This window comes from Kitasatospora sp. NPDC005751 (genome assembly GCF_040630835.1).
Lineage (GTDB): Bacteria > Actinomycetota > Actinomycetes > Streptomycetales > Streptomycetaceae > Kitasatospora.
The window spans coordinates 1-54,281 of the sequence record NZ_JBEXYC010000048.1 but is presented as its reverse complement, the minus strand read 5'-3'; the positions used below and the strand labels follow the sequence as shown (position 1 = coordinate 54,281).

Genomic DNA, 54,281 nt, shown 5'->3' with positions numbered 1-54,281 from the left:
CCCGGAAGCTAAGCCTCACAGCGCCGATGGTACTGCAGGGGGGACCCTGTGGGAGAGTAGGACGCCGCCGAACAATCATTCCAAAGAACCCCCCGATCCTTACGGATCGGGGGGTTCTTTGCGTTTCCGGGCAAGGCGATCCCGGTCAGCCCGAAGAAATCCGGAGAGGCCCGGAGAGGCCCAAAGAGGCCCGGAGAGGCCCAAAGAGGCCCGGAGACCACCGACCGGCCGAGGGCACCTGGGGCCGTGGGGCGGCTGGCGGTGCCCCGGCCGAGCCGCTTCCGCCGTCAAAATGCCGCTAAAACTGCCTGATCAGCGGCCGGATCGCTGGAGAATCGCAGGCCACGCCGTAGTCTCCAAGGTGAGGGGAACACGTGTCCGGGGTGGTCCCCGGAACCGGCCGGATCAAGAATGGTGCACATGGGACGCGGCAGGCTGCGGATCTACCTCGGAGCGGCGCCCGGGGTCGGCAAGACGTACGCCATGCTCTCCGAGGCGCACCGGCGGCGGGAGCGCGGCACGGACGTGGTGGTCGGCTTCGTCGAGGACCACGGGCGGCGGCACACCGCCGAGCTCGTGGACGGCCTGGAGGTCGTCCCGCGCCGCGAGCTGGACCACCGGGGCGCCGCGTTCACCGAGATGGACCTGGACGCCGTACTGGCCCGCCGTCCGCAGGTGGTGCTCGTCGACGAACTCGCGCACACCAATGTGCCGGGCTCCCGCACCGCCAAGCGGTGGCAGGACGTCGAGGAGCTGCTGGCGGCCGGCATCGACGTCATATCGGCCGTGAACATCCAGCACCTGGAGTCTCTGGGCGACGTCGTCGAGGGGATCACCGGGGTCCGGCAGCGGGAGACCGTGCCGGACGAGGTGGTGCGGCGGGCCGACCAGCTCGAACTGGTCGACATGTCGCCCCAGGCCCTGCGCCGGCGGCTGGCTCACGGCAACGTCTACGCGCCGGAGAAGGTCGACGCGGCCCTCGCCAACTACTTCCGCCCCGGGAACCTGACCGCACTGCGCGAACTGGCCCTGCTCTGGACGGCCGACCGGGTCGACGAGTACCTCCAGAAGTACCGGGCCGAGCAGGGCATCAAGGGCACCTGGCAGGCGCGCGAGCGGATCGTGGTCGGCCTGACCGGTGGGCCGGAGGGGGCGACCCTGATCCGCCGGGCGGCCCGGATCGCGGCCCGCGGCTCCGGTGGCGAACTGCTCGCCGTCCACATCTCCCGCTCGGACGGACTGGCCGGCTCGGGATCCGGCTCCTCCCAGACGCTGATCGAGCAGCGGGCGCTGGTGGAGAACCTCGGCGGCAGCTTCCACGCGGTGCTCGCCGACGACCCCGCCGCCGGGCTGCTGGACTTCGCCCGCGGGGTGAACGCCACCCAGATCGTGCTGGGCACCAGCCGCCGGCCCGCCTGGCAGTACCTCTACGGCCCCGGCGTGGGCACCACGGTGACCAGGGCCTCCGGCGACATCGACGTGCACATCGTCACGCACGAGCAGGCCGCCAAGGGCCTGGGCCGGGTGCCGGTCCGCCGGGTCACCGACCTCGGCCGGTCGCGGACCGTGGCCGGCTGGCTGATCGGCCTGGGCGGCCCGCCGCTGCTGGCCCTGCTGCTGACCCACGTCGACGGCCTCGGGCTCTCCACCGACATGCTGCTGTTCCTGTCCCTGACGGTCTGCGCGGCGCTGGTCGGCGGTCTCTTCCCGGCGATCGGCGCGGCGCTGGTCGGATCCTCGGCGCTGAACTACTACTTCGCCCCGCCGATCCACACCTTCACCATCGACGAGCCGCAGAACATCATGGCGGTGGCGATCTTCACCGCCGTCGGCATCGCCGTCGCGTCCGTGGTGGACCTCGCGGCCCGGCGGACCCACCAGGCGGCCCGCAGCCAGACCGAGGCACAGACGCTCAGCGCGCTGGCCGGCACGGTGCTGCGGGGCGCGCCGAGCGGGGACGGCGTCCTGACCGCGCTGCTGGAGCAGGTCCGGGAGACGTTCCAGCAGGACGCCGCCGCGTTGCTGGAGCGGCCCGATCCGCTCGGGCCGTGGCAGTCGGTCGCCGCGGCCGGTCCGCGGCCGCCGCTGCGACCGGAGACCGCCGACGTGGACGTCCCGGTCGGCGACACGCTGGCGCTGGTGCTGCGCGGCCGGGTGCTGCCCGCCGAGGACCGCCGGCTGCTCGGCGCCTTCGCCGCCCAGGCGGCCGTGCTGCTGGAACGGCGCCGGCTGGCGGGGGAGGCCGTCGCGGCCCGGCGGGAGGCCGAGGGCAACCGGATCCGCACGGCGCTGCTCGCCGCCGTCTCGCACGACCTGCGGACCCCGCTGGCGGGCATCAAGGCCTCGGTCAGCTCGCTCCGCTCGGCGGACGTCGAGTGGGACGAGGCGGACGAGGCGGAGCTGCTGGAGGGGATCGAGGCGGGCGCCGACCGGCTCGACCACCTGATCAACAACCTGCTCGACATGAGCCGGCTGCAGACCGGCACCGTCACGCCGCTGATCCAGGAGACCGACCTGGACGAGGTGGTGCCCTTCGCCCTCGGCGGCGTGCCGCCGGAGGCCGTCCGGCTGGACGTCCCCGAGACGCTGCCGATGATCAGGGCCGACGGCGGGCTGCTGGAGCGCTCGCTGGCCAACCTGGTCGAGAACGCCGTCAAGTACAGCCCGGCGGGCGTGAAGGTGCTGGTCAAGGCCGATGCCCTGCACCCGGTGGGCGGCCGGGGCCGGGTCGAGCTGCGGATCGTCGACCGGGGGCCCGGGGTGCCCGAGGACGCCAAGGAACGGATCTTCGCGCCGTTCCAGCGGTACGGGGACGCGCCGCGCGGGGCCGGGGTGGGCCTCGGGCTCGCGGTGGCGCGCGGCTTCGTCGAGGCGATGGACGGGACGGTCGCCGCCGAGGACACCCCTGGCGGCGGTCTCACCATGGTCGTCACCCTGCCGGCCGTGGACCGGCCGCCGGAGCCGGCGGAGCGGGCCGACCCGGTCGAGCGGGCCGGCCGGGACGGGCCGGCCGAGCAGGCCGGGGTGCCCGAACGAGCCGAGCGCCCCGGGCCGTCCGGGCACCCCGCGTCGGCCGAGCCGGCCGACCGCCCGTCCCCCGTATGACCACCACCCTTCCGACTGCTGTGAAAGGCGGAGCCCGTATGACCCGGGTCCTCGTCGTGGACGACGAACCGCAGATCGTCCGCGCGCTGGTGATCAACCTCAAGGCCCGCAAGTACGAGGTCGACGCGGCCCACGACGGGGCGGGCGCCCTGGAGCTGGCCGCCGCCCGCCACCCCGACGTGGTGGTCCTCGACCTCGGCCTGCCCGACATGGACGGCGTCGAGGTGATCAAGGGCCTGCGCGGCTGGACCAGGGTGCCGATCATCGTGCTCTCGGCCCGGCACGCCTCCGACGAGAAGGTCGAGGCGCTCGACGCGGGCGCCGACGACTACGTCACCAAGCCCTTCGGCATGGACGAGCTGCTCGCCCGGATGCGCGCCGCCGTCCGCCGGGCCGAGCCGGTGGCCGGTGAGGACGACTCGCTGGTGGTCACCGAGAGCTTCACCGTCGACCTGGCGGCGAAGAAGGTCAACCGGGACGGCGCCGACATCCGCCTGACCCCCACCGAGTGGCACCTGCTGGAGGTGCTGGTCCGCAACGCCGGCCGGCTGGTCAGCCAGACCCAGCTGCTCCAGGAGGTCTGGGGCCCGGCGTACCGGACCGAGACCAACTACCTGCGGGTCTACCTCGCCCAGCTGCGTCGCAAGCTGGAGCGGGACCCTTCGCACCCGCGCCACTTCATCACCGAGCCGGGCATGGGCTACCGCTTCGAGGGCTGACCCCGAGGGCGCCCGGCCCCTCGGTCACCGCCGCGGCCTGCCGCCACGGCTCGCAAAACCGGTACCCTTCCGACATGAGTGGTGACAACAGCAGCGACCAGCCGCAGGGCCGCTTCCGCCGCATGCTCAGCCGGCTGACCTCCTCCACGGAGGAGCTCCAGGCGGAGGAGCTGCGCCAGGAGATCGCGGCGGAGTCGGGCTGCACCCCGATCGCCAGTTGCGGGGACCGTCAACTGGTCACCGTCGCCGGCACCCTGCGAACGGTGACCCTCCGCCCGCGGGCCGGTGTGCCCGCGCTGGAGGCCGAGCTCTTCGACGGCACCGAGGCGCTGGACGTGGTCTGGCTCGGCCGGCGCTCCATCGCCGGCATAGAGCCCGGCCGCCGCCTGGTGGCCAGCGGCCGGATCGGCCACGCACGCGGGCGCCGCGTGCTGTTCAACCCCCGCTACGAACTGCGTCCGGTCGGGCACGGGAGCGAATGAGCGTGAGCAACCACTCCGGCGGCGAGCCCGCCGCCCAGCTCGACCTGGTCGAGGCGGCTCCCGGCGAGGAGGAGGCCAGGCAGGCCGCCTCCCGCGAGGCGGCCTCCCGTGAGGCCGCCGACACCGTGATGAAGGCCTTCGGCGGTGTCCGCGGCATGGTCGACATGACGCTGCCCGGCCTGGTCTTCATCGTCACGTACAACATCACCCACCAGGTCCCCGCGGCCGCCTGGGCCGCGCTCGGCCTGAGCGGCCTGTTCGTGGTGGCGCGGCTGGCCCGGCGGGAGACCGTCCAGCACGCCTTCAGCGGTGTCTTCGGGGTCGCCATCGGCGCCTGGATCTCCATGAAGACCGGCAAGGCGGAGAACTTCTACCTGCCCGGTCTGCTCTGGAGCGTCGGCTACTGCATCGGCCTGGCCGTCTCGGCACTGGTCCGCTGGCCGATGATCGGGCTGATGCTCGGCCCGATCACCGGCGAGATGTTCACCTGGCGCAAGCAGAACCCGGGCCGGCTCGCGGCCTACACCAAGGCCACCTGGGCCTGGGTGGTGATCATGGGCATCAAGCCGGTGATCCTCTTCCCGCTGTACTTCACCCACAACGTCAACCTGCTCGGCTGGCTGAAGGTCGCCCTGGGCATCCCGCCGATGCTGCTGGCGATGTACGTCACCTGGCAGATCCTGCTGAAGGCGCCGCCGCCCATCAAGGCGCAGCTGGACGAGGAGCCGGCCGGGGACGGGGCCGAGGCGCCGCCGGGCGACCGGTAGCGGCGGCGGAGCCCGCCGCCGGGACAACAAGCAGCGGGGCCCGCATTCTGATCCGAGTGCGGGCCCCGCTGCCGTGCCAGCCGTGGCGTCCGTCGTCGGCCGGAGCCGCTACTGCGCGCCGGAGGTCGCGGAGAGCAGGTCCTCCAGCTCCTCCTCGCGCTCCTGGGCGGCCACGAAGAGCAGCTCGTCGCCGCCCTCCAGGGTGTCGTCCTTGCCCGGGGTGAGGACCCGGCCCTCGCGGATGATGGTGACCAGCGAGGTGTCCGGCGGCCAGGCCACGTCGCCGACACGGGTGCCGACCAGCTCGGTGTCCTCCGCCAGGGTCAGCTCGACCAGGTTGGCGTTGCCCTGGCTGAAGCGCATCAGCCGGACCAGGTCGCCGACGCTGACCGCCTCCTCGACCAGGGCGGACATCAGGCGCGGGGTGGAGACGGCGACGTCCACGCCCCAGGACTCGTTGAAGAGCCACTCGTTCTTGGGGTTGTTCACCCGGGCGACCACCCGCGGCACGCCGTACTCGGTCTTGGCGAGCAGCGAGACGACCAGGTTGACCTTGTCGTCACCGGTGGCGGCGATCACCACGTGGCAGCGCTGCAGCGCCGCCTCGTCCAGCGAGGTGATCTCGCAGGCGTCGGCCAGCAGCCACTCCGCCATGGGCACCCGCTCCACCGAGATGGAGTTCGGGTTCTTGTCGATCAGCAGGACCTCGTGGCCGTTCTCCAGCAGCTCGCTCGCGATCGAGCGGCCGACGGCCCCGGCCCCGGCAATGGCGACGCGCATCAGTGACCCTCTTCCTTCGGCCCCTGGGCGAACGCGGCCTCGACGGCCGGCAGGTCGGCCCGGCGCGCCATGACGTGCACCAGGTCGCCCTCCTGCACCACCATCTGCGGCGTGGGCAGCACGCCCTCGCCGAGCCGGGTGACGAACGCCACCCGGGTGCCGGAGGCCTCCTCCAGCCCGCTGATCCGGTGGCCGACCCAGTGCGGGTCGTAGGCGACCTCGGCGAGTTGCACGGTGCCGCTCGGGTCCTGCCAGAGCGGCTCGGCGCCGCTCGGCAGCAGCCGGCGCAGCATCTGGTCGGCGGTCCAGCGGACGGTGGCCACCGTCGGGATGCCCAGGCGCTGGTAGACCTCGGCGCGCCGGGGGTCGTAGATCCGGGCCGCGACGTTCTCCACGCCGAAGTTCTCCCGGGCCACCCGGGCCGCGATGATGTTGGAGTTGTCACCGCTGGAGACGGCGGCGAACGCGCCGGCCTCCTCGATGCCCGCCTCCTTCAGGGTGTCCTGGTCGAAGCCGACGCCGGTGACCCGCCGGCCGTTGAATCCGGCGCCGAGGCGGCGGAACGCGGTCGGGTCCTGGTCGACCACGGCGACCGAGTGCCCCTGTTTCTCGAGTGCTCTGGCGAGGGCGGACCCCACGCGGCCGCAGCCCATGATGACGATGTGCACCGGCGCTACCTCACCCGTCCCGTTGGGTTCTTGACCTGCGCAAACACCGTTCGTCTTCCTTTCCCGCCCGGTCGCCCGGGGCGAGCGTGTTCGTGGGGCTGGGTACGACAACCTGAGTGTTGCCCGCCTGCTCGTATCCGACACGCTAGCCGGTCCACCGAACACAGTCGCGACGAAGGGGGGGCCATAAGTCGGACCCCGGGCCTAAGAGCCCCTACGATTCCTTAACGTGCCTATGCCGACTGACCTTCCGAAACGCATCCTGATCGGGCGTGCGCTGCGCAGCGACAAGCTCGGGGAAACGCTGCTCCCCAAGCGCATCGCGCTGCCCGTCTTCGCCTCGGACGCGCTCTCCTCGGTCGCGTACGCGCCCGAGGAAATCCTGCTGACGCTCTCCCTGGCGGGTGCCTCGGCCATTCATTTCTCCTGGCAGATCGGCGTCGTCGTCGCCGTCGTGATGCTCGCCGTGGTGGCCTCGTACCGGCAGAACGTGCACGCGTACCCGAGCGGCGGTGGCGACTACGAGGTCGCCACCGTGAACCACGGTCCCAACTCCGGCCTGGTGGTCGCCAGCGCCCTGATGGTCGACTACATCCTCACCGTGGCGGTCTCCACCACCTCCGGGGTGGCCAACGTGGTGTCCGCGGTGCCCTCGCTGCGCGGCCACGAGCTGACCCTGTCCGTGGTCGTGGTCATCGTGCTGATGGGCATGAACCTGCGCGGTGTCCGCGAGTCCGGCAGCGCCTTCGCCGTCCCGACGTACGCCTTCATGGTCGGTGTGCTCGGCATGGTGGTGTACGGCGTGGTCCGGCACTTCGGCCTGGGGCAGGACATCCCCGCCGAGAGCTCCGGGTTCCACCTGCAGGCCACGCCCGGCAACGAGTCGCTGGCCGGCTTCGCGATGGTGTTCCTGCTGCTCAAGGCGTTCTCCTCGGGCTGTGCCGCGCTGACCGGCGTCGAGGCGATCTCCAACGGTGTGCCGGCCTTCCGCAAGCCGAAGAGCAAGAACGCGGCGACCACGCTGCTGATGATGGCGTCCATCGCCGTGGTGATGTTCATGGGCATCATCTGGCTGGCCCGCCTCACCCATGTCCAGATGGCCGAGAACCCCGCCGAGCAGCTGGTCGGCGCGGGCGACGGCTACCACCAGAAGACCGCGCTGGCCCAGATCAGCGAGGCCGTCTTCTCCAACTTCACGCCCGGCTTCTACTTCGTGGCCGCCGTCACCGGCCTGATCCTGGTGCTGGCCGCCAACACCGCCTTCAACGGCTTCCCGGTGCTCGGCTCGATCCTGGCCCAGGACCGTTACCTGCCGCGCCAGCTGCACACCCGCGGCGACCGGCTGGCCTTCTCCAACGGCATCATCCTGCTGGCGCTGGCCGCGATCCTGTTCATCATCGCCTTCGACGCCGACCCCACCCGGCTGATCCAGCTGTACATCGTCGGCGTCTTCGTCTCCTTCAACATGAGCCAGTCCGGCATGATCCGGCACTGGACCAGGCACCTGCGCACCGAGACCGACCCCGCCAAGCGCCGCCACATGCAGCGCAGCCGGGCGATCAACGCCTTCGGCCTGGTGATGACCATGGCCGTGCTGATCGTCGTGCTCGCCACCAAGATCAGCCACGCCTGGATCGCGATCGCCGCGATGGTCGTGCTGTTCGTGATGATGAAGGCGATCCGCCGGCACTACGACCGGGTCTCCGAGGAGCTGGTCGCCGCCGAGGAGCCGGACGACGTGGTGCTGCCCACCCGGGTGCACGCCATCGTGCTGGTCTCCAAGCTGCACAAGCCGGCCCTGCGGGCCCTGGCGTACGCGCGGCTGGCCCGCGCCCACACGCTGGAGGCCGTCACCGTCAACGTCGACCCGGTGGACACCGCGGCGCTGCGGGCGGAGTGGGACGAGCGCGGCATCGAGGTGACGCTGAAGGTGCTGGACTCGCCGTTCCGCGAGGTCACCGGGCCGGTCCTGGACTACGTCAAGAACCTGCGCCGCAGCAGCCCGCGCGACGTGGTCTCGGTCTACATCCCCGAGTACGTGGTCGGGCACTGGTACGAGCACCTGCTGCACAACCAGAGCGCGCTGCGCCTCAAGGGACGTCTGCTGTTCAAGCCCGGAGTGATGGTGACCTCGGTACCCTGGCAGCTGGAGTCCTCCGAACGGCGCAAGCCGCAGAAGGCCTGGTCGGCTCCCGGCGCCGTTCGTCGTGGTGAGCCGCGGGCGCCGAAGGCCGTAAAGTCGAAGGCCTCCGCACAGCCCGACGACACCGCTGACAGCAGCAAGGACTCCTCCCAGTGACCCGCAACACCCCGCCCCGCTCCAACGGCTCCAAGGGCTCGTCCTCGAAGGGGTCCTCCGCGAAGGGTGCCCGCAAGGGCGGCGCCGGCAAGCCCGGGCAGGTCGCCCGGCCGCGCTGGGGCAAGCCCGTGCGCCCGGCCGCCACCGACCGCGACGGCTTCACCGCGCAGACCGCCCCGCTCGCGCCGGGCGAGCGCGCCCCGGAGCCCGAGCCCGAGCGCCCGGCCCCCGCGCAGGCGCGCAAGGAGAAGCCGGCCGACCGGCCCAAGGGCGGGGACCGCCCGCGCAAGCAGGCCGTCCGCCCGCCGAAGGTGCTGCGCACGCCGCGCGCGCCGCGGGTCGAGGCCGCCCCCAGGGGGCCCGGCGGCGACCCGCTGGTCGGCGAGCGCTACGAGGTCGAGATCGGCGCCGTCGCGCACGGCGGCGGCCACTGCGTGGCGCGCCACGAGGGCCGGGTGCTGTTCGTCCGGCACGCGCTGCCGGGCGAGAAGGTCATCGCCCAGGTCACCGAGGGCACCACGAAGTCGCGCTTCCTGCGCGCCGACGCGGTGGAGATCCTGGAGCCCGCCAAGGACCGGATCGCCCCGCCCTGCCCGTTCTCCGGGCCGGGCAAGTGCGGCGGCTGCGACTGGCAGCACGTCACCCCGGGCGGGCAGCGCAAGCTCAAGGTGCAGGTGCTCACCGAGCAGCTGGCCAAGCTGGCGGGCCTCACCCCGGCCGAGGCAGGCTGGGACGGCACCGTCGAGCCGATCGGCGGCAAGCTGCCGGCCGGGCAGGTGCCGGCCTGGCGCACCCGGGTGCAGTACGCGGTGGACCAGGAGAGCGGCAAGGTCGGGCTGCGCAAGCACCGCTCGCACGACATCCAGCCGATCGACCGCTGCCTGATCGCCGCCGAGGGCGTCACGGAGCTGGGCGTCGAGGCCCGCGACTGGCCGGGCATCACCACCGTCGAGGTGATCGCCGCCGCGGGCTCCTCGGACCGCCAGGTCGTCCTCACCCCGGCGCCGGGCGCCCAGCTGCCGCTGGTCGAGCTGGACAAGCCGGTGTCGATCGCCCGGATCGACGAGCACGACAACATCCACAAGGTGCACGGCCGCTCCTTCGTCCGCGAGCGTGCGGCCGGCCGGACCTGGCGGGTCAGCAACGGCGGCTTCTGGCAGATCCACCCCGAGGCGCCGGACACCCTGGTCGACGCCGTGCTGGCCGGCCTGGACCCGCAGTGGGGCGAGAGCGCGCTCGACCTGTACTGCGGCGTGGGGCTGTTCGCGGGTGCGCTGGCCGACCGGGTCGGCGAGGAGGGCGCGGTGCTCGGCATCGAGTCCTCCAAGCAGGCCGTGGTCGACGCCCGGCACAACCTGGCGGTGCTGGACAACGTCCGGATCGAGTGCGACCGGGTGGAGACGCTGCTGCCGCGCACCGGCATCACCGCCACCGACCTGATCGTCCTGGACCCGCCGCGCGCGGGCGCCGGGCGGGAGACGGTGGCGCACCTGGCCGGGCTGTCGGCCCGCCGGATCGCCTACGTGGCCTGTGACCCGGCCGCGCTGGCCCGGGACCTCGGGTACTTCCGCGAGGGCGGCTACCGGCCGGTCTCGCTGCGGGCCTTCGACCTGTTCCCGATGACCCACCACTTCGAGTGCGTGGCGATCCTGGAGCCGATCGCGGCCTAGTCGGGGCTTCGCGGCCCTGGCGGTTCTCGTACTTTCGCAGTGACGCGCAGGCGGTGTCCGGACGCTCCGGGTGCCGCCTGCCGTCGTCTGCGGGGGCGCTTCGGGGCGAGCGGGTCTGCCGGCACCGGGTGGTCGGCGCCGGTCCCCGGGTCAGCCGAAGGACACGCCCAGGCCGCCGGCCGGCCCGGTGCCGGCGGCGCTCTCGGCGGCCGCGCTCTCGTCGCCCGCGCTCTCGACGGCGGCCGGGGGCGCGGCCGGGGCCGGCATCGTCCCGGCGGGCAGGCCCTGGTCCCGCAGCCGGCAGCAGACCTCCTGGAGGAGGGCGATGCCGGGCTTCTCCTGGTCGTCCGCGGGCCAGACCACGCCGAAGTCGCAGGGCACCAGGCCCTCCACCGGGCGGTAGCGGACGTCCGGGCGGGGGAAGAGCTCGGCCGCCACGGCGGGCAGGAAGGCCGTCGCCCCGTCGAAGGAGACCGCGGAGAGCAGCGACTCCACCCGGGTGACCTGGTGGCCGGTGTAGCGGACCCGGGTGCCGTCGGGCCGCGGGTCCATCGCCCAGAAGCTCCGCTCGGAGGGGGAGACCTCCGGGGCGAGGCCGACCATCGGCCGGTCGGCGAGGTCCGCGAGCCGGAGCACCGGCTGCCGGGCCAGCGGGTCGGAGGCGGCCACGCAGACCACCCGGGGCTCGGTGGTGAGGGGCTCGGCGTGGAAGCCCTCGGGCGCCGGCAGGTAGACGAAGGCGGCGTCGATCTTGCCGATCGCGAGGGCGGTGGTCTGCTCGACCAGGTCCAGGACGTGGAAGTCCACGTTCAGACCCGGGTGCAGGGTGGTGAGCGTGGCGATCACCCGGCGGGTGGCGGCCAGGGCGGCGGCGCAGTCGGTGAGCCCCAGCCGCAGGGTGGGCCCGTCGCCGTCGTCGGGCGAGTGCCGGGCGGCGTCGCGCAGCTCGTCCGCGGCGTCCACCACGTTCCGGACGAGCGGAAGCAGGGCATGCCCTAGGGGCGTCAACGTCACTCTTCTGCTCGTCCGGGTGAACAGCTGCACCCCCAGTCGGCGTTCGAGGGTGCGGATCTGCTGGCTGAGAGCGGGCTGGGTCAGGTAGAGCCGTGCGGCGGCGCGGCCGAAATGCAGCTCCTCGGCCAGCGTCAGCAGTGATCGCAGTTGGTGAACCGCCGGGTCGTCCACGCCGACCATCGCCGTTGCCTCCCATCGCCCCGGAGCTGGCTCCGCCATCCATCAATCATGCTAATCGATGGAGGATTGCGCGGAGCCTTGCGCGCGAGGGAAGCTGACAACGCCTCAGCGAGATCGCGGGAGAATCCGGTACGGCGTGGTCGGGGTGGCCGAAAACCGGCCGGCCGCTTCTTTCGGCGTGCCCTGATCCACCCGCGCACGCGGAGGCGCAGTCGTCGTTTCGGCGAGAACGGCCGTCGGGGGCCGGGCGTCCACTGGGCACGACCGATCCCGAGGCTCCCGCCGGGAACCACCGAGCACCATCCCAGAAGCGGTTCCGTGCCGCCCGGCGCGGACACGAATTCAGGAGCGGTGAAATGAGTGTGCAGACAGGAATTCCACCCGAGTCCGCCACGTGCGGAGTGCATGATTCCGGCTTCGCGCCCGAACGGGAATGTTGTCTGGAGGAGTGTTGAACCACAACACCACGGGGGAGCCGTCCGCCCGGACGGCATCGGCGCGAGTACTCGAACTGCTCTACCGGTACCAGCGGATCGACGAGGCGCTGGCGGCCGAACCGACCGGACCGGCCGGACCGGAGGAGCCCGGCGGGACGTCGGGGAACGCGCGCTGCGACGCGTGTTCCGAGGTCCACCGGGCCAAGATGGAGCGCTTCACCGCGCGCGACGAGCCCATCCACTTCGTCGTGCCGGCGTTTCCGGCGAAGTCCCCGAACCAGGGCAAGGTGCTCGGCGCGCTGCCGGACCTCGGTGAGCACCTGGCGGTCGGCTTCCTGCAGTCGCTCTGCGACTACGTGCGGCACTTCTACGCGCCCGGCGCCCGGGTCACGATCTGTTCGGACGGCCATGTCTTCGGCGACGTCGTCGGGGTGACCGACGGGGCGGTGACCGCCTACCGGCAGGCCCTCGCGGACATGATCGGCGCCTCGCACTGGTCGGCGCTGGACCTCTACGGCCTGGACGACGCGTTCGGCAGCCTCGACTACCCGAAGATGCGGCGCGTGCTGGAGGAGAACTACTCCGCGACGCTGGACGAGCTCAAGGAGAACGTCCGCACCGACCGGAACACGCGTGCGCTGTTCAACGGGATCCACCGCTTCATGTTCGAGGACGCGGTGGCGCGCCAGGGCGGCGAGACGACCCGGAACCAGCTCCGTAAGAACTCCAAGGACGCCGCCTACCAGACCATTCTCCGCAGCAACGCGTGGAGCCGGCTGGTCGCCGAGAAGTTCCCCGACGCGATACGCCTCTCGATACACCCGCAGCCGCCGCACTCGGAGAAGTTCGGGCTCCAGCTCATGCCGACCAGGGACGGCTGGCTGACCCCGTGGCACGGCGTGGTGCTCGACGACGGCGTCAGCCGGTACCTGGTCAAGCGGTGGGACGCGGAGAACCTCCAGGCCTCCGTCGTCTGGCGGGACGGCCGGCCGAGCCATTTCGTCGCCCCGCACCTCGCCGCCCGCCCGTAGGGAAAGCCCGTTCCAGAAAGGAGGACAACGCGCCATGACGACTTCCATTCCCTCGGCCGCGGAGCTGCGCCACATTCCGCTCCGGCCGTTCGGCCGCGTGGTCGAGGCTCCCGGCGGAAATGCCCGGATCGGCGACATTCCGGTGGACACGCTCGCCCGCTGGACCGAGGAATCGCGGGTCCTGGTGCTCCGCGGATTCTCGTTGCTCGGAAAGCAGGAATTCGCCGACTACTGCCGGCGATGGGGTGAGGTCCTGAAGTGGGAGCCGGGCGAGGTCATCGACCTGGTGGTCGAGGAGAATCCCCGGAACTACCTGTTCGCCAGCGGCGACGTGCCGTTCCACTGGGACGGTGCCTTCGTCGAGGCCGATCCGCGGTACTTCTTCTTCCAGTGCCTGGACGCGACCGCGGGGGCCGGCGGGGAGACCGTCTTCTCCGACACCACCGCCGTCTACCGGGACGCCGACCCCGAACTGCGCGACCTCTGGGCGCGGATCAGCGTCACCTACACCACCGAGAAGATGGTGCACTACGGCGGCGAGGTCACCGAGCGGCTGGTCGCCCAGCACCCCGGGACCGGGGTGCCCGTGCTGCGCTTCGCCGAGCCGCTGGACCCGGCGGTCTACAAGAACCCGGTGTCCGTCCACGTCGACGGCGTCGACGGCGCGCAGGCCGAGGAGTTCATCGCCTCGATGGCGGAGCGGCTGCACCGGCCCGCCTACTGCTACGCGCACGACTGGCGCCGGGGCGACATCGTGATCGCCGACAACATCGCGCTGGTGCACGGGCGCAACGCCTTCACCGGGCCGACCTCCCGCCATCTGCAGCGGGTCGAGGTCATCTGAGGCGTCCCGGGCCGGCTCCCGCCCGCGGGGCCGAACCCGCCGACGGCTTCCGTCACCCGTCACCCGTCATCACCCGTCATCACCCGTCAACGCCGGGAGGCCGGCACTTCCGGCACAGGTGGAGCGAGAACATGAGTATCGGCATTGTGGGAACCGGGATCTCCGGTCTTCATCTGGCGTTGAGGCTACGGCAGTTCGGCATCGACGCCACCCTGTACACGGCCCAGGGGCCCGACGACATCCGCAGCGGTCCGCCGCTGAACTTCGTCACTCGATTCGACTCCACCCGGGAACGGGAATCCGCGCTCGGCGTCACCGAATGGTCGTCGCCGGCGTACGACAACGCGTGGATGCACCTCCACCTGGAAGGCCCGGACGGGTTCTCGTTCCGCGGCCGGCTGCCGAAGCCGGCCAGCTCCGTCGACTTCCGGATGTACCTCGCCGCGCTGCTGGAGGAGTTCCAGCGGCGCGGCGGGGACCCGGTCCACCTCAGGGTGGCCGACCGGGCCGGACTGGACCGGCTGGCCGAACGCCACGAGCTGGTGGTCGTGGCGGCCGGCCGGGGCGCGCTCACCGACGTCTTCCCCCGGGACGAGGCCCGCTCGCCCTACCGCTCGGCGCCGCGCCGGCTGGCCGGCGGCCTGTTCCACGGGGTCCGTCCGCCGGAGCCGGCCGGTATGACGATGCACATGGTCCCGGGGGCCGGGGAGATCCACGCCCCCACCTACCACTCCTTCGCCGGGCAGGTGACGGCCGTGCTCGTCGAGGCCGTTCCGGACGGCCCGTTCGCGGAGCTGACCGGCCGGGACCACCGCGGTGACCCGGACGGGTTCGCCAAGGAGGTCCTCGCCCTGGTCACCACCCACGCGCCCGCCCTGCGGGAGCGCGTGGACGAGCAGGACTTCGCGCTGGCCCGGCCGGTGGACCTGCTCCAGGGCGCCGTCGTCCCGGTGGTCCGCCGGGGCTGGGCCGCGCTGGCCGGCGGCCGGTACGCGCTGGCCGTCGGCGACGCCTGGATCGCCAACGACCCGCTCACCGCCCAGGGCGCCAACCTCGGCTCCGAGCTGGCCTTCCTCCTCGCCGACGTGCTGCGCGACCACACCGGCCGCTTCGACGAGGCGTTCTGCCGCGCCGCCTCCGAGCGGATGTGGCAGCGCGCCCAACCCGTCGTCGACTTCACCAACCTCTTCATCGGCCCGCCGCCGGCGCACCTGGGCACCCTGCTCGGCGCCGCCGCGGCCGACCAGCGGGTGGCCGACGCCTTCGTCGCCCACCTCGACCGGCCGGCCGCCATGTGGCGCGGCCTCGCCAGCCCCGGAGGCACCGACGCGTTCATCGCCCGGGCCCAGACCGTGAGGAGCGCAGCATGAGTGTCGAGGTCGGCCTGGTCTGGGACGCGGTCGGGCGGGTCGAGGACGGACGGGGGCTGCTGCACCTCGCCCGGCAGGCCGGGCTGGACACCTTCCTGGTCTTCGACCACCTGATGAACGTCTTCCCCCGGCAGGCCTGGGACACCGACTTCAGCCACGTCGCGGCGGGCCTGCCGACCCCGGACCGCTGCCTGGACTTCGCGACCGTGTTGGGCAACTTCGCCCCGCAGGCCGGCCCGGTCCGGCTCGCCATCGGCGTGACCGACCCGCACCGGCGCCACCCCGCGGTGCTCGCGCAGACCGCGCTGACCCTCGCCCAGCTCACCGACCGGGCACCCGTCCTCGGCATCGGCGCGGGAGCGCTGGAGAACCTCGTGCCGTACGGCGTGCCGCACGACCACCAGGTGGACCGGGTCGAGGAGGCGCTGCGCGTACTGCGCCTGCTCTTCTCCGGGGAGGGCCCGCACGACTTCCGCGGCCACCACTTCACCCTCGACCGGGCGCTCATCACCCCCGCCCCCGAGGGCCGCACGCCCCGGATCTGGCTCGGCGCTAACCGCCCGCGGATGCTCACCCTGGCCGGCCGCTACGCCGACGGCTGGCTCCCGTCCGAGCTGATGGCCCCCGACGAGTACGCCCGGCGGCTCGACACGGTGCGCGCCGCCGCCGTCGACGCCGACCGCGACCCCGACGCCATCGTCGCCGCGGGCGGCGTCCCGATCGTGGTGGCGGAGACCGACGCCGCCGCGCAGGAACTGCTGCGGGCCACCCCGATCCGCTTCCTCGCGCTGCACGCGGGTGCCCGGGCCTGGCGGCGGCACGGCGCCGCCCACCCCTTCGGCGAGGACTACCGCGGCCTGGTCGAACTGCTGCCGCACCTGCTCACCCGCGCCGAGGTGGAGCGGGCGCTCGCGGTGGTGCCCGACGAGGTGGTGGCCGACCAGGTCATCGCCGGCAGCCGGGAGACGGTGCTCAAGCGGATCGGCGAACTGCTCGACGCCGGTATGCGCCACCCCATGCTGATCCCCGCCTCGGCGCTGGCCTCGCCGGAGGCGGCCGGCTACACGATCGAGTCGATCGGCTGGCTCGCCGCCCGGCTGCGCTCCGACGCCGGCCCGGGTGGCGGTCCCGGCTCCGGCTCCGGCCCGGCCACCGCGGCGGTGTCCTCGTGACCGGCGTGGGCATCGTCGGGTCCGGCATCTCCGGCCTGCAACTGGCGCTGCGCCTCCAGCAGTCCGGCGTCCCGGCGACGGTGTACTCGGAGCACGGCATCGAGGGGCTCAAGGGCGGACCGCCGCGCAACTTCCCCGCCCGGTTCGGGCCGACCCAGCAACGGGAGCGGGAACTCGGCGTCCACGAATGGGAGTTCGCCGACGCGCAGGTGCGGCACTGGGCGGTCACCATGCACACCGGCGAGCCGCGGCCGCTGGAGTTCCTGGCCGCCCTGCGGCCGCCGTCCAGCGTGGTCGACTTCCGGATCTACCTGCCCCGGCTGCTCGGCGCCTTCGTCGACCGCGGCGGCGAACTGGTGACCGGCGACCACCCGGTCGAGGAACTCGCCCGGCACCACGACCTCCTCGTCGTCGCCAACGGCAACCGGTCGGTGCGCCGGCTCTTCCCGGCCGACCCGGCCCGCTCGCCGTACAGCACGCCGCAACGGGTGATCTGCGCCGGGATCTACGTCGGGATCGACGAGGAGGTGCCGCACTCGCTCGACATCCACTTCCTGCCCGGCATCGGCGAGATCCTGCGACTGCCCTTCTACTCCCCGGCCGGCCGGGCCGACGTCCTCGCCTTCGAGGCCGTCCCCGGCGGCCCGCTGGAGTCCGCCGGCCACCTAGACGCCGACGCCGACCCGGCGGGCTTCCACCGGCACGTGCTCGACCTGGTCGCCGCGCACGCCCCGGGTCTGCGCGAGCGGATCGACACCGCCGGCTTCGCGCTGACCGCGCCGGGCGAGCTCGCCCGTGGCGCCATCACCCCGGTGGTCCGCCGGGGCTGGGCCCGGCTCGACGACGGCACCTGCGCGCTGGCGGTCGGCGACGCCTGGATCACCAACGACCCGCTCACCGCCCAGGGCGCCAACCTCGGCTCGCACACCGCCTTCGCGCTGGCCGAGCTGATCACCCGGCACCGGGGGCACTACGACGAGGAGTTCTGCCGCGACGCGTCCGCGCGCCTGTGGGAGCACGCGCGCCACGTCGTGGAGTGGAGCAACGCCTTCCTCGCCGGACCCCCGCCGCACGTCGGCGCGCTGTTCGGGCGGGCCGCGGTCGACCGGCGGGTCGCCGACGCCTTCGTCGGCAACTTCAACGACCCGGTCGCGATGTGGCGGGCGCTGTCCACCCCGGACGGCGTGAGCGCCTTCCTCGCCGACTGCGAACGGACCGCGCCGGCCGCCGCCGCGAGCGGTACCACGACCACCGAAGGAGCGCGATGACCTTCCCCGACATGGCCCGGGACGAGAAGGGCCGGCTGATCCCCGAGTCCGAACAGACCGCGGTGTGGCTGCTCGGCGGCCTGGCCCAGATACGGGTGCCCGGCGAGGCGACGGGCAACGCCTTCACCGTCGTGCAGCACACCGGCAACCGCGGCTACAACACGCCGCTGCACATCCACGACTACGAGGACGAGGTCTTCATGGTCCTGGACGGCACGCTGCGCATGATCTGCGACGGGCAGGAGCTCGTCGCCGAGGCCGGCAGCACGATGATCGTGCCGCGGACCGTTCCGCACGGCTTCGTGACGACCTCGCCGAACGCCCGCTTCCTCACCATCCACTCCACGCCCCAGCCGGACCGCAGGCCGCAGTTCGACCTGTTCCTGAAGGCGGAGATCCCGCACGCCCGGGCCCTGACGCTGCCCACCGAGGACGTGGGCGGCCCCGACCTCGACCACATCATCGCGCTGGGCACCACGTACGCGTACCGCTACGCGGGCCCGCCGCCCGCCCCCTGACGGCCGCTCCGGCCCCTCGGCCGGCCGGCCAACGCTCCCGTTCCGACAGAAGAGACACCATGTCGTTGAAGCTCCTTTCCCTGATGCTGTGCGTGTTCGGCATCACCACCGGCGAGTTCGTCATCGCCGGCATCCTGCCGGACGTCGCCTCCGACCTCGACGTGTCGATCCCCGCGGCCGGGCTCCTGGTCACGGCGTACGCCATCGGAATGATCATCGGCGGTCCGGTGCTCACCGCGCTGACCGCCCGGTACCCGCGCAAGCCGCTCATCGTCGGCCTGCTCGTCATCGTGATCCTCGGCAACGTCGCCTCGGCGCTGGCACCCGCGTACGCGGTGCTGTTCGTCGCGCGCGTCGTCACCGCGCTGGTGACCGCCACGTTCTTCGCGAACGCGATCGTGATCGCCGCGTCCACGGCCCCGGAGGGCAAGCAGGCCTCGACCGTGTCCAAGCTGGTCTTCGGGATGAACCTCTCGATGATGCTCGGCGCGCCCATCGGCACCTTCATCGGCGACCACTTCGGCTGGCGCGCCACCTTCGCGGTGATCGCCGCGGTCTGCCTGGTCGGCCTGGTCCTGGTGCTGCCGCTGGTGCCGGACGTGGCGGCCTCCACCACCAGCGCGGTGGCGGAGCTGCGGGTGTTCCGCAACCGCAACGTCCAGCTGGCGATCGGCATCACCGCCGTCGCCAACATGGGCCTGCTGATGGTGTTCACCTACTTCTCGCCGCTGCTCACCGACCTGACCGGCTTCGCCGACGGGGCCGTCCCGCTGCTGCTGCTGGCGTACGGGGTCGGCGCGGCGGCCGGCAACTTCGTCGGCGGCTGGCTCTCCGACCGCTCCCTGATGGCCTCCCAGGTCGGCCTGCTGGGCCTGCTCGCCGGGGGCCTGCTGGTGATGTGGGCGGTCAGCGGCGGCACCGTGCTCACCGCGGTGATGGTCTTCGTGATCGGGGCGCTGGGCTTCTCCGTGATCCCCGGCATGCAGACCCGGGTGCTGACCACCGCCAGCTCGGCGCCGACCCTGGCGATCGCGGTGAACGCCTCCGGCTACCAGCTCGCGGCCGCCCTGGCCGGCTGGCTGGGCGGCCGGGTCATCGACGGCCCGGGCCTGCGCTCGGTCTACCTCGCGGCCGCCGGGGTCACCGTCCTCGGCATCCTGCTCAGCGCCTACGCCTGGCACCGGGACCGCACCGGTGGCGGCAAGGCGGTCGGGGCCGGTGCCGAGGAGCGGACGGCCGAGACCTCGCCGGCCTGACACCTCCGCCCGGCGGGGCCGCGCCCGGTGCGCCGGCCGGCCCCGCCCGGTCCGCTTCGCCCGGCCCCGTGCGGGGGCCGGGAGTCCCGCCGGGGCCACCCGGCCGTCACTTCACGAGGGGCAACCATGGGTCGTGATTCCGTCCTGGTCACCGGCGACTGGGCCGAGCGCCGGCTCGGCACCGCCGGAGTGGTCTTCGTCGAGACCGGCAACGAGGACACCGAGTACCGCAAGGGCCATCTGCCGGGCGCCGTCTGGATCAACTGGAGCGAGTTCCAGGACGACCTGCGGCTCGGCGTCGTCGGCCGGGCCGGATTCGAGCGGCTGATGCGGGCCAAGGGCATCGGCGAGGAGGACACCGTGGTGGTGTACTCGGCCAACGCCAACCTGCTGGCCACCCAGGTCTACTGGTACCTCACCCTCTACGGCCACCGGTCCGTGCGGCTGCTCGACGGCGGCCGCCGCAAGTGGGAGCTGGACGGCCGCCCGCTGACCACCGCGTCGCCCGGCCGCCCGCCCACCGGTTACCTGGTCACCGACCCCGACCCGTCCGTCCGGGCGACCCGGGACGACGTCCTGGCCGGCATCGGGCAGCGCAACATCATCGACGTCCGGAGCCCGGAGGAGTACTCCGGACTGGTCTTCGCGCCCGGCTTCGCCGGGGAGGCCTTCGCGACCGGCCACAACCCGCACGAGGTGGCCCAGCGCTCCGGCCACGTCCCGGGCGCGGTCCACCTGCCCTGGCAGGAGGTCGTCGGCGAGGACGACACCTTCCGCTCCGACGAGGAGCTCGGCCGGCGGTTCGCCGCGCTGGAACCCGCCCGCGGCACCATCACCTACTGCTGGGTCGGGGCCCGCTCCGCGCACTCCTGGTTCGTCCTGCGCGAACTGCTGGGTTGGCCGGACGTCCGCAACTACGACGGCTCCTGGGCCGAGTACGGGTCGCTGATCGGCGCGCCGGTCGAACGCGGCACCCCCGGCGACTGAGCCGCCCCCGCCCCCGCCCTCGCCCCTCTCCTCCCCGACCCACCGCACGCCCCTGCCCGATTCACCGCACGCCGATCCTCCGAGCCTGAAGGGAGCGGGGCCGGCCTCGGACGGCCCCCACCACCAGCCATGAACGAACGCAACACGACGCAGCCCCCGCTCGGCGCGCCCGCCCGGGACCGGCTGGCGGGCAAGGTCGCCCTGGTGACGGGCGCCAGCTCCGGCATCGGCGAGGCGGCCGCCAAGGCACTGGCCGCACAGGGCGCGAGCGTGGTGCTGGCGGCCCGGCGGCGGAGCGAACTGGACCGGGTCGCCGGGGAGATCACCGCCGCCGGCGGCGCCGCGATCGCCGTCACCGCCGACGTCACGGTCGACGAGGACGTCGCGGCCGCCGTCCGCACGGCCGAGCGGCACTACGGCGGTCTGGACATCGCCTTCAACAACGCCGGGACGCTGGGCACCCCGGGCCTGGTCGCCGACCAGAAGCCGGAGGCCTGGACGGACGACCTCGGCCGGGTGCTCACCAGCGTCTTCCTGTCGATGCGGCACGAGATCCCGGCCCTGCAGCGGCGCGGCGGCGGAGTGATCGTCAACAACGCCTCGCAGCTGGGCGTGGTCGGGTTCGGCGCCGGGATCAGCGCCTACGTGGCCGGGAAGCACGGCGTGGTGGGCCTGACCAAGGCCGCCGCGCTGGAGTACGCCGGGGAGAACATCCGGGTCAACGCCCTGGCGCTGGCGACCGTGGACACGCCGATGTACCGCTCCTCGGTGGGCGGCAGCCAGGAGATGGCCGACATGTTCACCGCCCTGCACCCGCTCGGCCGGATCGCCAGCGCGCAGGAGGCGGCCTCGGCGGTCGTCTACCTGGCCGGCGACGAGGCGGGCTTCTTCACCGGCTCGGTGCTGGTCATGGACGGTGGATGGACGGCCCGGTGATGCCCGCCACCGCCACCGGGCCGGAACGGGCCACCCGCGGCGTACCGGAGGTCGTCGGCGGAGACCTCAAGGTGCCGCTGGTGACCGGCTCGTGGGTGCCGTACGCCAACCTCGACTACGCGGCGAGCACTCCGAGCCTCGCGGCCGTGCAGCACGCGGTGGACCGCATGCTGCCCTGGTACAGCAGCGTGCACCGGGGCGCCGGGTTCGCCTCCGCGGTCTCCACCCGGGCGTACGAGCGGGCCCGGGAGACGGTGCGCCGCTTCGTCGGCGCGGCCCCGGACGCCCAGGTGGTGTTCACCCGCAACACCACCGACGCGCTCAACCTGCTCGGCCGCGCGCTGCCCGCCGGCACGGCGGTCTTCCGGTTCTCCACCGACCACCACGCCGCCCTGCTCGCCTGGCGCGGCTCCCCGGTGTACCGGCTGGCCCGGCCGGCCACCGCGGCGGACGCCGTGACCGCGCTGGCGAAGGCGCTCGCCGGCGCCCCCAGGGGGCCGAAGCTGGTGGTGATCACCGGCGCGTCCAACGTGACCGGGGAGCTGTGGCCGGTCGCCGAGCTGGCGGAGGTGGCCGCCACCCACGGCGCGCGCACCGTCCTGGACGCCGCCCAACTGGCCGGGCACCGGCCGCTGGACCTCGCCGGCTGGGGCGTGGACTGGGCCGCGCTCTCCGGGCACAAGCTGTACGCGCCGTTCGGCGCCGGCGCCCTGGTGGGCTCCGCCGACTGGCTGGACACCGCTGACCCCTACCTGGCGGGCGGCGGGGCCACCGCCCGGGTCGCCGAGGAGGACGGCCGGGAGAACATCCGCTGGACCGGGCTGCCGCACCGGCACGAGGGCGGCTCGCCGAACGTGGTGGGCACCCACGCGATGGCGGTCGCCTGCCGGACGCTGACGGCCACCGGCTGGGACGCCGTCGCCGCGCACGAGCAGGCGCTGACCGCCCGGCTCCGCGGCGGGCTGGCGGCCGTCCCCGGAGTCCGCCTGCTGGACCTGTGGCCGGGCGGACACCCGCGGCTCGGCGTGGTGTCCTTCAGCGTCGCCCGCTGCGGCGACGCGCCCGCCGACCAGCGGCTGGTCGCCACGGCGCTCTCCGCGGAGCACGGGATCGGCGTCCGGGACGGCGCGTTCTGCGCCCACCAGGCGGTCCACGCCCTGCTGAGCGACGCACCCGGGCACCAGGGCGACCGCGCGCTGCGCGCCAGCATCGGCCTGGGCACCACCGCCGAGCACGTCGACCGGCTGGTGGCGGCGCTGGGCGAACTGGTCCGGCGCGGGCCGCGCTGGTCCTACGACCACCCGGAGGACGGCTGGCGGCCGGTGCCGGATCCGCGGCCGGTACCGGAATTCCTCCGATGAGCGGGAATTCCCCGGGTGACCCGTTTCGGGTGACCGCGGCTCAGTAGGCTCCGACACCGGAAGGAGAGTGCCCGACATGACCGGAACACGCACGACCGAACAATTGGACCATTCCCGATCGCCCGCCCACCGATTCGGCGTCATGCTCTATCCGGACCAGCCCTTTCCGGTGCTCGCGCAGCGGCTGGGGTGGCTGGAGGAACTCGGTTTCGACCAGGTGTTCGTACCCGATCACAGCGCGGACCTGCGCAATCCGAGCGGCCTCTGGTTCGACAGCTGGTCGGTGCTGGCCATGGCGGCCGTGACCACCCGGCGGATCCGGATCGGCACCATGGTGGCCAACCAGATCCTGCGCCCGCCGGCCCAGCTGGCCAAGCAGGCGATCGCCCTCGACCACCTCTCCGGTGGCCGGTTCGACCTGGGCATCGGGGCCGGGCTGTTCCCCTGGGACCACCACAGCGTGGGGCAGGTCCCGTGGTCGCCCAAGGAGCGCGCCGAGCGCTTCGCGGACTACCTGGCGATCGTCGACGGGGTGCTGCGCGGCGGGATGTTCAGCCACCAGGGGGCCCAGCTGTGGGTCAAGGACGTGGTGACCGTACCCGGTTCGCTGCAGTCGCCGCGGCTGCCGCTGATCGTCGGCGGCCAGTCGCCGACGCTGATCCGGGTGGCCGCCGCGTGCGCCGACGCCTGGAACACCCACGGCCCGCCGGGCGCGAGCGCCCAGGAGGTGCTCGGCATCACCGCCGAGCAGAACCGCCGGCTGGACCGGCTCGCCGGCGAGGCCGGCCGCGACCCCGCGGCCGTCCGGCGCGGGTACACGATCTTCGGGCCCTGGGACCCGAGAAGGGGGCGGCACGGCTACGAGGAGATCTTCGAGCGCTTCACCGGGGCCGGTGTCGCGGATTTCGTCCTGGACTGGCCGGGGGAGGCCCATCGGGAGGAATTCGAAAGAGTCGCCCGTGAGGTGATTCCGCCGCTGCGCGACAGCTGACGGAAACATCGCACACCACGGGGGATCTCACGACGCGATCCTGTCCCGCGTATCGGCCGGGAGGGTCCGGCCGGTACGCGAATGCCGTACGGGGGATCACAGGAATTCGGCAGTTCGTCGCAGACGGGCGGTCAGCCCGGGATTCGCGTGAAGAGAAGGTGTGACAGAGATGATCGAAGACGTGGCCGGCACGGCCACCACGGGGGCTTCGGACAACGGGGGTGCTCTGGACAACGGGGGTGCTTCGGACCACGGGAATGCTCTGCGCGACGGGGGTGCTTCGGACGGCGGTGGCGGGGCCGTCGGTGGCGGGGTGGCCGACGGCGGGACGGCGGCGGACCCCCTGCGGGGCCGCGGCGGGATCACCGTGACCAAGGCCGACCGCCAGTACGAGGACCTGGTCAGCGGCCTCAACCAGCGCTACGTCGCGGCGCCCGACTCGGTCCGGCTGGTGAGCACCACCGAGGAGGTCGTCGCCGTCGTCCAGGAGGCGGTCGACCGGGGCAAGCGGCTCGCCGTGCGCTCCAGCGGGCACTGCTACGAGGACTTCGTCCACAACCCGGAGGTCCGGATCATCCTGGACATGTCCGGCATGCACGCGGTGGGCTACGACCCCCGGCTCAACGCGATAGCCGTCGAGTCGGGCGCCACCAACCTGCGCACCTACCAGACCCTCTACCCGGAGTGGGGCGTCGTGGTCCCCGCCGGGTTCTGCTACTCCGTCGCCATGGGCGGCCACGTCAGCGGCGGCGCGTGGGGTCCGCTCTGCCGGCTGCACGGCCTGGTCGTCGACCACCTGTACGCGGTCGAGGTGGTCGTGGTCGACGCGGCCGGCCGGGCCCGCGCGGTGATCGGCACCCGCGACCCGGACGACCCGAACCACGACCTCTGGTGGGCCCACACGGGCGGCGGAGGCGGCAACTTCGGCGTCATCACCCGCTACTGGTTCCGTTCGCCGGGCGCCACCGGGCGGGACCCGCGCGCCCTGCTGCCGAAGCCGCCCGAGGAGCTCCTGGTCAGCGCCGTCAGCTGGCCGTGGGACGAGCTGAGCCGGGACGAGTTCGTCCGCCTGGTCCGCAACTACGCCGACTGGCACGTGGCCCACCTGGGGCCCGACGACCCGGCGCGGGCGCTGATCAGCCAGCTGGTGCTCAACCACCGCAGCGCCGGCCAGATCGGCATGCTCGTCCTGGTGGACGCCTCGGCGCGGGGCGCCGAGCGGCTGCTCGCCGGCTACCTGGAGCGGATCGGCGAGGGCGTCACCGTGGAGCGCGGCGCGCTGACCCGGCACATGGGCGAACTACCCGCGATGCCCCAGTTCGCTGCCCCGCGCCGACTGCCCTGGCTCCAGGCGGTCCGGATGCTCGGCACCACCAACGGGGTGCTCAACGACCCGACGCTGCGCGCCGAGTACAAGTCCTCCTTCATGCGCGCCGGCTTCCCCGAGGGCCAGCTCGACGCGCTCCACGCGCACCTCACCCGCGAGGACGTGACCAACCCGAACATCAGCGTGCAGCTGACCTCCTACGGCGGCCGGATCAACGCGGTCCACCCGGCGGCGACCGCGGCGCCGCACCGGGACGCGGCCTTCAAGATGCTCTGGCAGGTGTTCTGGAACGACCCGGCCGACGACGACCGCAACATCGGCTGGGCCCGCGACTGCTACCGCGCGGTCTACGCCGACACCGGCGGGGTGCCGGTGCCGAACGGGGTCACCGACGGCTGCTACGTGAACTACCCCGACATCGACCTCAACGACCCGGGCCTCAACACCTCGGGGGTGCCCTGGCACGACCTCTACTACAAGGGGAACTACCCGCGCCTGCAGCGGATCAAGGCGGCGTGGGACCCGCTCGACGTCTTCCGGCACGGCCAGTCCGTCGAGCTGCCCACGGCCTGAGCGGCGGCCCGGGCGGCGGCTCGAAAGGCGGCCCCGGGCGGCGGCTCGGATCGCGTCCCGGACGGGTGCTCGGCGGGGGCCCGGACGGGTGGCCGGTGGGGCCCGCTCCGCGGCCGGGCTGCCCGCCGCCGTGCCCCGCCGCCGCCGTGACCCTCGAAGGAGCCTTCCGATGACCTCCCTGCTCGCGATATCCGCCAGCCCCTCGGCCGGCTCGCGCACCGCCGCGCTGACGGCCCACCTGGTCCAGCTCCTGGCCGAGGCCGGCTTCCGGACCGGGCACGTCCGGGTCCGCGACCTGCCGGCGGCCGAGCTGCTCGCCGGGCGGGCCGACAGCGCCGTGCTGCGCGACGCCCTGGCCGCGGTGGCCGCCGCGGACGGGCTCGTGGTGGCGTCGCCCGTCTACAACGCGGCCTACAGCGGTCTGCTGAAGGCCTTCCTGGACGCACTGCCCCGCTCCGGGCTGGCGGGCAAGACGGTGCTGCCGGTGATGACCGGCGGGAGCCTCGCCCACGCGCTGGCCCCCGACTACGCGCTGCGGCCGGTGCTGACGGCGCTCGGCGCGCGGTACGTCGTCCGCGGCGCGTTCGTCCTCGACGCGGCGGTCGAGCCCCGGGACGGCGGGCCGCCGCGGCTGGCGCCGGAGGCCGCTCCCCGGCTGGAGCAGGCGGTGGCGGACTTCCTGGCCGCGCTGCCGCCGGACGTGCCCGGTGGACTGCCCGCGGCCGGGCGGTCCGGGCCGGGCGCCCTGGCGCGGAGATGACGACGGCGGTCCCCGGAGCCTCCGGGGACCGCCGTCGCCGTCCTGGGGGGTGTGCGCAAAGTCCCGCCGGGTCCGCGACGTTGCGCAGACCCCCTAGCCCTGGGCCTCGTCGGCGGTGTGCGGAAGGGTGATCCCGTGCTGGGCGGCGAGCCGCAGCAGTCCGGCGATCCGGCCCTCGTAGGCCTGGACGCCGTCGGCGTCCTGGTCGGTCCGGGCTGCCGCGAGTTCCTCGCGGGCCCGGGCGAGCTGCTCGCGCAGCTCCTGGTCGAACATCGCTGTCATTGCCGGCCTCCAAAAGGTCGGTGCCGCTCCGGGGAATGCGCGGGGCAGTTCAGAGTCTACGAAGGTGAAGAACTCTTCAAGTCCCGCCCGCCGCGTCGCCCGGGGTGGCGTTTTCCTGGCGCACGTGCCGGCGGGTCGGTCCGCCGGCAGGCGGACGGCGGGCGCCGCCGGGGCGCGCGGCCCGGGCGTGTGCGCCCTTGTTGTGCTAGCACTTCAGCGCTAGCTTGAATTTCATGGGTAAGAAACAGCTGAACGTCCGGGTGGACGCCACCACCGCGGAGATGGCCCGGGAGCGGGCGGAGCAGCAGGGGATCAGCATGAACCAGTACATCGAGCGCCTGGTCCAGCAGGACATGGGCGAGGCCGGGCGGGCGTTCGTCGACGCCGCCGCGCAGTTCATGAAGGAGTACGAGACGGCCTTCCTCGCCGAGTTCGGCGAGCACGGAGACCTCCAGGACGTGCGCCGTTGAACCTGGAGGTCGACCTCTCATGGCTGCTCATGACAGCCGAGCAGTACACACCCGGTGACCCGCAGGTCACCGACTACGGATCGCTGCTCGCGGCGGTCACCCGCCACCAGGCCGAGATCTTCGACATCGCCGTCTACCCCGAACCGCAGGACCGCGCCGCCGCCCTGATGCACCAGCTCATCCGGGTGCCGGCCCTGGAGAAGACCAACGAACTGTTCGCCACCGCCGTCGCCTACGCCTACCTGGTGGCCAGCGGGTGCACCGTGGCGACCACCGCCCGTGAGGTGCGCAGCCTCGCCCGGGCCATCCGGGAGGGGCGGCTCGGGGTGTCCGGCGTCGCCGAGCGGCTGGCCGCCTGGGTGGTGGACGAGGCCGAGGGCGAGGACGTCAGCGGCGAGGACAGCGAGGACGAGGAGTAGGCGCGGGCGCCCGGGCCTGGCGCCGGCCCGGCCGGGGCGCCGGTGGGTCGGGGCTCGGCCGGGTGGGCCCGCCGGTGCCGGCGGGCCCCTCGCTCGCCGTCGGCTACGCCGTGGCGGGTTCGCTCGCGGTGGGTTCGGTCGTGGCGGGCTCGGCGATCAGGGCCGTCGCGAACGGGCGGAACCCCGCCCGGCGGTAGATCCGCGCGACGTCCTCGTCGGCGGCGGACAGGAAGACCGTCCGCACGCCGTTCGCCCGCGCGTGCGCGACCAGCGCCGCCGTCACCGCCAGGCCGAGGCCGCGGCGGCGGGCCGTCGGCAGGGTGCCCACGCCGGCCACCTCGGTGACCGGGCCGACCGGGTTGTGCTGGCCGGCGCAGAGCGCCGTACCGTCCTGGACGGCCGCGGCGAGCACGGTACGGCCGGCGGCGATCCGCTCGGCGATCCGCGCGACCGTGCCATCGGAGGCCAACTGCTGGGCAGCTGCCGCCAGTTCGTCGGGGCCGGCCAGGCCGGTGGCGGTGCCCGGCTCGCCGAACGCGAGGTGCGGGACGGCCACCGCGCTCGCGAGGTCCGGGTCCTCGGCGGCCAGCACCCGCACCGACACTCCCGCGGGCGGCGCGGTCTCCGGCACGGTGGGCTCCTGGTCCGGGCCCAGCACCAGCAGCGGGTGCTCGTGCACCGTCAGCCCGGCCTCCTCGACCGCCGCGCGCAGCCGCGGATCGTGCTCGGCCACCCACTCGAAGGCCTGCGGCGCGCCCAGCTCGCGCTGGCGGGCCAGTACGCGCAGGACGTCCTCGGCGGTGACCGCCGGGCCGGTGTGGCCGAGCGCCGGGCGGGCGTAGTACGGCCAGCCCTCGCCCTCGCGGACGAACAGGCTCAGCGGCCCGAAGTCCTCGACGCGGGCTGCGCTGCGCGGTACGGCGTCGTAGTAGCGCTCGATCTCGTCGAGGAGGGGGCGGAGGGCGGGATCAAGAGCGGCGGCAGAAGTCACGCGGTGCATCCAAGCAGGCCGGTCGGGTTCCTGCCAGCGATTTGCGGTCGGCCCGCCGTGCGCGGGGTCGGCGCGCGGCCGGCCGGTCCGTGTGCGGACGGCCGGGTTTCCCGGGCCGCTGCCGCCCACTCCGGGGGCCGGGCATATCGGACCGATTGTTGCCGAATGCTTACAGGCCGGGCGATCTTGTGTGCGGGCCGCGTGGCATCCTGGGGCCTTTACAGCTCCGCCGGACCGGACGGCGGGCGTCGGCACGGGGAGAGGCGAGGGGGATGACAGGCTCATGAGGCTCTGCTTTCTGGTCGAGGAGCACTACCGGCACGACGGCATGCCGCTCGACGTGGTGCGTCAACTCACCGCCTGGGGCCACCGGGTGGACGTGCTGCGGCCCGGGAACTCGCTGATGGCGATCTCCGAGGCGGTGCGGGCCGGCAGCCATGACGCCTGGGTGCTCAAGACCGTCTCCGGCGGACCCGGCCTGACCCTCCTGGAGGCGGCCGCCGCCGTCGGCCTCACCACCGTGAACGACGTCCGTTCCATCCGCGGCGTCCGGGACAAGGCGCTCGCCGCCGTGATCGCGCGCACCCGGGGCCTGCCGGTTCCGGTGACCTACGCCGCCGCCCGCTGGGAGTGGCTGGCCGAGATCCCGGCCGCCGAGTACCCGCTGGTGGTCAAGCCCGCCGACGGCAGCTCCGGTCGGGCCGTGCGGCTCGTCCCCACCCCCGACCACCTGGTCGAACTCGGTCCCGAGCTGGCCGGCGAGGGCCTGCTGATCGCCCAGCCGTACGTGCCCAACTCCGGTACCGACCTCAAGGTGTACTGCGTCGACGGCGAGCTCTACGCGACCGAGCGCTGCTCCCCGCTCCACCCCGGCCAGGGGGTGCGCGAGCGGCAGGTGCCGCTCGGCGGCGACGTCGCGCGGATCGCCGCGCAGGTCGGGGAGGTGTTCGGCCTCGACCTCTACGGCGTCGACGTGCTGCTCGGCCCGGACGGACCGGTGGTCGTCGACATCAACGACTTCCCCAGCTTCCGCCAGGTGCCGGACGCGGTCGCCCGGGTCTCCCGCGCCGTGCTGCGGCTGGCCCGTACCGGCACGGCCGTCTCCGCCCCGGCGCCCGCGCTCGCGCAGGAGCCGTCCGGGCCGATCGCCGAGCCGGTCCGGCTGCCCGTCCAGGGCGCGGCCGTGGCCGTGGGCGGCGCGGGCCCGTTCGACGGCCTCGGACGCGCCGACCTCGTCAACGGCGCGGTGGGCGGAACGCTGTGAGGATCGGCCTGCTCACCCCCGACCCCGGTCACCCGCTGCTCGCCGCCACCGCCGCGCTGCTGGCCCCCGACCACCGGGTCGAGAGCCTCGACGCCAACCGCGACGACCTCCCGCCCGCCGACCTCCTCGGCCCCGGCCCGCTCGCCGACGTGTACCTGCTCAAGGCCCGCACCCCGCAGGCCCTGGCGCTCGCCCGCCACCTGGAGGAGCGAGGCGCCCCCGTCGTCAACTCGGCCGCAGCGACGGCGTTCTGCCAGGACCGCACGGCCATGGCCGCCCTCGCCCGGCGGTCCGGCCTGCCGTTCGCCGCCACCCGCACCGCCGCCGCCCTCGCCGAACTGCCCGATCCCGACTACCCGTTGGTGATCAAGAGCCGGCACAGCCGCCGGGGCGACCTGGTCGCCCGGGTCGACGACGCCGCCCGGCTGCGCGCCCTCGCCGAGGAGTGGCCCGACGAGCCCGTGGTGGCCCAGCCCTACCTCGCCGGCACCGGCTGGGACCAGAAGCTCTGGGTCGTCGACGGGCAGGTGTTCTGCGCCCGCCGGCGCTCCGAACTCGCCGAACCCGCCGGCGAACCCGCCCACGGCGGGGCGTTCGGCCCCCGCGAGCTGCCCGCCGACCGCGCCGGGCTGGCCCGCCGGGTCGGCGAGGTGTTCGGCCTCGACGTCTACGGCGTCGACCTGCTCGACGGCCCCGCCGAGCCGGTCATCGTCGACATCAACGCCTTCCCCGGCATCCGCGGCCAGGCCGGCGCCCCCGCGGCCCTCGCCGCCCTCGCCCTGCGGGTGGCCCGGCAGGGCGGCGGCCACCGCGTCCCGGCACCACGGGATGCGCGGCGGGACACCGCCGGTCGTTAGGCTTGAGCCCTCCGGCCGGACCGCACGACCGGACGGCGAAAGAAGACGGACGTTGCTGCAGGACATCCAGCCCTACCTGGCCTGCCCGCACTGCGCGCAGGCCCTCACCCCCGACGGACGCGTACTGCGCTGCCCGACCGGGCACAGTTTCGACGTCGCCAAGCAGGGCTACGTCAGCCTGCTCGCCGGTGACGCGCACACCGGCACCGGTGACACCGCCGACATGGTCGCCGCCCGCAGCGACTTCCTCGCCGCCGGCCACTACCGCCCGATCGCCGACGCACTCGCCGAAGCCGCCGCCGCCGTCGCGCCGGACGGCCTGGTCGCCGACCTCGGCGCCGGCACCGGCCACTACCTCGCCCACGTCCTGGACGCCCTGCCCGACCGGCCCGGCGCCGCCCTCGACATCTCCAAGTACGCGCTGCGCCGGGCCGCCAGGGCCCACCCCCGGATCGGTGCCGTGGTCTGCGACGCCTGGCGGCCGCTGCCGCTGCTGGACGGCGCCGCCGGGCTCGTCCTCAATGTCTTCGCGCCGCGCAACGGCCCCGAGATCCGTCGTGTGCTGCGCCCCGGCGCCACCCTGCTGCTGGTCTCGCCGACGCCGCGCCATCTGCGCGAACTCGTCGGCGCGCTCGGGCTGCTCTCGGTCGACGAGGAGAAGCAGCGCCGGATCGACGAGAAGCTCGGCCCCCATCTGACACCGGCCGGGCGCCAGGAGGTCGAGTTCGGGCTGCGGCTGTCCGCCGCCGACGTCCGCACGGTCGTCGGCATGGGGCCGAGCGCCTGGCACACCGACCGGGAGCGGCTGGCCGCCCGGCTCGCCGACCTGCCGGACCCGGTCGAGGTCACCGCCTCCGTGACGGTCGCCGCCTACCGGCGCTGAGCGGGTGGGGCGGGGAGCCGGGGGTGCCGGGGGAGCCGGAGGTGCCGGGGTGCTCGGCGGTGCGGGGGCCGTAGTCCCGGGTCGGTACACGGCATAGCCCCTGGTCAGGCTGCGGCCGCCTCGTTGGGATGAAGGTGCCTCATTGGGATGAATCTGCCGGGCAGGCACGTTTCTGCCACCCGAGCGGGGGCTAACGTCCGACGGGTGAACCGCGACGCCACCCGGCCCGCAGTGCCGGCCCACCCCCATCAGCGGACCCCGGACCCAGGCCCGCCGCCCGTGCAGCGCCCCACCGTCGAGGAGATCCGGCTCACCTCGTTCAAGTCCTACCGGCGCGCGGTCCTGCCGCTCGCGCCCCTCACCGTGCTGTACGGGCCCGCCGGCGTCGGCAAGTCCAACGCCCTCGACGCCCTCGCCGTCCTCTCCCGGCTCGCCCTCGGCGAGGAGATCGCCGACTCCCTCGACGGCCTGCCCGGCCGCGGCGGCCCCCTCGGCACGGCCATCCGCGGCGGCCTCGACGGCTGCGTCCCGCACGGCCGCGACGCCGTCATCCTGGGCTGCACCGTCCGCTCGGACCAGGGGTCGATCCGGCTGGAGCTGGTCATCCGCACCGACGGCCCGGTCCGGATCGCCCGCGAGCAGCTCACCCTCGACGGCCGGACCCTCGTCGAGACCGGTGAGCAGGACCTCCGCCGCCACCGCGTCAACGTCGGCTGGCACAACGACACCCGGCAGGGCGACATCCACGCCCCCTTCCCGAACACCACCCTGATCACCGCCCAGATCCCGCTGCGGGTCGCCGGGTCCTCGCCCGGCGAACGGACGGTGCTGGCCGCCACCGAACAGGTGCTCACCGCCCTGCGCGAGGTCTTCCCCGTCCACCCCGTGCCCGGGCTGATGCGCGACTGGGCCCGCCCCGACCCGCAGGCCCGCCTGCTCGGCAGCGCCGCCAACATCTCCGCCGTGATCGCCCGGCTCAGCAACGAATGCGCCCGCCGGTACGGCCAGCTGCTGCGCGTCGTCCAGTCCGCCGCCCCGCACCCGCTGCTCGGGATCGACCTCGCCCACCGCGGCGCCGGCGCCGACGAACGGGTCCTCGCCGTCTTCGACGAGGGCGTCCTCGGCCGCACCGGCGCCGACCAGGCCTCCGACGGCATGCTGCGCCACCTCGCGTTCGCCGCCGTGCTGCTCACCGGCGCCGGGGTGCTCGACCTCGACGTGGCCACCGAGGTGCCCTGGGCGCACCGGCAGCTCACCGTGCTCGCCGAGGACCTCGGGGCGGGGCTCGGCACCGAGCAGGCGGCCTCGTTGCTGCGGCTCGCCCGGGAGATGGCCGGCCGCAACCAGCTGCGGGTGCTGGCCGCGCTCCAGGAACCGGCCGCGGTGCGGGAGGCGTTCGGCGGGCCGGGCGAACTGCCGCCCGGAGTCGCCCTGGTGGAATGCCGGCGCGACCCCGGCTCCGGGCACACCGTGCTGCGCACGGAGACCGCGCGGGTACCGGCCCAGGCCGCGCGCGGGGAGGCGGCGGGGCCGGTTCCGGGAGCGCCGGGGGTGTCGGGCCACCGCGGCGGGCGGCCGCGGCCCGGGATGCGGTAGACCTGGACGGGTGAGCGAACGAGAGACGGAACCCGCCGGCCCCACCCTGGAGGGCCTGCGACAGCGGCTGACGGAGTTCGCCGCGGCGCGCAGCTGGGAGCCCTTCCACACGCCGAAGAACCTGGCCGCGGCGCTGACCGTGGAGGCCGGCGAGCTGCTGGAGATCTTCCAGTGGCTCACCCCCGAGCAGGCCGCCTCGGTGATGTCCGAGCCGGACACGGCGCACCGGGTGCGGGACGAGGTCGCCGACGTCCTCGCGTACCTGCTGCAGTTCTGCACGGTGGTGGGCGTGGACCCGCTGACCGCCCTGGCGGCCAAGATCGAGCGCAATGAGCTGCGCTTCCCGGCGCCGGGGTCCGGGACGGGACCGGGGGCGGGGTCCGCGCACTGAGGGTCGGTCCGGGCCGGGGGGCGGACCGTCGGGGCCGGGCCGTGGCCGGGTCGTGGGCGGGACCGTCGGGTTCCGGCTGTGGGCGGAACCGTCGGCCGGGCCCCGGCCGCGCCCCGTGCTGCGGTCGGCGTCAACCGGGTGTGGGCGAACAACCCCTGGGAGGGACAAGAGTTGTCCACAGCCCCGGGGTTGTCCACAGGTTCCGGGCAGGTGGCTGCGCCGATCCCTTCGACGCTGCACGCTTTCGCCGTGACCAGGTGTCCACCGGTCGTACGGGCCCTACGGGTCGTACAGCCGGGCGGGCACGGCGAGAACGGGTGGAAGGGGTGGCGGCCGATGGAGGCGCTGCGACTGATCAAGACGGCCCGGCACGCCCTGGCGGAGGCCAGGAACGTGTCCGACGTGCTGCTGGAGGCGCGGCAGGCCGCGCTGCTCACCGAGGCGGTGGGTGCCCGGCTGGCGGAGCTGGAGGATCCCGGACCGGACGACCTCGGGCTGGCGGGCCTCGGCCAGCAGCTGGCCGAGGCGGGTGCGCACGCGGCCGGCTGCCTGGACCAGTCCGCGGGCGACTCGTCCGCCCTGCTGGGCCTGGGCATCGGCGGCCGCGCCGGGCGGCTGACCGGGCTCGGTGAGATCGGCCCGGCCCTGGAGGGGCTGCTCGGGTTGCTCCAGGAGGTCGGCGAGACGCTGGTGGTGCTGGCCTGCGGGGCCGACACCGAGAGCCTCTACTGGACGTGCATCGACGGGGTCGACGCCGGCGCCGACTGCAAGGAGGTGGTGGGCCGGCTGCGGGAGGCCGTCCGACGGGCCGAGGGTGATCGGGAGACGACGGGCGACGAGGTCGATCCACCGCCGGTCCCGCTCCCGGCGGCCGGACAGGGGTCGCCGTTACTGGTGCTCCGGCTCGGCCCGCCGGGTGACGGCGAGCCGGGACAGGAGGCTCCGCGGCCGGACTACCGGGTGCCGGGCCCGGCGGGTGCGCCGGAGGTGTCCGTGCCGGTGGGGTAGCCGCTCGGGGAGGTGCGCCGGGCGCCCGACGACTGCAGGTCGGCGAGGTCCGCGGTGACCGAGGCGAGCAGCTCCTGCATCTGCTCCAGCAGGCTCTTCGGGGTGGCGGCGCCGGTCGGCCGTGCGGCGGCCGACCCGGACGGGTCGCTCGGGGACTGTGGCGCGGCAGGTGCCTCGGACCAGGGTTCGGACATGAGGGGACCTCTTCGGATCGGTGGTGCGGCGTCAGGCGGGCGGCGGCGGGCCGGCCGGTGGCGCGGGGTGGCCCGCCGCCTCGTCGACGGCTCCGACGCCCCGCCCCAGCAACCAACGAATCTCCGCGCGGCCGGGTCACCGGGCACCACCCGATGCGGTCCAACTCCCGTCGACCGTAAGCCTCCCGGGTGAGCCCGGGTTGCCGCCGGTGAGCCGCCTCGGCTAGGCACCGGGCAGGTGGGCAGGTGGGCAGGTGGGCAGGTGGGCAGGTGGGCAGGTGGGCAGGCGGGCACGCGGGCACGCGGCTGGGCTGAGTGGGGCCAGTGCGGCCGGTGTCGGCACGGCCGTGCCCGTGCCCGGACCCGGCGACCGTCCGGCTCGTCGTCCGGGCTGTCACCGGCCCGGACGACGAGTGCCTCAGGAGGGGAGCGGTGGGAGGGGTGGGGGTGGGCCCCGAAGACGGGCAGACGCCACCCCGGGCAACCGCCCCGGAAAGCCGAAGCCCCGGCGCCGCCGAAGCGGCGCCGGGGCCCGAGACCTCGAAGGAGGCGATCAGTTGTGCGCGTGCAGCTCGGCGTTCAGACCGCCCCAGGAGCCGGCGCGGGCGATGACCTCGACCGCACCGGTCTGCGAGTTGCGGCGGAAGAGGAGGTTGTCCTGGCCGGACAGCTCCACCGCCTTCGCCACCTTGCCGTCCGGGGTGGTCACCCGGGTGCCGGCGGTGACGTACAGACCGGCCTCGACCACGCAGTCGTTGCCGAGCGAGATGCCGATACCGGCGTTGGCGCCGAGCAGGCAGCGCTCGCCGACCGAGACGACCTGCTTGCCGCCGCCCGACAGGGTGCCCATGATCGAGGAGCCGCCGCCGATGTCGCTGTGGTCGCCGACCACGACGCCCGCGCTGATCCGGCCCTCGACCATGGAGGTGCCCAGGGTGCCGGCGTTGAAGTTGACGAAGCCCTCGTGCATCACGGTGGTGCCGGCGGCCAGGTGCGCGCCGAGCCGGACACGGTCCGCGTGCGCGATCCGCACCCCGGAGGGGGCGACGTAGTCGGTCATCCGCGGGAACTTGTCGATCCCGTACACGGCGAGCTGGCCGCCCTGGGCGCGGACCGCCAGCCGGGCCTGCTCGACCTTGTCCACCTGCACCGGGCCGATGCTGGTCCAGGCCACGTTGGCGAGCAGCCCGAACAGGCCGTCCAGGCTCTGGCCGTGCGGCTTCACCAGACGGTGGCTCAGCAGGTGCAGGCGCAGGTAGGCGTCGTGCGCGTCGATCGGCTTCTCGTCGAGCGAGGCGATCGTGGTGCGCACCGCGACCACCTCGACGCCGCGGCGCGCGTCGGCGCGCAGTGCTTCGGCGGCGCCGGCGCCCAGCTCGGTCTCGGCCTGCTCGGCGGTCAGGCGGACGGTGCCGGCCGGGCCGGGCTCGGCGGCCAGGGCGGGGGCGGGGTACCAGGTGTCGAGGACGGTGCCGTCGGCGGCGATGGTGGCCAGACCGGCGGCGACGGCGCCGCTTGCGAGGGAGGTGGATTCAGCAGTCACATCGTGCACGTTAACGAATGCGGGCCGTCGGTGCCGAACACGCTCACCGTGCGGACGGGGCCGCAGGGCGCTCCTGGCCGCGGTACGGCAGGGTCCGGAGCCGTCGCGGAAGGCCCCGGAAGCGCCGTGCGCGATGTCCCCGGCGGGCCGTCGCGGGGCCTCCCCGGGAGACCACGCCACGCCCGGGCGCGCGGAACCCGGTGCCCGGCGCGCAAAACCCGGTGCCCGGCGCGCAAAACCCGGTGCTCGGCGGGCGGGAGCTGGGCAATACTCGGGCCGGTGTTCATGTCGATCTCCACCACCGGTACTGCCGAGAGCCCGGCCACCGACCTCGGCTTCCTGCTGCACAAACACCCCGGCAAGGTCCAGCGGTTCGGGACGTCGCACGGCGAGGCCCACGTCTTCTACCCGGAGGCGGGCGACGAGCTCTGCACGGCCGCGCTGCTGCTCGACATCGACCCGATCGCACTGGTCCGCCGTGGCCGGGGCAAGGGGCGGGGCGGCTCGCCGGACTTCGCGCTCGCGCAGTACGTCAACGACCGCCCCTACGCCGCGTCCTCGCTGCTCGCGGTGGCCCTGCGGACGGTGTTCCGTTCGGCGATGAAGGGTGTCTGCGAGGCCCGCCCCGGGCTGGCCGAGCGTCCCCGCCCGCTGCGGATCGCGCTGCCCGCCGTGCCCGCCAACGGTTCGGGCGAGGGCGGCGGCCCGGCCATGGTGGCCCGGCTCTTCGAGCCGCTGGGCTGGCAGGTCGAGGCGGTGGCGATCCCGCTGGACGAGGAGTTCCCTGAGTGGGGCGAGTCGCGCTACGTGCGGGTCGAGCTGTCCTGCGCGGCCGTCCGCCTCGCGGACGCGCTCCAGCAGCTCTACGTCCTGCTGCCGGTGCTCGACGGTGCCAAGCACTACTGGGTCGCCCCGGACGAGGTCGACAAGCTGCTCGCCGCCGGCGAGGGCTGGCTGGCCGACCACCCGGAGCGGGCCCTGATCGCCCGTCGGTACCTCTCCCGGCGCTGGTCGCTCACCCGGACCGCGATGGAACGCCTGGAGCTGGCCCGGCTCGCCGAGGCCGACGACCGCGAGGTCGAGGAGATCGACAACGCGGTGGACGACACCGACGGCTCCGAGCCCGGCGCCGCGCACCCCGTAGGCGCCGAGCCGGCCGAGCCCGCCGAGCCCACCGAGGCGGCGGCGCCGGGGGCCGCGCCGAAGCAGCCCCCGCTCGCCGAGCAGCGCCGGACGGCGATCCTGGCCGCCCTGCGCGAGGTCGGGGCGGCCCGGGTGGCCGACCTCGGCTGCGGGCAGGGCGAGCTGATCGGCGCCCTGCTCAAGGACGCCCGGATCACCGAGGTGCTCGGGGTCGACGTGTCCGCGCGGGCGCTGGCAGCGGCGGCCCGCAAGCTGCGGCTGGAGCGGATGCCGGAGCGTCAGGCGGCCCGGGTCAAGCTGGTCCAGGGCGCGCTGACGTACACGGACGCGCGGCTGAAGGGCTTCGACGCGGCCGTGCTCTGCGAGGTGATCGAGCACCTGGACGTGCCCCGGCTGCCCGCCCTGGAGTACGCGGTGCTCGGGGCGGCCCGCCCGTCGGCGGTCGTCGTCACCACGCCGAACGCCGAGTACAACGTCCGCTGGGAGAGTCTGCCGGCCGGCCACGTCCGGCACGCCGACCACCGCTTCGAGTGGGACCGCGCGCAGTTCCGTGCCTGGGCCGAGCGGGTGGCGCGGACGTACGGCTACACCGTCGTGATCCGCCCGGTCGGGCCGGAGGACCCCGAGGTGGGGCCGCCGACCCAGCTCGCGCTGTTCCGCGTCGGCGCCCCGGCCGAGCCCACGGTCCCCACGGCCGGCTCCACCGTCTCCACCGACCCGGCGGCCGCCGGTGGCGGCACCGTCGCCGCCGGCACCACCGCACCCGTCCGCACGACGCCCGAAGGGGGCGAGCCCCGATGACGACCGACGACGACGCACAGTCCCCGAACCCCACCGGGCCCACGCCCACCACCGCGGAGACCCCCGGCGCCCCCGGCACCCGCACCCCCGGCACCCCCGGGGCGCGCCGCCTCCCGGTCACCGACGTCTCCCTCGTCGTCCTGATCGGCACCAGCGGCGCGGGCAAGTCCAGCTTCGCCCGCAAGCACTTCCTGCCCACCCAGGTGATCTCCTCCGACTTCTGCCGCGGCCTGGTGGCCGACGACGAGAACGACCAGTCCGCCTCCGCCGAGGCCTTCGACGTGCTGCACTACATCGTCGGCAAGCGCCTCGCGGCCGGCCGGCTGACCGTCGTGGACGCCACCAACGTCCAGTCGGAGGCCCGCAAGCAGCTGATCCGGATCGCCCGCGACCACGACGTGCTGCCGATCGCGATCGTGCTGGACGTCCCCCCGGCCGTCTGCGCCGAGCGCAACCGCTCCCGCCCGGACCGCCAGCTGCCCGCGCACGTGGTCCCGCGCCAGCACCGCGAACTGCGCCGTTCGGTGCGGGGCCTGGAGCGCGAGGGCTTCCGCAAGGTGCACGTCCTGCGCGGCGAGGCCGAGGTCGAGGCCGCCGAGATCGTGCCCGAGAAGCGCTTCAACGACCTGCGCCACCTCACCGGTCCGTTCGACATCGTCGGGGACATCCACGGCTGCCGCTCCGAGCTGGAGACGCTGCTCATCCGCCTCGGCTACGCCGTCGCGCGGGACGACGCCGGCCGCGCGGTGGACGCCGTCCACCCCGAGGGCCGCACCGCCGTCTTCGTCGGCGACCTCGTCGACCGCGGCCCGGACACGCCGGGCGTGCTGCGCCTGGTGATGGGCATGGTCGCGGCCGGGCACGCGGTCTGCGTCCCGGGCAACCACGAGAACAAGCTCGGCCGGGCCATGGACGGCAAGAGGGTCACCGTCTCGCACGGCCTCCAGGAGTCGCTGGACCAGCTGGCGGGGGAGTCGGAGGAGTTCCGCGCCGAGGTCCGGGCATTCATGCGCGGCCTGGTCAGCCACTACCTGCTGGACGGCGGCGCCCTGGTGGTCTGCCACGCCGGCCTGCCGGAGAAGTACCACGGCCGGGCCTCCGGCCGGGTGCGCTCGCACGCGCTCTACGGGGACACCACCGGCGAGACCGACGAGTACGGCCTGCCGGTGCGCTACCCGTGGGCGGAGGAGTACCGGGGCAGGGCCCTGGTGGTCTACGGCCACACGCCGGTGCCGGTGGCGAGCTTCCTCAACAACACCATCTGCCTGGACACCGGCTGCGTCTTCGGCGGCAGCCTGACCGCGCTGCGCTACCCGGAGCGCGAGCTGGTGAGCGTCGAGGCGGAGCAGGAGTGGTACGCGCCGGTCCGGCCGATGATCACGGACGCGCCCGGCTCGCGCGAGGGCCGCCCGCTGGACCTCGCGGACGTGGCCGGCCGCCGGGTGGTCGAGACCGCGCTGCACGGCCGGATCGCCGTCCGGGAGGAGAACGCGGCGGCCGCGCTGGAGGTGATGAGCCGCTTCGCGATCGACCCCCGGCTGCTCGCCTACCTGCCGCCGACCATGGCCCCGAGCGCGACCTCGCGCCGCCCCGGCTACCTCGAACACCCGGAGGAGGCCTTCCTCGCCTACCGCGAGGACGGCGTCCGGCAGGTGATCTGCGAGGAGAAGCACATGGGCTCCCGCGCGGTCGTGCTGGTGGCCCGGGACGACACGGCGCTGGAGAAGCGGTTCGGGCTGGCCGGCCCGGGGGCGATCTGGACCCGGACCGGCAGGGCGTTCCTCGGCGACGACGGCCTGACCGCCGCCGTCCTGGGCCGGCTGCGGGCCGCGGCCGAGAGCTCCGGGCTCTTCGACCGGCTGGGCACCGGCTGGCTGCTGCTGGACACCGAGCTGATGCCGTGGTCCCTCAAGGCCACCGAGCTGCTGCGCCGCCAGTACGCGGCGGTCGGCGCGGCGGCGCGCGCGGCGCTGCCGCAGGTGCTCACCGCGCTGGACCAGGCGGCCGGCCGCGGGCTCGACCTCTCCGCGCTGACGGCCCGCCAGCGGCAGCGCGCCGCCGACGCGCGGGCCTTCACCGAGGCGTACCGGCGGTACTGCTGGCCGACCGAGGGCCTGTCCGGCATCCGGCTGGCGCCGTTCCAGGTGCTGGCCGCCGAGGGGGCGAACCTCGCGGTGCGCCCGCACGACGAGCACCTCGCCTGGATCGACGGCCTGGTCGACGCCGACCGCGCGGCCGAGCCGGACGCCCCGGTCCTGCACCGGACGGCCCGGCTGCTGGTGGACACCGGTGACGAGGCGTCCGTCGCCGCGGCCGTCGCCTGGTGGGAGGAGCTCACCGGGGCGGGCGGCGAGGGCATGGTGGTCAAGCCGCTGGTCTCGCCGGCCCGGGGCAGGGCCGGGGAGGGCCGCCCGGGCGGGCTGGTCCAGCCCGGGGTCAAGGTCCGCGGCCGCGAGTACCTGCGGATCATCTACGGGCCCGACTACACCGAGTACCTGGACCAGCTGCGGCAGCGCTTCCTCGGGCACAAGCGCTCGCTGGCGCTGCGCGAGTACGCGCTGGGCCTGGAGGCACTGGACCGGCTGGCGGCGGGCGAGCCGCTCTGGCGGGTGCACGAGCCGGTGTTCGCCGTCCTCGCGCTGGAGTCCGAGCCGGTCGACCCCCGGCTGTAGGGCGGGACCGCGGCGGCCGGCCTGCGCCGCCCGCCGCGCCCGGTCCACCCGCCGGCGGGCCCCGTCCAGGAGCCGCGTCACCGGGCGGGCCGGGCCCCCGCGGGCACCCCGCGGTGCCCGGCCCGCCCCGCGCCCGGTACCGTCGCCCGTCCCGGCGGGCCCGGCCGCGCCCCGGTTCGCCCGGTTCGCCCGAGCGGCCCGGGGGTGCCGAAGCCCCGGTCGGCCGGACTGCCGCGAAGGCGTTGCATACAAATTCCAAGTATCGTATACAATTGCCGCTTCGCCGTTCGTCCACGTCACCCCAGGAGCCCGGCATGGCCTTCAACCTCCGGAACAGGCACTTCCTCAAGGAGCTCGACTTCACTCCCCAGGAGTTCCGTTACCTGGTGGACCTCGCCGCTCAGCTCAAGGCGGCGAAGTACGCGGGCACCGAGCGGCCCCGGCTGCGGGGCAAGAACATCGCGCTGATCTTCGAGAAGACCTCCACCCGGACGCGCTGCGCGTTCGAGGTCGCCGCCCACGACCAGGGCGCCACCACCACGTACCTGGACCCGTCCGGCTCGCAGATCGGCCACAAGGAGTCGATCAAGGACACCGCGCGGGTGCTCGGCCGGATGTTCGACGGCATCGAGTACCGGGGCCACGGCCAGGAGGTCGTCGAGGAGCTGGCCGCCCACGCGGGCGTCCCGGTCTGGAACGGTCTGACCGACGAGTGGCACCCCACCCAGCTGCTCGCCGACGTGCTGACCATCCAGGAGCACACCGCCAAGCCGCTGCCCGAGGTGACCCTCGCCTACCTCGGCGACGCCCGCTCCAACATGGGCAACTCGCTGCTGGTCACCGGCGCGCTACTCGGCATGGACGTCAGGATCGTCGCGCCCCGGGCGCTGTGGCCCACCGAGGACGTCCGCAAGGCGGCCGAGGTGCTCGCCGGGTCGACCGGCGCCCGGATCACCCTCACCGAGGACGTCGCCGCCGGGGTGGCCAGCGCCGACTTCCTCTACACCGACGTCTGGGTCTCGATGGGCGAGCCCAAGGAGGTCTGGGCCGAGCGGATCGAGCTGCTCAGGCCCTACCAGGTGTCGATGGAGACCGTCCGGGCCACCGGCAACCCGGCCGTGAAGTTCCTGCACTGCCTGCCCGCCTTCCACGACCTGGGCACCGTGGTCGCGCGGCAGCTGCACGAGCTGACCGGGATGGCCGAGCTGGAGTGCACCGACGAGCTGTTCGAGTCGGATCACTCCATCGTCTTCGACCAGGCGGAGAACCGCCTGCACACCATCAAGGCCGTCCTGGTCGCCACCCTCGGGTCGTAGGGATCGCCGGACGGGCCCTGGCGGCGGTCAGAGCTTCAGCTTGACGCAGGCGGCCCGGTCGCCCGCGGCATGCGGTCCGGCCGGGGTGCCCGCGTGCAGGACCAGCGAGCGCGCCCCGCCCGGCCGGGGGTGCCAGGCCACCGAGCCGGCCGCCGAGCCGGCGCCCCGGCCGTCGGTGCGCAGCGTCAGCCGCAGCTCGTTGCGGTCGTTGGCGTAGGCGGGGTCGGTGGACGGCTGCACCGGGTCCACCGCGTGCTGGTAGTGCGGGCCGGAGGCGGCCGGGTCGGCCCCGCAGGAATCGGTGTGCAGGTGCGCCGGGAACTCGTGGTCCGGAGCGAGCCCGGACACCGTCATGGTCAGCAGGGTCTGCCCCGGCACCGAGCGGTCCACCACCACGCGGACGTGCGAGCCGTACGGCACCAGGTCGGCGGCGTGGCTGATCGCGGTCGGCGGGACGAAGGCGGACGCCGGGTCGAAGTCCGCCTCGATCACCGAGACCACCCGGGCCCCGGCGCCATCGGCGTCAGCGGCTTCACCGGAGGTCCCGGCGCCGCCGGACCCCTCGGAGAGCGGGGACGCCGGCGCGGCCTGGGCGGCCCGGGCGGGGGGAGCGGTCGCGGCGGTGGCGGCGGGCGCCAGCAGGGCGAGCGGGAGCAGGGCGGCGGCGATCGGACTGGGCATCGGCGGGCCTTCCGGGGAGCGGGCGAGCGGTACGGCGACGCCGTGCTCAACGGCGGTCGCCACCGAACGGACACCCCCGGCACGCGCCCGGTCTCCCCGGGCCGCCCGCACACCGGCTCGCCCGCCCCCCTGCGCCCGCCCCCTGCGCCCGGTCCCCGCGCCGCCGCCGCCTCGCCTGGGCCCACTCCCCACCCCGCGAACACCGCTGGACGCCCGGCCTTGGGGGCCCCGTCACGAGGGGTTCGGGAGAGATGTGCCGGGCGCGGGCAGCGTGGAGGTGGTGCCGACGTGGCGGACGCGCCGCCATGCACTATGGTTTATCTCGACATCGAGATAACTGCCCATTACTCTATATCTCGACATCAAGATACTTGCCGAGAGGCGCTCACCGGCGGTGCGGGCAAGGGCAGCCTAAGTAAGGCTGACCTTACCACCGTGGCGGCCGGATACCGCACGAAGCACCTAGAAGGAGTCAGTCGTGTCCGCGAACAGCTTCGACGCCCGCAGCTCGCTGCAGGTGGGCGACGAGTCGTACGAGATCTTCAAGCTCTCCGCCGTCGAGGGTTCCGAGCGGCTGCCCTACAGCCTCAAGGTGCTGCTGGAGAACCTGCTCCGCACGGAGGACGGCGCGAACATCACCGCCGACCACATCCGCGCGCTCGGCAACTGGGACGCCGACGCCCAGCCGAGCCAGGAGATCCAGTTCACTCCGGCCCGAGTGATCATGCAGGACTTCACCGGCGTGCCGTGCGTGGTCGACCTCGCCACCATGCGTGAGGCCGTCAAGGAGCTGGGCGGCGACCCGGCCAAGATCAACCCGCTGGCCCCGGCCGAGCTGGTCATCGACCACTCCGTCATCGCCGACAAGTTCGGCACCCCGGACGCCTTCGTCCAGAACGTCGAGATCGAGTACGGCCGCAACAAGGAGCGCTACCAGTTCCTGCGCTGGGGCCAGACCGCGTTCGACGAGTTCAAGGTCGTCCCGCCCGGCACCGGCATCGTCCACCAGGTGAACATCGAGCACCTGGCCCGCACCGTCATGGTCCGGGGCGGCCAGGCCTACCCCGACACCTGCGTCGGCACCGACTCGCACACCACCATGGTCAACGGCCTGGGCGTGCTGGGCTGGGGCGTCGGCGGCATCGAGGCCGAGGCCGCGATGCTCGGCCAGCCGGTCTCCATGCTGATCCCGCGCGTGGTCGGCTTCAAGCTCAACGGCCAGCTGCCGGCCGGCACCACCGCCACCGACCTGGTGCTCACCATCACCGAGATGCTGCGCAAGCACGGTGTGGTCGGCAAGTTCGTCGAGTTCTACGGCGAGGGCGTCACCGCGATCCCGCTGGCCAACCGCGCCACCATCGGCAACATGTCGCCGGAGTTCGGCTCGACCTGCGCGATCTTCCCGATCGACGCCGAGACCATCAACTACCTCAAGCTCACCGGCCGCAGCGAGCAGCAGCTCGCCCTGGTCGAGGCGTACGCCAAGGAGCAGGGCCTCTGGCACGACCCGTCGGTCGAGCCGGTCTACTCCGAGTACCTGGAGCTGGACGTCTCCACCGTCGTCCCGTCGATCTCCGGCCCGAAGCGCCCGCAGGACCGCGTGATCCTGGCCGAGGCCGCCGACAAGTTCGCCGAGGCGCTGCCGACCTACTCGGCCGAGGCCTCGAAGCCGACCGCGGTGACCGCCCCCGACGGTTCGACCTACGAGATCGACAACGGCGCGGTCGTGATCGCCTCGATCACCTCCTGCACCAACACCTCCAACCCCTCCGTCATGCTGGGCGCCGCCCTGCTCGCGAAGAAGGCCGTGGAGCGTGGCCTGACGGTCAAGCCGTGGGTCAAGACCACCCTGGCCCCCGGGTCCAAGGTCGTCATGGACTACTACGAGAAGGCCGGCCTGCTCCCGTACATGGAGAAGCTGGGCTTCAACCTGGTCGGCTACGGCTGCGTCACCTGCATCGGCAACTCGGGCCCGCTGCCCGAGGAGGTCTCGGCCGCGGTCAACGAGTCCGACCTGGCCGTCGTCTCGGTGCTCTCCGGCAACCGCAACTTCGAGGGCCGGATCAACCCCGACGTCAAGATGAACTACCTGGCCTCCCCGCCGCTGGTGGTCGCGTACGCCCTCGCGGGCAACATGAACGTCGACATCACCCGCGACGCGCTGGGCCAGGACGCCGACGGCAACGACGTCTTCCTCGCCGACATCTGGCCGTCGGAGCAGGAGGTCGCCGACACCGTCGCCGGCTCCATCGACGAGGCCATGTTCGACAAGGGCTACCAGGACGTCTTCGCCGGTGACCACCGCTGGCAGTCGCTCCCGGTCCCGACCGGCAACACCTTCGAGTGGGACGCCGAGTCCACCTACGTCCGCAAGCCCCCGTACTTCGAGGGCATGGCCAAGACCCCGAGCCCGGTGACCGACATCGCCGGCGCCCGCGTCCTGGCCAAGCTGGGCGACTCGGTCACCACCGACCACATCTCCCCGGCCGGCAACATCAAGCCGGGCACCCCGGCGGCGCAGTACCTGACCGCCAACGGTGTGGAGAAGCGCGACTTCAACTCGTACGGCTCGCGCCGCGGCAACCACGAGGTGATGATCCGCGGCACCTTCGCCAACATCCGCCTGCGCAACCAGATCGCGCCGGGCACCGAGGGCGGCTACACCCGCGACTTCACCCAGGCCGACGCGCCGGTGTCGTTCATCTACGACGCCTCGCAGAACTACCAGGCCGCCGGCATCCCGCTGGTCGTCCTGGCCGGCAAGGAGTACGGCTCGGGCTCGTCCCGTGACTGGGCCGCCAAGGGCACCGCGCTGCTGGGTGTGAAGGCCGTCATCGCCGAGTCCTACGAGCGCATCCACCGCTCCAACCTGATCGGCATGGGCGTCCTGCCGCTGCAGTTCCCGGAGGGCCAGAACGCCGAGTCCCTCGGTCTGACCGGCGAGGAGACCTTCTCCTTCACCGGCGTGACCGAGCTCAACGAGGGCCGCACCCCGGCCACCGTCAAGGTCAAGGCCGTCGGCGCGGACGGGAGCAGCAAGGAGTTCGACGCGGTCGTGCGCATCGACACCCCCGGCGAGGCGGACTACTACCGCAACGGCGGCATCCTGCAGTACGTGCTGCGCAGCCTGATCGGCTGAGCACCGCACGGGCGGCGGGGCTGAACGAGGAAGAACGGCTCCGCCGGTAAAGAGGCAGTCAAGAGGCCGGATCGCGTCAACGCGGTCCGGCCTCTTGTATGTCCGGCCCGAATGGACTAAACCTCTGTTTCAGCTTGGTCCAGACCATTTGACGCTGAATCAGAGAAAGCCGCAGGTCTTCTCCCATGCGCATGATCAGTCGCACCGCCGCCCTCATCGCCGCCGCCACGGTGGCCGCCGCCCTCGCGGCCCCCACGGCCCAGGCCCACGACCGTGACCACGGCCCGAAGCTGAAGGGGCAGCGGGTCGGCTACTTCACCCAGTGGGGCGCCGACAGCTCCGCGAAGCGGGTGCAGGAGTCCGGTCAGGCCGAGAAGCTCACCGTCATCAACTACGCCTTCGGCAACGTCTCCGCCGAGGGCACCTGCTTCGAGTCCAACGAGGCCGGCCAAGGCGACGCCCTGAACGACTACCAGCGCCCCTTCTCCGCCGCCGACTCGGTGGACGGCGTCGCCGACCGCCCGGGCCAGAAGCTCAAGGGCCACTTCAACCAGCTGCGCAAGCTCAAGGCCGAGAGCCCGCAGCTCAAGACGGTGATCTCGCTCGGCGGGTGGAGCTGGTCCAAGTACTTCTCGGACGCCGCCGCCACCGAGGAGTCCCGCCGGAAGTTCGTCTCCTCCTGCGTCGACCTGTACATCAAGGGCAACCTGCCCCAGCTCGGCACCGCCGAGGGCGGCAAGGGCGCCGCGGCCGGCGTCTTCGACGGCATCGACCTCGACTGGGAGTACCCGGGCGGCGGCGGTGACGCCGGCAACGTGGTGCGCCCCGAGGACGGCCGCAACTTCACCCTGCTGGTGCAGGAGTTCCGTCGCCAGCTGGACCAGCTCAGCGGCCGCAGGGGGCCGCACTACCTGCTGACCGCGGCGGTGGCCGCCAACGAGACCGTCGCCGCCCGGCTGGACCTGCCGGCGCTCTCGCGCTCGATGGACTGGCTCAACCTGATGACCTACGACCTGCACGGCCCGTGGGAGGGCACCGGCCCGGCCGCCCACCACGCCAACCTGTACTCCGACCCCAAGGACCCGTCGCCGCTGCAGCGCAGTGCGGACAAGGCGGTCGACTACTACACCCAGCACGGCCTGCCGGGCTCCCAGACCGTGCTCGGCGTGCCGTTCTACGCCCACGGCTGGACCGGGGTGGCGGCCGGCAAGCAGGGCGGCCTGTACCAGCCGGCCACCGCGGCCACCGCCGACTTCACCTACAACGAGGTCTCCCGGCTGCCCGGCAAGGTCTACACCGACCGTGACCACGGCGCGTCCTGGAAGTACGACGGCACCAACTTCTACAGCTACGACAACGCCGAGGTGCTCACCCAGAAGGCCCGCTACACCCGGTGGAACGACCTGGCCGGGGTGATGGTCTGGTCGCTGGACGGCGACGACGCCGACGGCAGCGCGCTCGCCGCCCTGGACCGCGGCCTCCAGCGCGGCTGACCGCTCCCGACGCGGAGCCCCTGCCCGCCGGCCTCCGACGCGGAACCCCCGACGCGGAACCCCCGTGCACCGGCCCCCCGACGCGGGAGCCCCCGCCGCGCGCACGCGCGGCGGGGGCTCCCGGGGGACGGACCGCCGTGCCTCAGACGCTGTCGCAGGCCCGCGCCCGCAGGGCCCGGGCCAGGTCGTCCCGGCGCTCCAGCACCAGCCGGCGCAGCGCCGGCGCCGCCTCCGGGTGGCCGGCCAGCCAGGCGTCCGCCTCGGCCAGCGTCTCCTCGCCGACCTGGGCGTGCGGGAAGAAGCCGCCGACGATCCGCATCGCGATCTCGATGGTCCGCTCCGACCAGATCCGCTCCAGCAGCTTGAAGTACGGCGCCGCGTAGAGCGCGGTCAGGTCGCGGTGCGCGGGCAGCGCGAAGCCGGCGATGTTGGCCTCGACCAGCGCGTTGGGCAGCTCCTCCGAGTCGATCACGGCGGACCAGGCGGCGGCCTTGGCCTCCGGGGTCGGCCGGGCGGCCAGGCACTGGGTGTACTGGCGCTTGCCGCTCGCGGTGTTGTCGGCCGCCAGCTCCCCGGCCAGCTCCTCGTCCGAGGCCTGGCCGGCCGCGGCCAGCGCCAGCCAGAGCGCCCAGCGCAGCTCCTGGTCGACGTCCAGGCCGTCGATCCGGGCGGTGCCGGCCAGCAGGCCGCGGACCAGGCCCAGGTGCTCGGAGCCGTTCGCGGTCTGCGCCAGGAAGCGGGCCCAGGCCAGCTGGTGGTCGCTGCCGGGGGCGGCGGCGCGCAGCTCGCGCAGCGCGCCGTCGGCCAGCAGCCGGCCGCCCTCGCCGCGCCAGGCCGGGTCGGCGTAGAGGTCGACGGCGCCCTTGGCCTGGAGGTGCAGCGACTGCAGCACGCCGATGTTGGCCTCCCGCCCGGCGAAGCGAAGTACCAGGGCGATGTAGTCGCGGGCCGGCATCAGGCCGTCCCGGGTCAGGTTCCACACGGCGGACCAGGCGAGCGCCCGGGCCAGGTCGTCGTCGAGGTCGCCGAGGCCGGTGCGCAGCGTCTCCAGCGACTCGGCGTCGAAGCGGATCTTGCAGTAGGTCAGGTCGTCGTCGTTCAGCAGCACCAGGGCGGGCCGGGGCCGGCCGGCGGCCTCGGTGACGACGGTGCGGGCGCCGGTGACGTCCAGCTCGATCCGGTCGGTGCGCACCAGCGCGCCCTCGGCGTCCCGGTCGTAGAGGCCGACGGCGATCCGGTGCGGGCGCAGGGTGCTGCCGTTGCCGGCGTCCTGGAGGACGGCGAGCTCGGTGATCCGGCCCTCGGCGTCCACGGTGAGCTGCGGGGTCAGCGAGTTGACGCCGGCGGTCTGCAGCCAGGCGGCGGCCCAGGACTTGAGGTCGCGGCCGCTGGTCTCCTCCAGGATGTCCAGCAGGTCGGCGAGTTCGGTGTTGCCGAAGGCGTGCCGCTTGAAGTAGCGGCGGGCGCCCTCGAAGAAGGCCTCCGAACCGACGTACGCCACCAGCTGCTTGAGCACCGAGGCGCCCTTGGCGTAGGTGATGCCGTCGAAGTTGAGCTTGGCGTCCTCCAGGTCCCGGATGTCCGCGGTGATCGGGTGCGTGGTCGGGAACTGGTCCTGGCGGTAGGCCCAGGCCTTGCGCTGGTTGGCGAAGGTGATCCAGGCGGAGGAGTACCGGGTGCGGGCGCCGATCAGCGCGTAGGAGCCCATGAAGTCGGCGAAGGACTCCTTCAGCCACAGGTCGTCCCACCAGCGCATGGTGACCAGGTCGCCGAACCACATGTGCGCCATCTCGTGCAGGATGACGTTGGCCCGGCCCTCGTAGGCGGCGTCGGTGACCTTCGAGCGGAAGATGAACTCCTCGCGGAAGGTGACGCAGCCCGGGTTCTCCATCGCGCCGATGTTGTACTCGGGGACGAAGGACTGGTCGTACTTGCCGAAGGGGTACGGGTAGTCGAACTCCTCGTGGAAGAAGTCGAGTCCGAGCTTGGTGACGCCGAGGATCTCGTCGGAGTCGAAGTAGGGCGCGAGCGACTTGCGGCACAGCGCGGCGAGCGGGATCTCCAGGGCGGTGCCGTCGGCCAGCGTGCGGCTGTAGTGGTCGGTGGCCACGTGGTACGGGCCGGCGACGACGGCGGTGAGGTAGGTGGAGATCGGCTGCGTCGGCGCGAACCGCCAGGTGCGGGCGGCGCCGTCGTCGGTCACCTGCTCGTGCACGGCGTTGGACCGGACGTCCCAGGCGGCGGGCGCGGTGACGGTGAAGGAGAACGGGGCCTTCAGGTCGGGCTGCTCGAAGGTGGCGAACACCCGGCGGGCGTCGGCCGGCTCGTAGTGGGTGTAGAGGTAGGTCTCGCCGTCCACCGGGTCGGTGAAGCGGTGCAGGCCCTCGCCGGTGCGGCTGTACGCGCAGTCGGCGTCCACCACCAGGAGGTTCTCCGCGGTGAGGCCGTCGACGTGCACCCGGGCGCCGTCGAAGGCGGTGGCCGGGTCGAGCGCGCGGCCGTTCAGGGTGACCGCACGGACGGCGCTCGCCAGCAGGTCGAGGAAGGTCGAGGCGCCCGGCTCGTCGCACCGGAAGGCGATCGTGGTGGTGGAGCGGAAGGTGGCGGCCGCCGGCTCGGGGGCCGAGGTCACGTCCAGCCGGACCTGGTAGCTGTCCACGGCCAGGATGCTGGCCCGCTGCTGGGCTTCGTCGCGGCTCAGGTTCTTGCCCGGCACGGCGGTACTCCTTTGTCCGGCTCGCACGGTGGTGCGGTCTCAACTGGTGCGGTGGGTGCTGCGCGTCGTGGTGCTGCGGGGCATCCTTTCACGCCGCCCGCGCCGGTACCATTGCACAAACCGGGGCGCCGGTACGGAATCAGCGGCGCCGCGCGGGCGTTCGGGATCGGGTGGGCCCCGTGCCGGGGACCGCCCCGCATCTCACCGAAGGACGACAGCCGTGACGACTGCCGCTGAGCGCAAGACCGCCGACTTCTGGTTCGACCCGGCCTGCCCGTGGGCCTGGATGACGTCCCGCTGGCTGATCGAGGTCCAGCAGCTGCGCCCGGTGGACGTGAACTGGCACGTGATGAGCCTGTCCGTGCTGAACGAGCACCGTGACCTCCCGCAGGACTACCGCGAGCTGCTGGACAGCGCCTGGGGTCCGGTCCGGGTCTGCATCGCCGCCGCCCAGCAGCACGGCGACGAGGTGCTCGGCCGGCTCTACACCGAGCTGGGCACCCGCTTCCACAACCAGGGCCTGCCCCGGACCCGCGAGACCGTCGAGGCGGCGCTGGTCGCGGCGGGCCTGCCGGCCGGGCTGGCGGACGCCGCCGACACGGACGCGTACGACGAGGCCCTGCGCGCCTCGCACAAGGAGGGCATCACCCTGGTCGGCGAGGACGTCGGTACCCCGGTGATCGCGGTCGAGGGCGCGGACGGCGAGCGGGTGGCCTTCTTCGGCCCGGTGGTCACCCCGGCCCCGCGCGGCGAGGCCGCCGCCCGGCTCTGGGACGGCACCCTGCTGGTCGCGTCGACCCCGGGCTTCTACGAGATCAAGCGCACCCGCACCGCGGGTCCGTCCTTCGAGTAGCGGACGGCCCGCCCGCACCGGCGGGCGCCACGCGCGAGGGCCCGGTACCGCCGAGGAGCGGTACCGGGCCCTCGCGCGCGCGGCGGGACCTGTCGGACAAGCCCTAGCGGGCCGCTGCGGCGTCCCGGCGCTGCTTGAGCAGGCCGGCCCCGATCAGCAGTGCGACGAGCACGCCGGCCGCGTACAGCTGCTGCCGGTTGCCCTCGGTGGTGGTCATCAGCGCCAGGATGCCGACCACGGCGGCCATCGCCACCCAGGTCAGGTACGGGAAGCCCCACATCCGGACGGTGAGCAGCTCGGGCGCCTCGCGCTCCAGCCGGCGGCGCATCCGCAGCTGGACGACGCAGATGAAGAACCAGACCACCAGGATGGCGACGCCGGTGGTGTTCATCAGCCAGGTGAAGACGGTGTCGGGCCAGAACTTGGAGGCCAGCACGGCGCCGAAGCCGAACAGGCAGGAGGCGACCACGGCCAGTCGCGGCACCCCGCCGCTGACCCTGGCCAGCGCCTTCGGGCCCTGGCCGCGGGAGACCAGCGAGTACGCCATCCGGGAGGAGCCGTAGATGTTGGCGTTCATCGCGGAGAGCAGGGCGATCAGCACCACGGCCTCCATGATGGTGCCGGCGCCGGGCACGCCCAGGTGCTGCAGGACGGTCACGTAGGGGCCGTTCTCGACGACCGACGGGTCCTTCCAGGAGACCAGCGTGACGACCAGGGCCATCGAGCCGATGTAGAAGATCGCGATGCGCCAGACCGCCGTGCGCACCGCGTTGGCGACGTTGCGCTTGGGGTCGTCGGACTCGGCGGCGGCGATGGTGACGGTCTCCAGGCCTCCGTAGGCGAAGACCGAGGCGAGCAGGCCGACGATCAGGCCGCTGACGCCGGTGGGCAGGAAGCCGCCCTGGCCGGTGAGGTTCGTGGCGCCGGGAGCGCCGGGGCCGAGCACCCCGGTGACGCCCAGCGTGCCGATCACCAGGAAGGCGACGATCGCGGCGACCTTGATGGTGGCGAACCAGAACTCGAACTCGCCGAAGTTCTTCACCGCGGTGAGGTTGCTGGCGCAGAAGAAGACCATGAAGAGGCCGACCCAGACCCAGGCGGAGACGCCGGGGACCCAGCCGTTGACGATCTTGCCGGCGGCGGTGGCCTCGGCCGCGACGCCGCAGCAGAGCATCACCCAGTACATCCAGCCGGCGGTGATCCCGGCCCACGGGCCGATCTCCTTCTCGGCGTGCACCGAGAACGAGCCGGAGGCCGGGCGGGCCGCCGACATCTCGCCGAGCATCCGCATGATCAGCATGACCAGCAGGCCGGAGAGGGTGAACGCCAGGATGATGGCGGGTCCGGCCGCCGCGATGCCCGCCCCGGAACCGACGAAGAGGCCGGCGCCGATGACGCCGCCGAGCGCGATCATCGAGAGGTGGCGCTGCTTCAGACCGTGCGAGAGCTGCTGCCCGCCGGCCGGTGCTTCGGCGGTGGAGGTCGTCCCGGGCGCCGTGGGCGCGGAGGTACGGGCCATGAGGTGGGAATCCAGACTGTTCGGAATGCGGTGCGAATTGCCCAATATCCGGGGGCACCGCTGTCCATGCCAAGAATGACGCGCCCGGGCTCACGATACGGACCGGATCGTGACGGTATTCGGCCGGATCGCTCACGGTCCGTGGCCGCGAGGGGGACGGATCCGACAATCACGGCTGCCGGGGCTTTGTCCGGTTCCCTGACGGTGCCGGCGGCGATCACCACGTAGGTTCACAGGTGTTCACTCACCTGATCATCCGATCGCCGACCGTCCCCGTGCGGAGGAAACCCCCGATGGCCACTGCCACCACCCCGACTGCCACCACGTCGATACTGAGCCGCGGCGTCCTCGCCGACCTGCTGCCCGCCGCGTCCGGCCGGTTCGGCGCCCAGGCCCGCGACCTCGTCCTGGTGACCGGCGGCGCCGCCCTCACCGGTCTGGCCGCCCAGTTCTCGGTGACCGTCCACGGCTCCCCGGTGCCGGTCACCGGCCAGACCTTCGCCGCGCTGCTGGTCGGCACCGCGCTCGGCGCCCGCCGCGGGATCGCCTCGCTCGGCCTCTACCTGCTGGCCGGCATGGCGGGCCTGCCCTGGTTCGCCGAGGGCGCCTCCGGCTGGTCGATCCCCACCCTCGGCTACATGATCGGCTTCGTCCTGGCCGCCGCCCTCACCGGCGCGCTGGCCCGCCGGGGCGCCGACCGCACCCCGCTGAACACCGCCGCCACGATGGCGCTCGGCACCCTCGCCATCTACGCCGTCGGCGTGCCGTACCTCGCCTTCTCGCTGGGTGTCCCGCTGTCCCGCGCCGCCGAGCTCGGCCTCTACCCGTACCTGGTCGGCGACGCGCTGAAGGCCGTCCTCGCGGCCGGCGTCCTGCCGCTCGCCTGGAAGCTGCTCGGCAGGCGCTGACCGGTCACCTCCCCGGCCGGGCGCCCCGCGGGCCCGCTCGGCCGCCCCCTGCGCGGCCCGGGTGCACGCACGTGCCACACTCATGGCATGCGCGTGTACCTGGGCTCGGACCATGCCGGATACGAACTGAAGAACCACCTCGTGGAGTGGCTCAAGGAGGCCGGCCACGAGCCGGTCGACTGCGGGCCGCACATCTACGACGCGGCCGACGACTACCCCCCGTTCTGCCTGCGCGCCGCCGAGCGCACCGCGGCGGACCCGGAGGCGCTGGGCGTCGTGATCGGCGGTTCGGGCAACGGCGAGGCGATCGCCGCCAACAAGGTCAAGGGCGTCCGCGCGGCGCTGGCCTGGAGCGAGCAGACCGCCTCGCTCGGCCGCGAGCACAACAACGCCAACGTGATCTCCGTCGGCGGCCGGATGCACACCCAGGAGGAGGCGACCCGCTTCGTCGAGGTCTTCCTCAACACCCCGTACAGCGGCGACGCCCGGCACACCCGCCGGATCACGATGCTGAGCGAGTACGAGGTCACCGGCGAGCTCCCGCCGATCCCGGCCCACCACCCGCAGGGCTGATCCACCCCGTCGACCACCTCCGCCGGCCGGCCGCGCTCCCCAGCGCGGCCGGCC

45 protein-coding genes are annotated in these 54,281 nt (G+C 73.6%); 35 read left to right on the top strand and 10 right to left on the bottom strand.

What is annotated here, in order from left to right; translation table 11 throughout:
* Nucleotides 1-420: 420 nt before the first annotated feature.
* The 4 genes from ABZ497_RS28985 (at nucleotide 421) to ABZ497_RS28970 (ending at nucleotide 5,073) form a co-directional block, all read left to right on the top strand.
* Nucleotides 421-3,105, top strand: coding sequence for a sensor histidine kinase KdpD (locus ABZ497_RS28985; protein WP_359809414.1), 2,685 nt, complete (start codon nucleotides 421-423; stop codon nucleotides 3,103-3,105).
* 38 nt (nucleotides 3,106-3,143) lie between these two features.
* Nucleotides 3,144-3,824 (top strand): response regulator, encoded by a 681-nt coding sequence (locus ABZ497_RS28980; protein WP_329487688.1) that lies wholly within the window; start codon nucleotides 3,144-3,146, stop codon nucleotides 3,822-3,824.
* 74 nt (nucleotides 3,825-3,898) lie between these two features.
* A complete protein-coding gene (locus tag ABZ497_RS28975) occupies nucleotides 3,899-4,306 on the top strand; it encodes an OB-fold nucleic acid binding domain-containing protein (protein WP_329487687.1) in 408 nt (135 codons plus the stop codon).
* A gap of 2 nt (nucleotides 4,307-4,308) precedes the next feature.
* The gene (locus ABZ497_RS28970; protein ID WP_359809412.1) at nucleotides 4,309-5,073 is read left to right on the top strand and encodes a DUF3159 domain-containing protein; all 765 of its coding nucleotides are present in this window, start codon (nucleotides 4,309-4,311) and stop codon (nucleotides 5,071-5,073) included.
* Nucleotides 5,074-5,181: 108 nt separating this feature from the next.
* On the opposite strand, the gene ABZ497_RS28965 is transcribed toward ABZ497_RS28970, so the two are convergent.
* Both ABZ497_RS28965 and ABZ497_RS28960 read right to left on the bottom strand, forming a co-directional pair.
* Entirely contained in the window at nucleotides 5,182-5,853 is a 672-nt protein-coding gene (locus ABZ497_RS28965) for a TrkA family potassium uptake protein (protein ID WP_329487685.1), read from the bottom strand.
* On the bottom strand, nucleotides 5,853-6,521 hold the full coding sequence (locus ABZ497_RS28960) for a TrkA family potassium uptake protein (RefSeq protein WP_329487684.1): 669 nt from the start codon (nucleotides 6,519-6,521) through the stop codon (nucleotides 5,853-5,855). The genes ABZ497_RS28965 and ABZ497_RS28960 overlap by 1 nt, the downstream gene beginning before the upstream one ends.
* A gap of 229 nt (nucleotides 6,522-6,750) precedes the next feature.
* Between ABZ497_RS28960 and ABZ497_RS28955 the strand changes: the two genes are divergently transcribed.
* Nucleotides 6,751-8,820, top strand: coding sequence for an APC family permease (locus ABZ497_RS28955; RefSeq protein WP_359809410.1), 2,070 nt, complete (start codon nucleotides 6,751-6,753; stop codon nucleotides 8,818-8,820).
* Nucleotides 8,821-9,134: 314 nt separating this feature from the next.
* The gene (locus ABZ497_RS28950; RefSeq protein ID WP_329492100.1) at nucleotides 9,135-10,490 is read left to right on the top strand and encodes a class I SAM-dependent RNA methyltransferase; all 1,356 of its coding nucleotides are present in this window, start codon (nucleotides 9,135-9,137) and stop codon (nucleotides 10,488-10,490) included.
* Between the two features lie 150 nt (nucleotides 10,491-10,640).
* Here ABZ497_RS28950 and ABZ497_RS28945 read toward each other — a convergent pair whose 3' ends face one another.
* Nucleotides 10,641-11,723 carry a LysR family transcriptional regulator gene (locus tag ABZ497_RS28945; protein WP_359809408.1) on the bottom strand — a complete coding sequence of 361 codons (1,083 nt, stop codon included), beginning with the start codon at nucleotides 11,721-11,723 and terminating at the stop codon, nucleotides 10,641-10,643.
* Between the two features lie 412 nt (nucleotides 11,724-12,135).
* Between ABZ497_RS28945 and ABZ497_RS28940 the strand changes: the two genes are divergently transcribed.
* The 13 genes from ABZ497_RS28940 (at nucleotide 12,136) to ssuE (ending at nucleotide 26,515) form a co-directional block, all read left to right on the top strand.
* Nucleotides 12,136-13,152: an isocyanide synthase family protein gene (locus ABZ497_RS28940; protein WP_359809406.1), complete on the top strand. Its 1,017-nt coding sequence runs from the start codon at nucleotides 12,136-12,138 to the stop codon at nucleotides 13,150-13,152.
* 34 nt (nucleotides 13,153-13,186) lie between these two features.
* Nucleotides 13,187-13,996: a TauD/TfdA family dioxygenase gene (locus ABZ497_RS28935; RefSeq protein WP_359809404.1), complete on the top strand. Its 810-nt coding sequence runs from the start codon at nucleotides 13,187-13,189 to the stop codon at nucleotides 13,994-13,996.
* Nucleotides 13,997-14,127: 131 nt separating this feature from the next.
* Nucleotides 14,128-15,366 (top strand): styrene monooxygenase/indole monooxygenase family protein, encoded by a 1,239-nt coding sequence (locus ABZ497_RS28930; protein ID WP_359809402.1) that lies wholly within the window; start codon nucleotides 14,128-14,130, stop codon nucleotides 15,364-15,366.
* Nucleotides 15,363-16,538, top strand: a complete 1,176-nt coding sequence (locus ABZ497_RS28925) for an LLM class flavin-dependent oxidoreductase (protein WP_359809400.1) — start codon at nucleotides 15,363-15,365, stop codon at nucleotides 16,536-16,538. Before ABZ497_RS28930 ends, ABZ497_RS28925 begins: the two co-directional genes overlap by 4 nt.
* Nucleotides 16,539-16,543: 5 nt before the next feature.
* Nucleotides 16,544-17,806: a styrene monooxygenase/indole monooxygenase family protein gene (locus ABZ497_RS28920; protein ID WP_359809398.1), complete on the top strand. Its 1,263-nt coding sequence runs from the start codon at nucleotides 16,544-16,546 to the stop codon at nucleotides 17,804-17,806.
* Complete coding sequence (locus ABZ497_RS28915; protein WP_329487676.1) at nucleotides 17,803-18,324, top strand: cupin domain-containing protein; 522 nt, start codon at nucleotides 17,803-17,805, stop codon at nucleotides 18,322-18,324. Before ABZ497_RS28920 ends, ABZ497_RS28915 begins: the two co-directional genes overlap by 4 nt.
* Nucleotides 18,325-18,383: 59 nt before the next feature.
* Nucleotides 18,384-19,580, top strand: coding sequence for an MFS transporter (locus ABZ497_RS28910; protein ID WP_359809396.1), 1,197 nt, complete (start codon nucleotides 18,384-18,386; stop codon nucleotides 19,578-19,580).
* A 126-nt stretch (nucleotides 19,581-19,706) separates the two neighbouring features.
* Nucleotides 19,707-20,567, top strand: a complete 861-nt coding sequence (locus ABZ497_RS28905) for a sulfurtransferase (RefSeq protein ID WP_359809394.1) — start codon at nucleotides 19,707-19,709, stop codon at nucleotides 20,565-20,567.
* A 129-nt stretch (nucleotides 20,568-20,696) separates the two neighbouring features.
* On the top strand, nucleotides 20,697-21,503 hold the full coding sequence (locus ABZ497_RS28900) for an SDR family oxidoreductase (RefSeq protein WP_359809392.1): 807 nt from the start codon (nucleotides 20,697-20,699) through the stop codon (nucleotides 21,501-21,503).
* Nucleotides 21,488-22,864, top strand: coding sequence for an aminotransferase class V-fold PLP-dependent enzyme (locus tag ABZ497_RS28895; protein WP_352289259.1), 1,377 nt, complete (start codon nucleotides 21,488-21,490; stop codon nucleotides 22,862-22,864). Before ABZ497_RS28900 ends, ABZ497_RS28895 begins: the two co-directional genes overlap by 16 nt.
* A gap of 142 nt (nucleotides 22,865-23,006) precedes the next feature.
* Nucleotides 23,007-23,855, top strand: coding sequence for an LLM class flavin-dependent oxidoreductase (locus tag ABZ497_RS28890; protein WP_329487671.1), 849 nt, complete (start codon nucleotides 23,007-23,009; stop codon nucleotides 23,853-23,855).
* Between the two features lie 169 nt (nucleotides 23,856-24,024).
* A complete protein-coding gene (locus ABZ497_RS28885) occupies nucleotides 24,025-25,755 on the top strand; it encodes a BBE domain-containing protein (RefSeq protein ID WP_359809390.1) in 1,731 nt (576 codons plus the stop codon).
* 169 nt (nucleotides 25,756-25,924) lie between these two features.
* On the top strand, nucleotides 25,925-26,515 hold the full coding sequence (gene ssuE, locus ABZ497_RS28880) for an NADPH-dependent FMN reductase (RefSeq protein WP_352289250.1): 591 nt from the start codon (nucleotides 25,925-25,927) through the stop codon (nucleotides 26,513-26,515).
* Between the two features lie 93 nt (nucleotides 26,516-26,608).
* Here ssuE and ABZ497_RS28875 read toward each other — a convergent pair whose 3' ends face one another.
* Nucleotides 26,609-26,797, bottom strand: coding sequence for a hypothetical protein (locus ABZ497_RS28875; RefSeq protein WP_329487668.1), 189 nt, complete (start codon nucleotides 26,795-26,797; stop codon nucleotides 26,609-26,611).
* Between the two features lie 233 nt (nucleotides 26,798-27,030).
* Between ABZ497_RS28875 and ABZ497_RS28870 the strand changes: the two genes are divergently transcribed.
* Entirely contained in the window at nucleotides 27,031-27,267 is a 237-nt protein-coding gene (locus ABZ497_RS28870) for a toxin-antitoxin system HicB family antitoxin (RefSeq protein ID WP_329487667.1), read from the top strand.
* A gap of 29 nt (nucleotides 27,268-27,296) precedes the next feature.
* Entirely contained in the window at nucleotides 27,297-27,686 is a 390-nt protein-coding gene (locus ABZ497_RS28865) for a fic family toxin-antitoxin system, toxin component (protein ID WP_359809388.1), read from the top strand.
* A gap of 103 nt (nucleotides 27,687-27,789) precedes the next feature.
* Here the strand turns inward: ABZ497_RS28865 and ABZ497_RS28860 are convergent, their stop codons facing one another.
* Nucleotides 27,790-28,677 carry a GNAT family N-acetyltransferase gene (locus ABZ497_RS28860; RefSeq protein WP_359809387.1) on the bottom strand — a complete coding sequence of 296 codons (888 nt, stop codon included), beginning with the start codon at nucleotides 28,675-28,677 and terminating at the stop codon, nucleotides 27,790-27,792.
* Between the two features lie 283 nt (nucleotides 28,678-28,960).
* Between ABZ497_RS28860 and ABZ497_RS28855 the strand changes: the two genes are divergently transcribed.
* The 6 genes from ABZ497_RS28855 (at nucleotide 28,961) to ABZ497_RS28830 (ending at nucleotide 34,676) form a co-directional block, all read left to right on the top strand.
* Nucleotides 28,961-29,941: a hypothetical protein gene (locus tag ABZ497_RS28855; RefSeq protein WP_329487664.1), complete on the top strand. Its 981-nt coding sequence runs from the start codon at nucleotides 28,961-28,963 to the stop codon at nucleotides 29,939-29,941.
* On the top strand, nucleotides 29,938-30,798 hold the full coding sequence (locus ABZ497_RS28850; RefSeq protein ID WP_359809385.1) for an alpha-L-glutamate ligase: 861 nt from the start codon (nucleotides 29,938-29,940) through the stop codon (nucleotides 30,796-30,798). Before ABZ497_RS28855 ends, ABZ497_RS28850 begins: the two co-directional genes overlap by 4 nt.
* 52 nt (nucleotides 30,799-30,850) lie before the next feature.
* Nucleotides 30,851-31,681 carry a putative RNA methyltransferase gene (locus ABZ497_RS28845; RefSeq protein ID WP_359809383.1) on the top strand — a complete coding sequence of 277 codons (831 nt, stop codon included), beginning with the start codon at nucleotides 30,851-30,853 and terminating at the stop codon, nucleotides 31,679-31,681.
* Nucleotides 31,682-31,960: 279 nt separating this feature from the next.
* A complete protein-coding gene (locus ABZ497_RS28840) occupies nucleotides 31,961-33,277 on the top strand; it encodes an ATP-binding protein (RefSeq protein WP_359809381.1) in 1,317 nt (438 codons plus the stop codon).
* A 10-nt stretch (nucleotides 33,278-33,287) separates the two neighbouring features.
* Complete coding sequence (locus tag ABZ497_RS28835) at nucleotides 33,288-33,668, top strand: nucleotide pyrophosphohydrolase (RefSeq protein WP_359809380.1); 381 nt, start codon at nucleotides 33,288-33,290, stop codon at nucleotides 33,666-33,668.
* 336 nt (nucleotides 33,669-34,004) lie between these two features.
* On the top strand, nucleotides 34,005-34,676 hold the full coding sequence (locus ABZ497_RS28830) for a DUF6099 family protein (RefSeq protein WP_359809378.1): 672 nt from the start codon (nucleotides 34,005-34,007) through the stop codon (nucleotides 34,674-34,676).
* Here the strand turns inward: ABZ497_RS28830 and ABZ497_RS28825 are convergent.
* Entirely contained in the window at nucleotides 34,622-34,870 is a 249-nt protein-coding gene (locus tag ABZ497_RS28825) for a hypothetical protein (RefSeq protein WP_329487658.1), read from the bottom strand. The genes ABZ497_RS28830 and ABZ497_RS28825 overlap by 55 nt on opposite strands.
* 553 nt (nucleotides 34,871-35,423) lie before the next feature.
* On the bottom strand, nucleotides 35,424-36,422 hold the full coding sequence (gene dapD / locus ABZ497_RS28820; protein ID WP_359809376.1) for a 2,3,4,5-tetrahydropyridine-2,6-dicarboxylate N-succinyltransferase: 999 nt from the start codon (nucleotides 36,420-36,422) through the stop codon (nucleotides 35,424-35,426).
* A gap of 270 nt (nucleotides 36,423-36,692) precedes the next feature.
* Between dapD and ABZ497_RS28815 the strand changes: the two genes are divergently transcribed.
* The 3 genes from ABZ497_RS28815 to argF all read left to right on the top strand — a co-directional run bounded on the left by ABZ497_RS28815 (nucleotide 36,693) and on the right by argF (nucleotide 42,345).
* Nucleotides 36,693-38,357, top strand: a complete 1,665-nt coding sequence (locus ABZ497_RS28815) for a 3' terminal RNA ribose 2'-O-methyltransferase Hen1 (RefSeq protein WP_359809374.1) — start codon at nucleotides 36,693-36,695, stop codon at nucleotides 38,355-38,357.
* Nucleotides 38,354-41,029: a polynucleotide kinase-phosphatase gene (locus tag ABZ497_RS28810; RefSeq protein WP_359809372.1), complete on the top strand. Its 2,676-nt coding sequence runs from the start codon at nucleotides 38,354-38,356 to the stop codon at nucleotides 41,027-41,029. The genes ABZ497_RS28815 and ABZ497_RS28810 overlap by 4 nt, the downstream gene beginning before the upstream one ends.
* Before the next feature lie 314 nt (nucleotides 41,030-41,343).
* Complete coding sequence (argF, locus tag ABZ497_RS28805) at nucleotides 41,344-42,345, top strand: ornithine carbamoyltransferase (RefSeq protein ID WP_359809370.1); 1,002 nt, start codon at nucleotides 41,344-41,346, stop codon at nucleotides 42,343-42,345.
* Nucleotides 42,346-42,372: 27 nt separating this feature from the next.
* Here the strand turns inward: argF and ABZ497_RS28800 are convergent, their stop codons facing one another.
* Complete coding sequence (locus ABZ497_RS28800) at nucleotides 42,373-43,089, bottom strand: superoxide dismutase (RefSeq protein WP_359809368.1); 717 nt, start codon at nucleotides 43,087-43,089, stop codon at nucleotides 42,373-42,375.
* Between the two features lie 415 nt (nucleotides 43,090-43,504).
* Here ABZ497_RS28800 and acnA point away from each other — a divergent pair, with 415 nt between their 5' ends.
* Nucleotides 43,505-46,165 carry an aconitate hydratase AcnA gene (gene acnA / locus ABZ497_RS28795; RefSeq protein WP_359809366.1) on the top strand — a complete coding sequence of 887 codons (2,661 nt, stop codon included), beginning with the start codon at nucleotides 43,505-43,507 and terminating at the stop codon, nucleotides 46,163-46,165.
* Between the two features lie 185 nt (nucleotides 46,166-46,350).
* Nucleotides 46,351-47,658: a glycoside hydrolase family 18 protein gene (locus tag ABZ497_RS28790; protein ID WP_359809364.1), complete on the top strand. Its 1,308-nt coding sequence runs from the start codon at nucleotides 46,351-46,353 to the stop codon at nucleotides 47,656-47,658.
* A 142-nt stretch (nucleotides 47,659-47,800) separates the two neighbouring features.
* Here the strand turns inward: ABZ497_RS28790 and pepN are convergent, their stop codons facing one another.
* A complete protein-coding gene (pepN, locus tag ABZ497_RS28785; protein WP_359809362.1) occupies nucleotides 47,801-50,374 on the bottom strand; it encodes an aminopeptidase N in 2,574 nt (857 codons plus the stop codon).
* A 286-nt stretch (nucleotides 50,375-50,660) separates the two neighbouring features.
* On the opposite strand from pepN, the gene ABZ497_RS28780 reads away from it, so the two are divergent.
* Nucleotides 50,661-51,227, top strand: coding sequence for a disulfide bond formation protein DsbA (locus tag ABZ497_RS28780; RefSeq protein ID WP_329492099.1), 567 nt, complete (start codon nucleotides 50,661-50,663; stop codon nucleotides 51,225-51,227).
* Between the two features lie 103 nt (nucleotides 51,228-51,330).
* Here ABZ497_RS28780 and ABZ497_RS28775 read toward each other — a convergent pair whose 3' ends face one another.
* Nucleotides 51,331-52,746 (bottom strand): amino acid permease, encoded by a 1,416-nt coding sequence (locus ABZ497_RS28775; RefSeq protein ID WP_359809360.1) that lies wholly within the window; start codon nucleotides 52,744-52,746, stop codon nucleotides 51,331-51,333.
* Nucleotides 52,747-53,039: 293 nt separating this feature from the next.
* Here ABZ497_RS28775 and ABZ497_RS28770 point away from each other — a divergent pair, with 293 nt between their 5' ends.
* Both ABZ497_RS28770 and ABZ497_RS28765 read left to right on the top strand, forming a co-directional pair.
* Nucleotides 53,040-53,654 (top strand): biotin transporter BioY, encoded by a 615-nt coding sequence (locus ABZ497_RS28770; protein WP_329487648.1) that lies wholly within the window; start codon nucleotides 53,040-53,042, stop codon nucleotides 53,652-53,654.
* An 87-nt stretch (nucleotides 53,655-53,741) separates the two neighbouring features.
* Nucleotides 53,742-54,227, top strand: a complete 486-nt coding sequence (locus tag ABZ497_RS28765) for a ribose-5-phosphate isomerase (protein ID WP_329487647.1) — start codon at nucleotides 53,742-53,744, stop codon at nucleotides 54,225-54,227.
* The last annotated feature ends 54 nt before the right edge of the window (nucleotides 54,228-54,281 follow it).

Excerpts from the sequence above, each read along its gene's own strand:
- ABZ497_RS28985 (WP_359809414.1), top strand. The coding sequence starts at position 421 with ATGGGACGCGGCAGGCTGCGGATCTACCTCGGAGCGGCGCCCGGGGTC.
- ABZ497_RS28980 (WP_329487688.1), top strand. The coding sequence starts at position 3,144 with ATGACCCGGGTCCTCGTCGTGGACGACGAACCGCAGATCGTCCGCGCG.
- ABZ497_RS28975 (WP_329487687.1), top strand. The coding sequence starts at position 3,899 with ATGAGTGGTGACAACAGCAGCGACCAGCCGCAGGGCCGCTTCCGCCGC.
- ABZ497_RS28965 (WP_329487685.1), bottom strand. The coding sequence starts at position 5,853 with ATGCGCGTCGCCATTGCCGGGGCCGGGGCCGTCGGCCGCTCGATCGCG.
- ABZ497_RS28945 (WP_359809408.1), bottom strand. The coding sequence starts at position 11,723 with ATGGCGGAGCCAGCTCCGGGGCGATGGGAGGCAACGGCGATGGTCGGC.
- ABZ497_RS28935 (WP_359809404.1), top strand. The coding sequence starts at position 13,187 with ATGACGACTTCCATTCCCTCGGCCGCGGAGCTGCGCCACATTCCGCTC.
- ABZ497_RS28930 (WP_359809402.1), top strand. The coding sequence starts at position 14,128 with ATGAGTATCGGCATTGTGGGAACCGGGATCTCCGGTCTTCATCTGGCG.
- ABZ497_RS28925 (WP_359809400.1), top strand. The coding sequence starts at position 15,363 with ATGAGTGTCGAGGTCGGCCTGGTCTGGGACGCGGTCGGGCGGGTCGAG.
- ABZ497_RS28915 (WP_329487676.1), top strand. The coding sequence starts at position 17,803 with ATGACCTTCCCCGACATGGCCCGGGACGAGAAGGGCCGGCTGATCCCC.
- ABZ497_RS28910 (WP_359809396.1), top strand. The coding sequence starts at position 18,384 with ATGTCGTTGAAGCTCCTTTCCCTGATGCTGTGCGTGTTCGGCATCACC.
- ABZ497_RS28905 (WP_359809394.1), top strand. The coding sequence starts at position 19,707 with ATGGGTCGTGATTCCGTCCTGGTCACCGGCGACTGGGCCGAGCGCCGG.
- ABZ497_RS28900 (WP_359809392.1), top strand. The coding sequence starts at position 20,697 with ATGAACGAACGCAACACGACGCAGCCCCCGCTCGGCGCGCCCGCCCGG.
- ABZ497_RS28895 (WP_352289259.1), top strand. The coding sequence starts at position 21,488 with ATGGACGGCCCGGTGATGCCCGCCACCGCCACCGGGCCGGAACGGGCC.
- ABZ497_RS28890 (WP_329487671.1), top strand. The coding sequence starts at position 23,007 with ATGCTCTATCCGGACCAGCCCTTTCCGGTGCTCGCGCAGCGGCTGGGG.
- ABZ497_RS28885 (WP_359809390.1), top strand. The coding sequence starts at position 24,025 with ATGATCGAAGACGTGGCCGGCACGGCCACCACGGGGGCTTCGGACAAC.
- ssuE (WP_352289250.1), top strand. The coding sequence starts at position 25,925 with ATGACCTCCCTGCTCGCGATATCCGCCAGCCCCTCGGCCGGCTCGCGC.
- ABZ497_RS28875 (WP_329487668.1), bottom strand. The coding sequence starts at position 26,797 with ATGACAGCGATGTTCGACCAGGAGCTGCGCGAGCAGCTCGCCCGGGCC.
- ABZ497_RS28870 (WP_329487667.1), top strand. The coding sequence starts at position 27,031 with ATGGGTAAGAAACAGCTGAACGTCCGGGTGGACGCCACCACCGCGGAG.
- ABZ497_RS28865 (WP_359809388.1), top strand. The coding sequence starts at position 27,297 with ATGACAGCCGAGCAGTACACACCCGGTGACCCGCAGGTCACCGACTAC.
- ABZ497_RS28855 (WP_329487664.1), top strand. The coding sequence starts at position 28,961 with ATGAGGCTCTGCTTTCTGGTCGAGGAGCACTACCGGCACGACGGCATG.
- ABZ497_RS28830 (WP_359809378.1), top strand. The coding sequence starts at position 34,005 with ATGGAGGCGCTGCGACTGATCAAGACGGCCCGGCACGCCCTGGCGGAG.
- ABZ497_RS28825 (WP_329487658.1), bottom strand. The coding sequence starts at position 34,870 with ATGTCCGAACCCTGGTCCGAGGCACCTGCCGCGCCACAGTCCCCGAGC.
- ABZ497_RS28810 (WP_359809372.1), top strand. The coding sequence starts at position 38,354 with ATGACGACCGACGACGACGCACAGTCCCCGAACCCCACCGGGCCCACG.
- argF (WP_359809370.1), top strand. The coding sequence starts at position 41,344 with ATGGCCTTCAACCTCCGGAACAGGCACTTCCTCAAGGAGCTCGACTTC.
- ABZ497_RS28790 (WP_359809364.1), top strand. The coding sequence starts at position 46,351 with ATGCGCATGATCAGTCGCACCGCCGCCCTCATCGCCGCCGCCACGGTG.
- ABZ497_RS28780 (WP_329492099.1), top strand. The coding sequence starts at position 50,661 with ATGACGTCCCGCTGGCTGATCGAGGTCCAGCAGCTGCGCCCGGTGGAC.
- ABZ497_RS28775 (WP_359809360.1), bottom strand. The coding sequence starts at position 52,746 with ATGGCCCGTACCTCCGCGCCCACGGCGCCCGGGACGACCTCCACCGCC.
- ABZ497_RS28770 (WP_329487648.1), top strand. The coding sequence starts at position 53,040 with ATGGCCACTGCCACCACCCCGACTGCCACCACGTCGATACTGAGCCGC.
- ABZ497_RS28765 (WP_329487647.1), top strand. The coding sequence starts at position 53,742 with ATGCGCGTGTACCTGGGCTCGGACCATGCCGGATACGAACTGAAGAAC.